This window comes from Halomarina oriensis (assembly GCF_009791395.1).
GTDB classification, from domain to species: Archaea; Halobacteriota; Halobacteria; order Halobacteriales; family Haloarculaceae; genus Halomarina; species Halomarina oriensis.
Genome location: NZ_WSZK01000012.1, coordinates 1 through 53,204 on the forward strand (window position 1 = coordinate 1; position 53,204 = coordinate 53,204).

The 53,204-nt window shown below is 66.5% G+C and carries 63 protein-coding genes, 1 tRNA gene and 3 pseudogenes (1 of these 67 running past the window's edge); 32 read left to right on the forward strand and 35 right to left on the reverse strand.

The features are described from left to right. The 4 genes and pseudogenes from GQS65_RS05055 to GQS65_RS05070 form a co-directional block, all read left to right on the forward strand. A pseudogene (locus GQS65_RS05055) lies at positions 1 to 2,036 on the forward strand (hypothetical protein); the annotation flags it as partial. A 336-nt stretch (positions 2,037 to 2,372) separates the two neighbouring features. Next, the gene (locus GQS65_RS05060) at positions 2,373 to 3,089 is read left to right on the forward strand and encodes a helix-turn-helix domain-containing protein (RefSeq protein ID WP_158203594.1); all 717 of its coding nucleotides are present in this window, start codon (positions 2,373 to 2,375) and stop codon (positions 3,087 to 3,089) included. Positions 3,090 to 3,167: 78 nt separating this feature from the next. Further along, positions 3,168 to 4,637, forward strand: a complete 1,470-nt coding sequence (locus GQS65_RS05065) for an APC family permease (protein WP_233265046.1) — start codon at positions 3,168 to 3,170, stop codon at positions 4,635 to 4,637. 1 nt (position 4,638) lies between these two features. Continuing rightward, positions 4,639 to 5,850, forward strand: coding sequence for a M20 family metallopeptidase (locus GQS65_RS05070; protein ID WP_158203595.1), 1,212 nt, complete (start codon positions 4,639 to 4,641; stop codon positions 5,848 to 5,850). A 22-nt stretch (positions 5,851 to 5,872) separates the two neighbouring features. On the opposite strand, the gene GQS65_RS05075 is transcribed toward GQS65_RS05070, so the two are convergent. Further along, the gene (locus GQS65_RS05075; protein ID WP_158203596.1) at positions 5,873 to 6,232 is read right to left on the reverse strand and encodes a DUF555 domain-containing protein; all 360 of its coding nucleotides are present in this window, start codon (positions 6,230 to 6,232) and stop codon (positions 5,873 to 5,875) included. A gap of 259 nt (positions 6,233 to 6,491) precedes the next feature. On the opposite strand from GQS65_RS05075, the gene GQS65_RS21345 reads away from it, so the two are divergent. Continuing rightward, positions 6,492 to 6,665, forward strand: coding sequence for a hypothetical protein (locus GQS65_RS21345; protein WP_199268404.1), 174 nt, complete (start codon positions 6,492 to 6,494; stop codon positions 6,663 to 6,665). 125 nt (positions 6,666 to 6,790) lie between these two features. Here the strand turns inward: GQS65_RS21345 and GQS65_RS05080 are convergent, their stop codons facing one another. The 5 genes from GQS65_RS05080 to GQS65_RS05100 all read right to left on the reverse strand — a co-directional run bounded on the left by GQS65_RS05080 (position 6,791) and on the right by GQS65_RS05100 (position 11,377). Further along, positions 6,791 to 7,459 (reverse strand): DUF7344 domain-containing protein, encoded by a 669-nt coding sequence (locus GQS65_RS05080; RefSeq protein ID WP_158203597.1) that lies wholly within the window; start codon positions 7,457 to 7,459, stop codon positions 6,791 to 6,793. Positions 7,460 to 7,625: 166 nt separating this feature from the next. Further along, positions 7,626 to 8,585 carry a phosphoribosylformylglycinamidine cyclo-ligase gene (gene purM / locus GQS65_RS05085; RefSeq protein WP_158203738.1) on the reverse strand — a complete coding sequence of 320 codons (960 nt, stop codon included), beginning with the start codon at positions 8,583 to 8,585 and terminating at the stop codon, positions 7,626 to 7,628. Between the two features lie 102 nt (positions 8,586 to 8,687). Continuing rightward, the gene (locus GQS65_RS05090) at positions 8,688 to 9,332 is read right to left on the reverse strand and encodes a metalloprotease (RefSeq protein WP_158203598.1); all 645 of its coding nucleotides are present in this window, start codon (positions 9,330 to 9,332) and stop codon (positions 8,688 to 8,690) included. After that, positions 9,329 to 11,041 carry a TraB/GumN family protein gene (locus tag GQS65_RS05095; RefSeq protein ID WP_158203599.1) on the reverse strand — a complete coding sequence of 571 codons (1,713 nt, stop codon included), beginning with the start codon at positions 11,039 to 11,041 and terminating at the stop codon, positions 9,329 to 9,331. Before GQS65_RS05095 ends, GQS65_RS05090 begins: the two co-directional genes overlap by 4 nt. A 75-nt stretch (positions 11,042 to 11,116) precedes the next feature. Continuing rightward, complete coding sequence (locus GQS65_RS05100; protein ID WP_158203600.1) at positions 11,117 to 11,377, reverse strand: HalOD1 output domain-containing protein; 261 nt, start codon at positions 11,375 to 11,377, stop codon at positions 11,117 to 11,119. Positions 11,378 to 11,600: 223 nt separating this feature from the next. On the opposite strand from GQS65_RS05100, the gene GQS65_RS05105 reads away from it, so the two are divergent. Then, positions 11,601 to 12,080 (forward strand): acyl-CoA thioesterase, encoded by a 480-nt coding sequence (locus GQS65_RS05105; protein ID WP_158203601.1) that lies wholly within the window; start codon positions 11,601 to 11,603, stop codon positions 12,078 to 12,080. Between the two features lie 8 nt (positions 12,081 to 12,088). Here the strand turns inward: GQS65_RS05105 and GQS65_RS05110 are convergent, their stop codons facing one another. Both GQS65_RS05110 and GQS65_RS05115 read right to left on the reverse strand, forming a co-directional pair. Continuing rightward, a complete protein-coding gene (locus GQS65_RS05110; RefSeq protein ID WP_158203602.1) occupies positions 12,089 to 13,162 on the reverse strand; it encodes a PLP-dependent cysteine synthase family protein in 1,074 nt (357 codons plus the stop codon). A 122-nt stretch (positions 13,163 to 13,284) separates the two neighbouring features. Beyond that, positions 13,285 to 13,482: a hypothetical protein gene (locus GQS65_RS05115; protein ID WP_158203603.1), complete on the reverse strand. Its 198-nt coding sequence runs from the start codon at positions 13,480 to 13,482 to the stop codon at positions 13,285 to 13,287. A gap of 134 nt (positions 13,483 to 13,616) precedes the next feature. On the opposite strand from GQS65_RS05115, the gene GQS65_RS05120 reads away from it, so the two are divergent. Beyond that, complete coding sequence (locus GQS65_RS05120; protein WP_368279847.1) at positions 13,617 to 14,012, forward strand: TlpA family protein disulfide reductase; 396 nt, start codon at positions 13,617 to 13,619, stop codon at positions 14,010 to 14,012. Between the two features lie 16 nt (positions 14,013 to 14,028). Here GQS65_RS05120 and GQS65_RS05125 read toward each other — a convergent pair whose 3' ends face one another. Next, positions 14,029 to 16,257, reverse strand: a complete 2,229-nt coding sequence (locus GQS65_RS05125; protein ID WP_158203604.1) for a thioredoxin domain-containing protein — start codon at positions 16,255 to 16,257, stop codon at positions 14,029 to 14,031. 113 nt (positions 16,258 to 16,370) lie between these two features. Between GQS65_RS05125 and GQS65_RS05130 the strand changes: the two genes are divergently transcribed. The 4 genes from GQS65_RS05130 to GQS65_RS05145 all read left to right on the forward strand — a co-directional run bounded on the left by GQS65_RS05130 (position 16,371) and on the right by GQS65_RS05145 (position 19,478). Next, complete coding sequence (locus tag GQS65_RS05130; RefSeq protein WP_158203605.1) at positions 16,371 to 16,727, forward strand: VOC family protein; 357 nt, start codon at positions 16,371 to 16,373, stop codon at positions 16,725 to 16,727. A 139-nt stretch (positions 16,728 to 16,866) separates the two neighbouring features. Beyond that, complete coding sequence (purD, locus tag GQS65_RS05135; RefSeq protein WP_158203606.1) at positions 16,867 to 18,156, forward strand: phosphoribosylamine--glycine ligase; 1,290 nt, start codon at positions 16,867 to 16,869, stop codon at positions 18,154 to 18,156. A 90-nt stretch (positions 18,157 to 18,246) separates the two neighbouring features. Further along, positions 18,247 to 18,876, forward strand: coding sequence for an NADPH-dependent F420 reductase (locus GQS65_RS05140; protein WP_158203607.1), 630 nt, complete (start codon positions 18,247 to 18,249; stop codon positions 18,874 to 18,876). A 71-nt stretch (positions 18,877 to 18,947) separates the two neighbouring features. After that, positions 18,948 to 19,478, forward strand: coding sequence for an acyltransferase (locus GQS65_RS05145; protein ID WP_368279849.1), 531 nt, complete (start codon positions 18,948 to 18,950; stop codon positions 19,476 to 19,478). A 32-nt stretch (positions 19,479 to 19,510) separates the two neighbouring features. Here the strand turns inward: GQS65_RS05145 and GQS65_RS05150 are convergent, their stop codons facing one another. Next, positions 19,511 to 20,290: a mechanosensitive ion channel domain-containing protein gene (locus GQS65_RS05150; protein WP_158203609.1), complete on the reverse strand. Its 780-nt coding sequence runs from the start codon at positions 20,288 to 20,290 to the stop codon at positions 19,511 to 19,513. A gap of 1 nt (position 20,291) precedes the next feature. Next, positions 20,292 to 21,107, reverse strand: a complete 816-nt coding sequence (gene dacZ, locus GQS65_RS05155) for a diadenylate cyclase DacZ (protein WP_158203610.1) — start codon at positions 21,105 to 21,107, stop codon at positions 20,292 to 20,294. A 262-nt stretch (positions 21,108 to 21,369) separates the two neighbouring features. Here dacZ and GQS65_RS05160 point away from each other — a divergent pair, with 262 nt between their 5' ends. From GQS65_RS05160 to GQS65_RS05170, 3 genes are all read left to right on the forward strand, one after another. Next, entirely contained in the window at positions 21,370 to 21,747 is a 378-nt protein-coding gene (locus GQS65_RS05160; RefSeq protein WP_158203611.1) for a hypothetical protein, read from the forward strand. 455 nt (positions 21,748 to 22,202) lie between these two features. Continuing rightward, the gene (locus GQS65_RS05165) at positions 22,203 to 23,054 is read left to right on the forward strand and encodes a DUF4747 family protein (RefSeq protein WP_158203612.1); all 852 of its coding nucleotides are present in this window, start codon (positions 22,203 to 22,205) and stop codon (positions 23,052 to 23,054) included. Further along, complete coding sequence (locus GQS65_RS05170; RefSeq protein WP_158203613.1) at positions 23,047 to 23,592, forward strand: hypothetical protein; 546 nt, start codon at positions 23,047 to 23,049, stop codon at positions 23,590 to 23,592. Before GQS65_RS05165 ends, GQS65_RS05170 begins: the two co-directional genes overlap by 8 nt. Positions 23,593 to 24,044: 452 nt before the next feature. Here GQS65_RS05170 and GQS65_RS05175 read toward each other — a convergent pair whose 3' ends face one another. From GQS65_RS05175 to GQS65_RS05185, 3 genes are all read right to left on the reverse strand, one after another. Next, positions 24,045 to 25,205, reverse strand: a complete 1,161-nt coding sequence (locus tag GQS65_RS05175) for a tyrosine-type recombinase/integrase (protein WP_158203614.1) — start codon at positions 25,203 to 25,205, stop codon at positions 24,045 to 24,047. Positions 25,206 to 25,253: 48 nt separating this feature from the next. Beyond that, a tRNA-Leu gene (locus GQS65_RS05180) sits at positions 25,254 to 25,338 on the reverse strand. Between the two features lie 50 nt (positions 25,339 to 25,388). Further along, positions 25,389 to 25,901, reverse strand: a complete 513-nt coding sequence (locus GQS65_RS05185; protein ID WP_158203615.1) for an MOSC domain-containing protein — start codon at positions 25,899 to 25,901, stop codon at positions 25,389 to 25,391. 74 nt (positions 25,902 to 25,975) lie between these two features. Here GQS65_RS05185 and GQS65_RS05190 point away from each other — a divergent pair, with 74 nt between their 5' ends. Next, positions 25,976 to 26,284 carry a transcription initiation factor IIB family protein gene (locus GQS65_RS05190; RefSeq protein ID WP_158203616.1) on the forward strand — a complete coding sequence of 103 codons (309 nt, stop codon included), beginning with the start codon at positions 25,976 to 25,978 and terminating at the stop codon, positions 26,282 to 26,284. A 116-nt stretch (positions 26,285 to 26,400) separates the two neighbouring features. Here GQS65_RS05190 and GQS65_RS05195 read toward each other — a convergent pair whose 3' ends face one another. The 7 genes and pseudogenes from GQS65_RS05195 to cyaB all read right to left on the reverse strand — a co-directional run bounded on the left by GQS65_RS05195 (position 26,401) and on the right by cyaB (position 31,866). Then, entirely contained in the window at positions 26,401 to 26,895 is a 495-nt protein-coding gene (locus GQS65_RS05195; RefSeq protein WP_158203617.1) for a phosphopantetheine adenylyltransferase, read from the reverse strand. A gap of 65 nt (positions 26,896 to 26,960) precedes the next feature. Beyond that, complete coding sequence (locus tag GQS65_RS05200) at positions 26,961 to 27,470, reverse strand: winged helix-turn-helix domain-containing protein (protein ID WP_158203618.1); 510 nt, start codon at positions 27,468 to 27,470, stop codon at positions 26,961 to 26,963. Between the two features lie 153 nt (positions 27,471 to 27,623). Beyond that, positions 27,624 to 27,890, reverse strand: coding sequence for a HalOD1 output domain-containing protein (locus tag GQS65_RS05205; protein ID WP_158203619.1), 267 nt, complete (start codon positions 27,888 to 27,890; stop codon positions 27,624 to 27,626). A gap of 89 nt (positions 27,891 to 27,979) precedes the next feature. Continuing rightward, entirely contained in the window at positions 27,980 to 29,068 is a 1,089-nt protein-coding gene (locus GQS65_RS05210) for a glutamate--cysteine ligase (RefSeq protein ID WP_158203620.1), read from the reverse strand. A gap of 56 nt (positions 29,069 to 29,124) precedes the next feature. After that, positions 29,125 to 29,649 carry a DUF5804 family protein gene (locus GQS65_RS05215; RefSeq protein ID WP_158203621.1) on the reverse strand — a complete coding sequence of 175 codons (525 nt, stop codon included), beginning with the start codon at positions 29,647 to 29,649 and terminating at the stop codon, positions 29,125 to 29,127. 353 nt (positions 29,650 to 30,002) lie between these two features. Continuing rightward, positions 30,003 to 31,207 (reverse strand): annotated as a pseudogene (locus GQS65_RS05220) (methionine adenosyltransferase). Between the two features lie 59 nt (positions 31,208 to 31,266). After that, positions 31,267 to 31,866 (reverse strand): class IV adenylate cyclase, encoded by a 600-nt coding sequence (gene cyaB / locus GQS65_RS05225; RefSeq protein ID WP_158203622.1) that lies wholly within the window; start codon positions 31,864 to 31,866, stop codon positions 31,267 to 31,269. A 173-nt stretch (positions 31,867 to 32,039) separates the two neighbouring features. Here cyaB and GQS65_RS05230 point away from each other — a divergent pair, with 173 nt between their 5' ends. Further along, positions 32,040 to 33,047, forward strand: coding sequence for an FKBP-type peptidyl-prolyl cis-trans isomerase (locus GQS65_RS05230; protein WP_158203623.1), 1,008 nt, complete (start codon positions 32,040 to 32,042; stop codon positions 33,045 to 33,047). A gap of 264 nt (positions 33,048 to 33,311) precedes the next feature. Here GQS65_RS05230 and GQS65_RS05235 read toward each other — a convergent pair whose 3' ends face one another. From GQS65_RS05235 to GQS65_RS05245, 3 genes are all read right to left on the reverse strand, one after another. Then, on the reverse strand, positions 33,312 to 33,653 hold the full coding sequence (locus GQS65_RS05235) for a DUF7344 domain-containing protein (RefSeq protein WP_158203624.1): 342 nt from the start codon (positions 33,651 to 33,653) through the stop codon (positions 33,312 to 33,314). Between the two features lie 335 nt (positions 33,654 to 33,988). Beyond that, positions 33,989 to 34,615 (reverse strand): RAD55 family ATPase, encoded by a 627-nt coding sequence (locus GQS65_RS05240; RefSeq protein ID WP_158203625.1) that lies wholly within the window; start codon positions 34,613 to 34,615, stop codon positions 33,989 to 33,991. A 24-nt stretch (positions 34,616 to 34,639) separates the two neighbouring features. Further along, a complete protein-coding gene (locus GQS65_RS05245; RefSeq protein WP_158203626.1) occupies positions 34,640 to 35,251 on the reverse strand; it encodes a MinD/ParA family ATP-binding protein in 612 nt (203 codons plus the stop codon). A gap of 105 nt (positions 35,252 to 35,356) precedes the next feature. Between GQS65_RS05245 and pyrB the strand changes: the two genes are divergently transcribed. The 4 genes from pyrB to GQS65_RS05265 all read left to right on the forward strand — a co-directional run bounded on the left by pyrB (position 35,357) and on the right by GQS65_RS05265 (position 37,949). Next, complete coding sequence (gene pyrB, locus GQS65_RS05250; protein ID WP_158203627.1) at positions 35,357 to 36,280, forward strand: aspartate carbamoyltransferase; 924 nt, start codon at positions 35,357 to 35,359, stop codon at positions 36,278 to 36,280. Further along, positions 36,277 to 36,732 carry an aspartate carbamoyltransferase regulatory subunit gene (gene pyrI, locus GQS65_RS05255; protein WP_368279852.1) on the forward strand — a complete coding sequence of 152 codons (456 nt, stop codon included), beginning with the start codon at positions 36,277 to 36,279 and terminating at the stop codon, positions 36,730 to 36,732. Before pyrB ends, pyrI begins: the two co-directional genes overlap by 4 nt. Before the next feature lie 30 nt (positions 36,733 to 36,762). Continuing rightward, the gene (locus GQS65_RS05260) at positions 36,763 to 36,930 is read left to right on the forward strand and encodes a hypothetical protein (protein WP_158203628.1); all 168 of its coding nucleotides are present in this window, start codon (positions 36,763 to 36,765) and stop codon (positions 36,928 to 36,930) included. 191 nt (positions 36,931 to 37,121) lie between these two features. Beyond that, positions 37,122 to 37,949, forward strand: coding sequence for a hypothetical protein (locus GQS65_RS05265; protein ID WP_158203629.1), 828 nt, complete (start codon positions 37,122 to 37,124; stop codon positions 37,947 to 37,949). A gap of 46 nt (positions 37,950 to 37,995) precedes the next feature. Here GQS65_RS05265 and GQS65_RS05270 read toward each other — a convergent pair whose 3' ends face one another. From GQS65_RS05270 to GQS65_RS05280, 3 genes are read right to left on the reverse strand one after another with little or no spacing between them, the layout of a single operon-like run. Beyond that, complete coding sequence (locus tag GQS65_RS05270; protein ID WP_158203630.1) at positions 37,996 to 38,259, reverse strand: hypothetical protein; 264 nt, start codon at positions 38,257 to 38,259, stop codon at positions 37,996 to 37,998. An 18-nt stretch (positions 38,260 to 38,277) separates the two neighbouring features. Further along, the gene (locus GQS65_RS05275; RefSeq protein WP_158203631.1) at positions 38,278 to 38,460 is read right to left on the reverse strand and encodes a hypothetical protein; all 183 of its coding nucleotides are present in this window, start codon (positions 38,458 to 38,460) and stop codon (positions 38,278 to 38,280) included. Next, positions 38,460 to 39,014, reverse strand: coding sequence for an NUDIX hydrolase (locus GQS65_RS05280; RefSeq protein WP_158203632.1), 555 nt, complete (start codon positions 39,012 to 39,014; stop codon positions 38,460 to 38,462). The genes GQS65_RS05275 and GQS65_RS05280 overlap by 1 nt, the downstream gene beginning before the upstream one ends. A 132-nt stretch (positions 39,015 to 39,146) precedes the next feature. On the opposite strand from GQS65_RS05280, the gene GQS65_RS05285 reads away from it, so the two are divergent. The 7 genes and pseudogenes from GQS65_RS05285 (at position 39,147) to GQS65_RS05315 (ending at position 43,581) form a co-directional block, all read left to right on the forward strand. Then, the gene (locus tag GQS65_RS05285) at positions 39,147 to 39,389 is read left to right on the forward strand and encodes a DUF1918 domain-containing protein (protein WP_158203633.1); all 243 of its coding nucleotides are present in this window, start codon (positions 39,147 to 39,149) and stop codon (positions 39,387 to 39,389) included. 6 nt (positions 39,390 to 39,395) lie between these two features. Next, positions 39,396 to 39,821 carry an RNA-binding protein gene (locus GQS65_RS05290; protein ID WP_158203634.1) on the forward strand — a complete coding sequence of 142 codons (426 nt, stop codon included), beginning with the start codon at positions 39,396 to 39,398 and terminating at the stop codon, positions 39,819 to 39,821. A 292-nt stretch (positions 39,822 to 40,113) separates the two neighbouring features. Next, positions 40,114 to 40,813 (forward strand): annotated as a pseudogene (locus GQS65_RS05295) (RNase P subunit p30 family protein). Then, entirely contained in the window at positions 40,794 to 41,462 is a 669-nt protein-coding gene (locus tag GQS65_RS05300; RefSeq protein ID WP_158203635.1) for a class I SAM-dependent methyltransferase, read from the forward strand. The pseudogene GQS65_RS05295 and the gene GQS65_RS05300 overlap by 20 nt, the downstream one beginning before the upstream one ends. A gap of 25 nt (positions 41,463 to 41,487) precedes the next feature. Further along, positions 41,488 to 41,964, forward strand: a complete 477-nt coding sequence (locus GQS65_RS05305) for an Rpp14/Pop5 family protein (RefSeq protein WP_158203636.1) — start codon at positions 41,488 to 41,490, stop codon at positions 41,962 to 41,964. Between the two features lie 10 nt (positions 41,965 to 41,974). Continuing rightward, positions 41,975 to 42,742: an archaeal proteasome endopeptidase complex subunit alpha gene (gene psmA / locus GQS65_RS05310; protein WP_158203637.1), complete on the forward strand. Its 768-nt coding sequence runs from the start codon at positions 41,975 to 41,977 to the stop codon at positions 42,740 to 42,742. Between the two features lie 113 nt (positions 42,743 to 42,855). Next, entirely contained in the window at positions 42,856 to 43,581 is a 726-nt protein-coding gene (locus GQS65_RS05315; protein ID WP_158203638.1) for a ribosome assembly factor SBDS, read from the forward strand. A gap of 31 nt (positions 43,582 to 43,612) precedes the next feature. Here GQS65_RS05315 and GQS65_RS05320 read toward each other — a convergent pair whose 3' ends face one another. Continuing rightward, entirely contained in the window at positions 43,613 to 43,930 is a 318-nt protein-coding gene (locus GQS65_RS05320; protein ID WP_158203639.1) for an FUN14 domain-containing protein, read from the reverse strand. 120 nt (positions 43,931 to 44,050) lie between these two features. Between GQS65_RS05320 and hflX the strand changes: the two genes are divergently transcribed. From hflX to GQS65_RS05335, 3 genes are all read left to right on the forward strand, one after another. After that, positions 44,051 to 45,367, forward strand: a complete 1,317-nt coding sequence (hflX, locus tag GQS65_RS05325; protein ID WP_368279855.1) for a GTPase HflX — start codon at positions 44,051 to 44,053, stop codon at positions 45,365 to 45,367. A gap of 73 nt (positions 45,368 to 45,440) precedes the next feature. Then, entirely contained in the window at positions 45,441 to 45,779 is a 339-nt protein-coding gene (locus GQS65_RS05330; RefSeq protein WP_158203640.1) for a hypothetical protein, read from the forward strand. 39 nt (positions 45,780 to 45,818) lie between these two features. Further along, complete coding sequence (locus tag GQS65_RS05335; RefSeq protein WP_158203641.1) at positions 45,819 to 46,418, forward strand: hypothetical protein; 600 nt, start codon at positions 45,819 to 45,821, stop codon at positions 46,416 to 46,418. Here GQS65_RS05335 and moaC read toward each other — a convergent pair. From moaC to GQS65_RS05355, 4 genes are all read right to left on the reverse strand, one after another. Continuing rightward, positions 46,410 to 46,922, reverse strand: coding sequence for a cyclic pyranopterin monophosphate synthase MoaC (moaC, locus tag GQS65_RS05340; protein WP_158203642.1), 513 nt, complete (start codon positions 46,920 to 46,922; stop codon positions 46,410 to 46,412). The two genes, GQS65_RS05335 and moaC, sit on opposite strands and share 9 nt — an antisense overlap. Continuing rightward, positions 46,919 to 48,370, reverse strand: coding sequence for an NAD(P)H-hydrate dehydratase (locus tag GQS65_RS05345; RefSeq protein WP_158203643.1), 1,452 nt, complete (start codon positions 48,368 to 48,370; stop codon positions 46,919 to 46,921). The genes moaC and GQS65_RS05345 overlap by 4 nt, the downstream gene beginning before the upstream one ends. Positions 48,371 to 48,430: 60 nt before the next feature. Beyond that, a complete protein-coding gene (locus GQS65_RS05350; protein WP_368279857.1) occupies positions 48,431 to 48,745 on the reverse strand; it encodes an acylphosphatase in 315 nt (104 codons plus the stop codon). Between the two features lie 168 nt (positions 48,746 to 48,913). Continuing rightward, positions 48,914 to 49,828, reverse strand: coding sequence for a DNA-3-methyladenine glycosylase family protein (locus GQS65_RS05355; RefSeq protein WP_158203644.1), 915 nt, complete (start codon positions 49,826 to 49,828; stop codon positions 48,914 to 48,916). A gap of 80 nt (positions 49,829 to 49,908) precedes the next feature. Between GQS65_RS05355 and GQS65_RS05360 the strand changes: the two genes are divergently transcribed. Further along, positions 49,909 to 50,358 (forward strand): DUF555 domain-containing protein, encoded by a 450-nt coding sequence (locus tag GQS65_RS05360; protein WP_158203645.1) that lies wholly within the window; start codon positions 49,909 to 49,911, stop codon positions 50,356 to 50,358. A 136-nt stretch (positions 50,359 to 50,494) separates the two neighbouring features. Here GQS65_RS05360 and GQS65_RS05365 read toward each other — a convergent pair whose 3' ends face one another. The 3 genes from GQS65_RS05365 to GQS65_RS05375 all read right to left on the reverse strand — a co-directional run bounded on the left by GQS65_RS05365 (position 50,495) and on the right by GQS65_RS05375 (position 52,239). Continuing rightward, a complete protein-coding gene (locus GQS65_RS05365) occupies positions 50,495 to 50,728 on the reverse strand; it encodes a UPF0058 family protein (protein ID WP_158203646.1) in 234 nt (77 codons plus the stop codon). A 168-nt stretch (positions 50,729 to 50,896) separates the two neighbouring features. Further along, positions 50,897 to 51,079 (reverse strand): DUF7836 family putative zinc-binding protein, encoded by a 183-nt coding sequence (locus tag GQS65_RS05370; protein WP_158203647.1) that lies wholly within the window; start codon positions 51,077 to 51,079, stop codon positions 50,897 to 50,899. 182 nt (positions 51,080 to 51,261) lie between these two features. Then, the gene (locus tag GQS65_RS05375) at positions 51,262 to 52,239 is read right to left on the reverse strand and encodes a transcription initiation factor IIB (protein ID WP_158203648.1); all 978 of its coding nucleotides are present in this window, start codon (positions 52,237 to 52,239) and stop codon (positions 51,262 to 51,264) included. 301 nt (positions 52,240 to 52,540) lie between these two features. On the opposite strand from GQS65_RS05375, the gene GQS65_RS05380 reads away from it, so the two are divergent. Continuing rightward, a protein-coding gene (locus GQS65_RS05380; protein WP_158203649.1) for a helix-turn-helix domain-containing protein crosses the window boundary here: on the forward strand, positions 52,541 to 53,204 show its 5' portion. Its footprint extends 17 nt past the window's final position; only the first 664 of its 681 coding nucleotides appear in the window; it begins with the start codon at positions 52,541 to 52,543; its stop codon lies beyond the right edge, outside the window.

Consider the following 53,204-nt stretch of genomic DNA (forward strand, 5'->3'; position numbering starts at 1 on the left):
ACGGTGCGGACGATGGAGACGACGGAGACGACGGGATGGACGACGGAGAGGATGGACTCTCGCTCGTCACCGTTCAGATCGAGTGCGGTTCCGACGGTGCGACGGTCACCCTCACGAACCCGAACGACCAGGCAGTCACCGTCGAACTCAGTGGTGACGGCTCCGGGTCGCGGACCATCGAGGCTGGCGAGAGCCTGACGCTCGACGGCGTCTCCGACGGCCGGTACACCGTTGCCACCGTCATCGACGGCGAGACGCTCGGTACGCAGAGTCGAACGGTCGACTGTGTGGACGACGACGCAGGTGACGGGAACGACTCCGACGACGGCGACCTGCTGGAAGTCGACGTCGACGTCACCTGTGACGACGCTGGCGCGACGGTGACGGTCACCAACGAGAACGACGTGACCGTCACCGCCGACGTCGGTGGACGAATCGTGACGCTCGCCCCCGGTGAGAACGTCTCCTACGACGGCGTGCAGAACGGCGAGTTCGACGTCACGACGGTCGTAGACGACGAAGCGGTCGGAACCCAGACGGTCGTCGTCGACTGCCCGGACGACGGTGCGCCCGGTGACGGCAACGACTCGGACGACGGCACCGACGACGGTGACGTCGTCCAGATCACCGCCGAAGCCACGTGTACGGCCGACGGCGGAGACGTGACGCTCTCGAACACGAACGACGCGAACGTGACGGTCGAGGTCAGCGGCGACGCGAATCGCACGCTGACGTTCGACGCCGGTGAGAACCGGACCTTCAGCGGTCTCGGTGACGGCGAGTACACCCTGACGACCGTCGTCGGCGGCGAGGTCGTCGGCACGCAGACCATCGTGGTCGACTGTGCGGACGACGGTGCGCCCGGTGACGGCGACGACGGCGCGAACGTCACCGTCGACTGTACGGAGTTCCTCGTCGAGACCGACCTGGAGAACGTCACCGCCGAAGTCGACGTGCTCGACCTCGGCACGAACGAGACGCGGACGCTCACCGTCCAGTTGAACGGTACGACGAACGTCTCCCTCGGTGAACTCGACGGCATCGCCGACATCGGTGTCGACGCGGCACTCATCGAGGAGATCCGTGTCCTCGACGACGACGGCGACGTTCTCGCGGTCGACAGCAACGACGATCTGAGCGTCTGTATCGAACTGCTCGGCATCGACATCGCCGACATCGACACCGACCTCGCACTCGACCTCGGTCTGCTGGAGAACCTCCAGAACGGCACCTCGGACGACGAACTGGCGACGTTGACCGCGGAGTTGAACAACACGCAGTTGAGCCTGCTCGACGGCGCTATCGAGGCCGGTGACGTCGACCAGACCGACCTCTCGCTGGTCGTCGACGGCCTGGACGACGGGTCACTCGACGCCGACGAACTGACCGACGCGCTCCTGAGCGGGAACGTCGGGGATGCACTCGACGACCTGCTCGGTGGCGACGACGGCACGGACGACTTCGCAAACGTCACGACCGACTGTACGGAGTTCCTCGTCGAGACGAACCTGGAGAACGTCACGGTCGAACTCGACCTGCTCCGTCTCAGCGACGACCAGAGCAGGACCATCACCGCGGAGGTCGACGGGAACACGACCGTCTCCCTCGGTGACCTCGACCAGTTGGCTGGCGTGAACCTCGATACGGTCCTCATCGAGGAGGTCCGTGTCCTCGACGAGAACGGCACGGTAGTCGACGTAGCGAGCAACGACGACCTGAGCGTCTGTATCGAACTGCTCGGCATCGACATCGCCGACATCGACACCGACCTCGCACTCGACCTCGGTCTGCTGACCGACCTGCAGGACGGGACGAACGACTCCGAACTGGCGACGTTGACCGCGGAGTTGAACAACACACAGTTGAGCCTGCTCGACGGCGCTATCGAGGCCGGTGACGTCACGGACGAGGAACTGTCGCTGGTCGTCGACGGCCTGGACGACGGGTCGCTCGACGCCGACGAACTGACCGACGCACTCCTGAGCGGGAACGTCGGGGATGCACTCGACGACCTGCTCGGAGGGCTGCTGCCGTAAGGCGGCCCCTCTCTGGTCGTGATGCCACTCGAACTACTGCTGCTCGCGGTGTTGCTCGGCGGAGTCGGCGTCGGGTGGGCCGCAGGGTTCGCGGCTGGGTGGTTCGTCGGTGACGACGACCCACGCGGCTGGAACCGCTGACCGGCCCGCCGGATTCGCGGCCGACTCACCCGAGACGTCTTTCGTGTGACGATCCACCGAGGAGTGGCGACGACGCCGACCTCGCGCTGGAACTCGGTCACGGAGGGCGACCCTCCGGCAGACACCGGGTGTCCCCCGGCGCGAGTCGCCGAACGCGAGACGTTATTGCGACGTAGGCAATTGGTAAGACCTGACATGGGCGAGGGTGCACCCGCTGGGAACGGCAGTCGCCTCACACTCGACATCTGGCACCCGGACTGCTGGACGCTGGAGGTGACCGAGCAGGTACCGGCGGGACTGTTCGGCCACGGCGTCCACCACGTCGACGGGCGGGCACAGGGACGGTTCACCGCCTACGCCGACACGACGACCGACCTCGACACGCTCGTCGAGGCCATCGCCACCTCCCCACTCACCGACTCGGTCTGGAGTGTCGCCCAGCCTCGGACCGTCGACGACGAGACGCTCGCACCCGGGAGCGCCACGCAGGGTCTCGTCGTCACGTACGACCTCGAGAACAGCATCAACGACGCCCTCGTCTCGCGGGGGTTCATCCCCGACGAACCGGTTCGGATGGTCGGCGGCCGGGAGTACTGGACCGTCCTCGTCGACAAGGACCGGGACGCCGTCCAGACGGCACTCGCGGAGATACGCGAGGAGAAAGACGCCGACGTCCGTGTCGGGACCATCGCCTCCGTCGGCGAGGGTCTCGGGAGCGGCGTCTTCGCACTCGACGACCTCTCGGAACGACAGCGCGAGGTCATCGACCTCGCCCGCAGAGAGGGGTACTACTCCTGGCCTCGGGAGACCTCCGCGGCGGACCTCGCGGAGACGCTCGACATCTCGAAGCCGACGCTCCTCGAACACCTCCGGAAGGCCGAAGCGAAGCTCCTCGGCGACGATTCACGTTGAGTCGTATCTGACCCGACGTCGACGACCCAACCATGCTAGGCAGGGGAGTTAACAGTCAGTACTGGGTCATGGTAGCACATGTCGCCACAGTCGACAGAGAACAGTCTCAGCCGGAGTATGGGGCCGATGGGGGCGATGGCCACCGTCGTCGCGGGGACGCTCGGAGCGGGGTTGTTCGTCACGCTCGGAACCGCCAGCAGCACGACCGGGCCGAGCGTCATCCTGGTCGTCGCCATCTCGGGGCTGCTGGCGATGGCTATCGCCACGAACTACAGCTGGATCGCCACTATCTTCCCGGGTGCGGCGGGGTCGTACACGTACATCTCACGGACGTTCGACTCGCGGTTACCGGGGTTCGTCGTCACGTGGTCGAAGTGGCTCGGGTACATGGCGGCGTGTGCCACTCTCGCCATCGGGTTCGGCACGTACCTCAACGTCTTCTACCCCGGTGTCGACGCCACCGTCGCCGGTTTCGTCCTGTTGACCGTCCTCTTTCTCGTCAACCTCGTCGGGACGAAGGGGTACAGCGTCTCCCAGAACGTCATCTTCGGCTTCCTCATCCTCTCGATTCTCGTCCTCGTGATTCCGGGTCTGTTCTCCATCGACGCCGCCAACTACCAACCGTTCTTCACGGGCGGGTTCGACGGGTTCGTCGCCGCGGCCGTCCCGCTGTTCTACGCCTACATCGGTATCGCCGTCGCCGCCCAGATGGGCGCGGAGGTGAAGAACCCCGGTCGGAACCTCCCGCTGGCGATGGTCGGCGGGACGGCCGTCCTCATCGTGCTCTACATGCTGACGGCGGCGGTCATCTACGGCGTCGTCGGCGACTACACCGTGCTGGCGAACTCCGACCGGCCGCTGGCGACGGCCGCGGAGGTGTTCCTCGGCGACGTCGGCACCGGTATCGTCGCGTTCGGCGGACTGCTCGCTACCGCCTCCAGCGTCCACGCGGTGATGGCGGCGGGCATCAAGATGCCCTACTCGTGGTCGTGGGACCGGGTGTTCCCCCAGTTCTTCTCGTCGGTCAGCAGTCGGTTCCGGACGCCACACTGGTCGCTGCTGACGCTGTGGGGTGTCTCCTCGTTCCTGACGTTCTGGTCGGGTGGACTGGAGGGGGCGCTCGCCATCGCCACGTTCAGCTACCTCATCGCGTACTTCACGGTCTCGATTACAGCAGGGTGGGTCTACGCGAGACGGGCGGATATCGCCTCACGGGCCGCCTTCCAGCCGGGAGCGTGGTTCTACGTCTCCGTGGTCGTCGCCGTCGTCGGGTCGGGCGGACTGCTCACCCAGGCCGCGAACTGGACGGCGCTGTTCACCGGGGAGTTCGGCGCGCTCTCGACGCTCGCCATCTACGTCCCGTGGCTGGCCGTCGGTCTCGTCGTCTTCGCCGTCTACTGGTATCTCGGCGACCGGGCGGGGACCGACGTCGGAGCCATCCTCGACACGCTCCCCGGCGTCCCCAGCGACGAGTGGGACCCGAACATCCGGGAGACCGACCCGGACCCGAGCGACGACCCCACGCCGAGTCCGGGGGCGGGTGACTGAGATGAGTCACCCCCAGTCCGTCGCCGACACCGTCGACGACGAGGCGACTATCGACCTGCTCCAGCAGTTGGTGCGGATTCGCAGTCCGTACTTCGAGGAGGAGGAGATAACCGCGTTCGTCCACGACTGGCTGGACGAACGCGGCCTCGACCCGGAGTACCACCACGTCTCGGAACCCGACATCACGGGCTTCGAGGGCGACAACGTCGTCGCGCGACTGGAGGGGAGCGCCCCCGACGCGCCGACGCTCCTGCTGAACGCTCACGTGGACACGGTGAAGATCGTCGACGCGTGGGAGGAAGACCCCTGTTCGGGGCGCATCGAGGACGGCAAACTGTACGGGCAGGGTGCCTGTGACATGAAAGGCGGCCTCGCGGGCATCATGGTCGCCTTCGAGGCGCTCGCGGAGGTGGACCTCGCGGGCGACGTGCTGTTCACGGCCGTCGTTGACGAGGAGGGACCGTACGGACTCGGGGCCGACGCGCTCATCCGCGATGGCTACACCGACGACTGTGACGCCGCCATCGTCACCGAACCCGGTCCCATCCTCTGTCAGTCCGACGTCTCGAACCCGGCGCTCGTCCTCGGCGCTCGCGGTCGATACCTCTACGACGTCGCGGTGACGGGCCACGCCGCCCACGGCTCACAGCCACACAAAGGTGTCAACGCCGTCGTCGACGCGGGCCGCGTCGCCGCAGCGCTCGACGAACTCGACGTGGACTCCCACCCGGACCTCGGCGACGGGTCGGTCTGCCCGCTGAAGATAGACGGTGGGAGTCAGACGCTCTCCGTTCCGGAGTCGGCCCGACTGCTGGCCGACCGGCACGTCGTCCCCGGTGAGACCAAGGAGGTAGTCCGCGAACAGGCCGAAGCCGCCGTCGCCGCACTGGACCTCGACAGCGAGGTGGACGTCGGCTTCCGCGAGGCTCCCGCCGCCGACATCTACTACGGCCCGTACGTCACCGACGAGGACCACCCGCTGGTCCGGTCGCTCGACGGCGCGACTCACGAGGTGGCGGGGAAGGCCCCCGAAACCGGCTACTTCTCTAGCGTCGGTGACTTCAACTACTTCGGCGACCGGGCCGACCTCCCGACGGTCATCGTGGGGCCGGACGGCGAGAACATCCACGGCGCGGGCGAGTTCGTCTACACCGACGAGGTGGTCGAGGTGGCCCGCATCGTGGCGGCAGGCGCGGCGTCGTACCTCGGCTGAGCGACCCGACGACGCGGTCGTCTCAGTCGTCCTCTTCCTCGCCGATGTCGAACGTCTCGATGACCTTCAGCGGGACCTTCCGCAGTGCGCCGCCAATCTCGCTCTTGGCGATGCGCTGGGCGTGCTGTTCACCCTCGGCGTTGAACACCTTCATCTCCAGCAGGAGGCCGACGAGCGCGGTGTCGGCGGCGATGAACGCCGAGTCGAACGCCTCACCGCAGGCCGGACAGGGCGTCCCCCCGACCTCGACCTCGACGTAGTCCATCTCCTTCTGATTCAAGCGCTTGCCGGCCTCGCTGACGGCGACACCGATGGCGTCGTCGATACCGTCGACGTCACGAACCAGCCAGGCGGCCTCCATGGCGACCAGATAGTTGCTCATACCCACCGCTTCGTGGCGACACGTTCAGGCCTTCCGGTTCGGTGCGCACGTCACCGCGAATCTCTCGATAAGTTATGGGGAACGCTCGCCTCACCGTACCGCCGCTTACCCACGACGCCGAACCGATATCAGGTCACGTTGTCCCCGACGCGCCTCCAGTTGAATCGCGTTACTGCGACACTGTCCTCCCTGTGACGACCGAATTCGTAGCCACAAAGGGTTTGTAACCCGAGGAGTTCTGCGGTGAGTGAGGACACCGATGATACACCGCTTTCGGTCCCTGCTGCTGTTCGCCCTGTACCAGCTCTGCCTCCTGACCGGCATCCTCCTGATGCCGGTGGCGATGGTCGCGAGTCGGGTCGGCCTCCCGTTCCCGTTCCACCGGGTGGTGGCACGGGTGAGTGCCGCCTACGACCGCACGAGGGGCCAGTGACCAGCACCGCCTTCTGAACTCCGAACCTTTCGGTCGGACGCCGCTCCCCGAGCGACGGCCCTGTCGTCGCTCGGACTCCGGTCGACACCGTCGCTCGACGGTCGAGTCTCGGGACCGAACGCGAATCACTCGTCGACGGCGGATGCGGTCTTCGAGGTGCCTTCCGTGCGGAGGGCGACGAGGTCACGCTCCTGTTCGTACTCGACGAGTCCGGCGTCGACGAGTCGGGGGACGTGGTCGTGGTACAGCGAGAGGTAGACGTCGAGGACGGCGCCGGGGTCGACTTCGACGATGCTGACGTCCTCCTCGTCGGTCGCCACCTCGTCCGCGACGTCCGGGAGCGATATCTGGTGGTGCTCGTCGAGGAGTCGCAGGACGGCCCGACGCCTGGCGTTCGAGAGGATGTCGAACCCCTCGTCGACACCGTGTGACTCGCTCCGGTCGACCGCCGAGTGCGCACGCACGCGGTCACAGAACGCCTCGAAGCTAGCCGGTGGGTCGTAGACGATGTCCTCGGCGTCCTCCTCGACGAGTCCCGCGGCGCTGAGTTTCGGCAGGTGGACGTGGTAGAGCTGGTTCGAGAACCGCTCTCGGGTCGGATGCTCGGCTGCGAACGCACCGACGAGACGCTCGAACGACGTCGTCTCGACGCGAGTGAGGTGGTCGACCAGACGGCGGCGGCGCTCGTCCGCGAGGACGGCGTAGAACTTGTCGAGCACCGAACTGGAGGGAGAGACACCCTCGGAAGGGGTGACGAGAGCGAGCACGTCGATGGAGTGGATGTCGGACGTCATGGGTTCGTTCCGTCTTTCGTTGGGTCGGTGGATGGCCGAAACCACCCGACAGCCCGGGTGCCCGACGCCCGGACCGCCGGCCGTGTCGTTCCGTACCGACACGTTTCGCTCGATACCGTTTGTAAATGATGCCTGCGAGTGTGGACTTATCACTCTTTCGTCAACGTCACGAGAGCGTCAGCCCACGAATCTCGACGGCTGCGTCCCCCTCGGCCACCGTTCCGACGACGTGGGCATCCGCGACCCGGTCGACGAACCGCTCGGCGTCCGCGGGAGCGAGTGCGGCGACGAACCCCGTCCCCATGTTGAACGTCCGGTGCATCTCCTCGTCGCTCACGCTCCCCTCGGACTGGACGAACTCGAACACCGGCTGTGGGTCGAACGGGTCGGTCACCTCGTAGCGGTGGTCGCCCATCCGGGTGAGGTTCGTCCACCCGCCGCCGGTGACGTGGGCGGCGGCGTGTGCGTCACAGTCCCGGAGCGGCCCGAGCAGGTCGGTGTAGATACGCGTCGGTTCGAGGAGGACGCCGCCGACGGTCCGCTCCTCGTCGAGCGGGAAGGCGTCGGTGTACTCGTGGTTCTCCGTCGCGGCCTGCCGTGCCAGCGTCAGCCCGTTCGAGTGGATTCCGGAGGACGGCACGCCGACCAGCGCGTCACCCACCTCGGCCTCGCCGGGCAGCAGGTCTCCCTTCTCGGCGAGACCCGCACACGCCCCCGCGAGGTCGAGACCCGTGATGACGTCCGGGAGCACGGCCGTCTCGCCGCCGACGAGCGTGATGCCCGCTTCGGCCGCCCCCGCGGCGAGGCCCTGCCCCACCTGCTCGGCGGTGGCGTCGTCGGGCGCGTCGACGGCGAGGTAGTCGACGAACGCGACGGGGTCGACGCCCGCCGCGACGAGGTCGTTGACGTTCATGGCGATGCAGTCGATGCCGATGGTGGAGTAGTCGCCCAGCGCCTCGGCGACGAGCAGTTTCGAGCCGACGCCGTCCGTGGCGAGCGCGAGGTACCGGTCGCCCAGGTCGACCAGTCCCGCGTAGTCGCCCGAGGACTCGCCGATAGCGCCGACGAGTGCGGCCGTCGCGGCCTCGCTGTCGGCGATGTCGACGCCGGCCTCGGAGTAGGTCATCCCCTCGTCGTCCCGCCCGTCGTCCTCGGGTGCGTCGGTCACGAGCGAGTGGGGGCGGAGGGAACCCAAAAACGAATCGGTCCGGCACCGCGTGGCCGCGGCTCAGACGAACAGGACGAAGACCACGACGGCCGCGAGGCCCGCACAGACGACGAACGAGAGGGCGAAGACGGGTTTCGACCACGCGAGCACCTTCCGACCGTCGAGGGGGCCGAACGGAATCATGTTGAACCCGGCCAGCAGGGCGTTGATGCCGACGCCGAGTACGCCGACGCTCCCGAGCAGACCGCCGGCGAACACCAGCGGGAGGAAGACGGCGATGAGCACGACGTTCGTCACGGGACCGGCGAGCGCGATGAGACCGTTCTGCCGGTCGGAGATGGGACGCCCGCCGTGGTAGACCGCACCGGGGGCGGCGAACAGGAACCCCGCCAGTCCTGCGAAGATGGCCAACGCGAGCATGCTGTAGTCCGCGCGGAACTCCGCGACCTGCCCGAAGCGGATGGCGACGACCTTGTGTGCGAGTTCGTGGAGCAGGAACCCGACGCCGACGGTGAGCAACGAGAGGACGAACGTCCGGGTGGCCTCTGCGACCGGTAGCCGCCCGTAGAGAAGCCCCTGGGCCAGCCCGTTGTTCAGGAAGAACGTGAACGCGACGCCGAGTGCCAGCCACGCGACGGCGAGGTCACGCAGTTCGCGGCGACTGAAGCGAATCCGGTTCGAGGTCGACGCGTACTGGCCGCTCATAGCGCCAGCCCTCCGGTGACGAGGTCGATGCTGTTGCGGAGCCCCTGGTACATCAGGTCGACGACGCCGGCGACGCCGTCGACGTCCTGGGAGAGATACGGGAGGACGACGAACGGGAACAGGAAGCTGGCGACCATGCTCCCGATGTTCGTCAGCGCGACGACGAGGATGAGTCTGAACAGCGGCACCTCGCGCATCTGGGTGAACACGTCGACGACGGGCAGGTCCTCGTCGCCGAGCAGTTCGTTCAGTTTCCCGATGTCGCCGACGTTGACGTTCGCGTAGCGCAACTCGACGTAACCCGCGAACCAGCCCGGTGCGAGCAGGGGGTTGAGACTCGTGAGCCACGCGATAGCGCCGCCGACGGCCGCGCTCGGCCAGTGTGCCCCCGCGATACGGGCGAGTCCGAACGCGAAGACACCGTTGAACAGGAACCACGCCGCGAACAGTTCGAAGAGGAACTGGTTCTGTGCGCCCGCCATCGCCAGCAGGCCGAACGCGACGGCGAACCCGAGCGTGAACAGGTAGCCGAACAGTTTGTAGAAGGAGAACCGACTCCCGGACTCGCGGCCCGTCAGGTCCGCCATCGGCGGCAACTGCTCGGGGTGGTCGAGGTAGTTCTCGATGCCCGCCCGGTGGCCCGCGCCGACGACGGCGACGACGCGTTTCCCCGAGTTCCGGAGTGAGACGAGGTTGTGGGCGATGTAGGCGTCGCGCTCGTCGATGAGCGCCGACGCCCCGTCCGGCGAGAACTGCCGGAACTCGTCCATCATCACGCTCACCACGTCGGTGTCGGTCAGCGACTCCATGTCGAGTTCCTCGTACTCCTCCTCGTGCATGCTCGCACCGAGGAGCGTACCGACGAGCGCACCGGTCATGCCGAACAGCACGACGCCGCCGAGGAGGCCGAGGCCGAAGACGGCCGCTCCCTGCCCGATGCCGTCGAGCGTCGCCACCGAGAGGTCGAGCGGACCGACGGCGACGCCGCCAGCCACCCAGACGCCGACGCCGAGGGCGAGCCCACCGACGACGCAGGCGGCCACCTTCGTCACGAACTCCAGTCGGTCGGGGAGGAGGTCACCGACGAAGACGAACAGCGCGACGCCGACGACGAGGCCGACGACGAGGCCACCGAGGAGACCGGCGGCGGGGCCGATTCCGGCCGCGAGTGCGTTCAGTCCGAGCGGTTCGCTGAAGAACGTCCCGGCGAGCATACCGAGGAACAGGCCGACAGCGCCGCCGGCCATCGCGCCGACTTCGCGGGGGGGCGCGATGCTCATCGATAGTCCGGCGACGAGTTTCAGCTTCTCGACCCCCGAGAGTCGCGTCCAGAAGCGCTGGATGGTCACCTGGATGTCGCGGTCGACCAGCGCGACGTCGGTGCCGTGTTCCTCGGCTGCGTCGATGGCCGCCAGCATGTCCGCGCCCGGTTGGATGTCGAACTGCTCGCCCATCCGGGTCTGGACGTACGAGAGCATCCAGTAGGCCAGAAACTGAAAGACGGTGTTGCCACGCAGGAGGTCGCTCGCGTCGAGGTCCTCGGGGCTGTCGCCCTGCATCTGGCGGTATCGGCCCTCGTCGAGTTCGACGGCGACGACCTCGGGCCGCTCCTCGGCGATGACGCGTTCGACTTCGTCGACGCTGTCCGCGGAGACGTGGGCCGTCCCGACCACCCGGACGGAGCCACGTTCCGTGGCCTGCTCGCTCATTACCTCGGCTATCCGTTCCTGATTCTTACCTGTGTCGCACTTCCGAGCGATACGGTGAGAGACCGGAGACGCGGTCTACTCCTCGTCGACGCGGACTTCCCGCTCCGTCGAGTCGAGGACGAACTCGTGGTCGCGGTACGTGAACGCCACGGTGCCGTCCACGCGAGGGGACCCGTCGGGACGGTCCTCGAAGAGCGTCTCCAGAGCGTCGGGGTCCACCACGTCGTACACGGGTGGCGAGTCGACGAAGAGGTCGTCGAGCGCCCGCCCGAGTAGTTCGACGAGCGAGGCCGCTTCGGCCTGATACACCGCTTCGGACTGTTGTAGTGTACTCATGATGAGCGGAGTCGGAGTGTTCCATCCGTCCGTTCGACTCGATAATAATAAGTTTTCGTGTGTTTCTGAACTTGGGGATAGTTCGGACGACCGTGATTAGTTCGGTCCGGCCCCACCCGACTCCTCGTCCACGACGAGGCGCACGGACCGGTAGCGCGTCGTCGTCGCGGTGACGGGGACGGCAGGTGGAAGCGCTCAAGGCGACCGGTCGTGAGCCTCCGGTATGGCCGTCAGACTGCTCGACTCCTACACCGAGATGACCGAGATACTCCTCCCGAACGACACCAACAACCTCGGGCGAGCGCTCGGCGGGGCCGTGTTGAACTGGATGGACATCTGTGGTGCGGTCGCCGCGATGCGCTTCGCCGGCGACCAGGTCGTCACCGCCTCCATGGACCACGTCGACTTCATCTCGCCCATCGAACTCGGCGAGGTGGTCGTCGTCGAGGGCTACGTCTTCGACACCGGGCGCACCAGCGTCGACGTGAAAGTGGACGTCCACGCCGAGGACCCGAAGAGCGACCGCCCGAACCGCGACACCACCACCTCCTTCTTCACGTTCGTCGCACTCGACGAGGAGGGCCGACCGACGCCCGTCCCGGACCTCGTCTGTGAGACGGACGTCGAGCGCGAGTTGCGCGAGAGCGCCGTCGACGACCGGCGAGAACAGCTCCGGATGGTCGCGGACCGCCTCGACGACTGACTCCTCCGTCAGTCGTCGAACAGGCCCGTCGAGAGGTACCGTTCGCCGCTGTCCCAGAACACCGTGACGACGAGCGGTCGGTCGGTCGACCCGTCGTCGTCACCCGACCCGTCGCCGCCGCCCGCAGCGTCGTCGCCGCTCGCAGCGTCGGTCGCGTCGCTGGCGACGGGCAACTGCTGAGACGGCCGGTCGACGAAAGCGGTCCGTGCGTCCGCCGTACTGGCACTCGCACTCGTGGTCGCGGTCGTGGTTCCGCGCTCCTCGGCCACTCGCTCGGCCACTCGCCGAGCGGCGACGTTCGACGCCCCCGAGGACTGGCCGACGAGGACGCCCTCCTCGCGGGCCAGTCGGCGACACTCCCGTTCGGCGACGTCGAGCGTGACCGTCTCGACCGAATCGACGAGGTCGACCGCGAGGTTCGGCGAGACGAACCCCGGTCCCATCCCCTGGAAGGAGTCCTCGCGGGCGTCGCCGCCCGAGAGCACGGCGTTGTCCGCGGGTTCGACGGCGACGATCTCGACGCTCGGGAACTGTTCGCGGAGGCGACGACCGACCCCCGAGAGCGTCCCGCCGGTCCCGACGCCGGCGACGAACGCGTCGGGGGTCCGGCCGTCGAGTTGGTCGAGCAGTTCCGGGCCGGTCGTCTCGTAGTGTGCCTCGGGGTTCGACGGGTTCTCGAACTGGTTCAACTGGACCGCACCCTCGGCTTCGAGTTCGTCGGCGCGGTCGTTGGCGTCGGAGATGTCGCCGTCGACGAGTTCGAGGTCCGCGCCGTAGGCGCGCATCACCGCGCGACGTTCGGGCGACTTCGACGCCGGCATGACGACCGTGCAGTCGTAGCCCTTCGCGGCGGCGACGAGGGCGATGCCGATGCCGGTGTTCCCCGAGGTGGCCTCGACGATGTGGTCGCCCGGTTCGAGCGTCCCGTCCCGTTCGGCGGCCTCGACCATCGCCATCGCGGGGCGGTCCTTGGCGCTCCCGCCGGGGTTGCGCGATTCGAGTTTGGCGGCGACCGTCGCGCCGGGGACCCCACCGACCCGGACCAGCGGTGAGCCGAGCGTGTCGAGAACGCTCTCGTGCATGCTCGAACTACCCGACCGACGAGTAAAGACGTGACGAAGCGGGCACCGTCGCTCCCGAGTCGTCGAAAATCGGTGTCGAGACACCGGTAGTTACGTCACAACGGAGCGCCGCGCGTGAGGGGTCAGTCGTCGTCCGCTGCCCGGAGCGTGTCCTCCGACGCCCGAATCGACCCCTCGTCGGCTTCCAGTCGGTCGAACTCCTCGCCCCCGCAGGGGCACTGCTTTCCACCGACCGGAAGGATGAGCGTGTCATCCGTGCCGAGTCGCGCGACGTACGGCTTCTCACAACTCCGACAGACCACGATAATGCGGTCGCGCATCGACATACACCGTCAACAAACAGTGTCTCTATAAAATGCCGGTACTACACGGGACGTTCCGACCGTGTACTCCGAACCGGGTACTGTCGACTCCCGAACGGTCTAATTAAGCCGACGCGGCCGGTAGCGAACGTGTGACCCTGGAAACGATGTCTCCGAACCCGGTCTGGACCGCCGACGCCTACGAGGACACCGTCGAGACCCTCCGCGCGTACGACGACGTCGTCTACAAGGTGTGGGCCGGCGACTGGTGTAAGGACTGCCGGAAGCAGCTTCCGGACTTCGCGGCGGCCCTCGACGCCGCCGGCGTCACCGGCGACCGTATCGAACAGTTCCCCGTCGAGCGCGGGGACGGCGAGAAGGTCGGCCCCGGCGTCGAGGAGTACGGTATCGAGTTCATCCCGACCGTCGTCGTCGAACGGCAGGGAGCGGAACTGTTCCGCTACGTCGAGGACGCCGACGTGCCACCCTCCGTCTTCGTCGCCCAGCGTCTGGAGGGCGCGTCGCCGACGAGCGGATCGGAGGACTGAGGACGTCGCCGACCGCTCAGTCGCGCCACGCGAGCGCGTCGCCGACGTCCGTCCGTGGCGGCGAACAGGCGAACGACTCACAGAGGTACGCCGTCGGGCCGTCGCTCGCCTCGCGGCCGGCCCAGACCGGTGGCGTCTCCTCCAGGTCCAACCGTTCGACCCACTCCGAGAGCGTCTCGTCGGTGGGTGGTCGGACCGTGAGCAGGCGGCGCGGGAGGTACGTCTCGCCGACTCGCTCGCGCCACCCCGCGGGCCACCCGTCGGCGGCGACGGTCAGTTCGACGTGACCCGCGCTGAACTCGTCGGCGGCGAGCGTCAGCGCCGAGTGCTGGAGCGGGTTCGTCTGCACACGCCGCGAGTTGGCTTCGAGCGTCGACTGGGCGACTGACTCGAACCCCGCACCGGGAGCGAACTGGTCGAGGGCGAGCAACAGCGACGCCGCGACGCCGGAACTGGAGGGTGTCGCGTGGTCCGACACCTCCTGTGGGCGAGCGACCAGCGACTCGCCTCCACTCGGCGTGAAGTAGAGCGTCCCACGCTCGGCGTCGTAGAACCGCTCGACGAGCGCTCGGCCGAGGTCGAGCGCGAACCCGAGGTGCTCCGGGTCGCCCGTCGCCTCGTAGGTCGCGAGCGCGCCGCGCCCGAGGAAGGCGTAGTCTTCGAGGTAGCCGGGGACGGCGGTCCCGTCGTGACCCGCCGCGTACCGGCGCGAGAGCGTCTCCGTCCCCTCGTCCCACAGTTCCTCGCGGACGAACGCGAGCGCCTCGGCGGCGGTGTCGGCGAACCGCTCGCCGAACGTGAGCGCGCCGTCGGCGAACGCCCAGACCATCAGCCCGTTCCACCCCGCGAGCACCTTCTCGTCGCGGGGCGGTCGCGGACGTTCCTCACGGGCCTCGAACAGCCGTGCCTCGGCGGTTGCGAGTCCCTCGCGGATCGCCTCGGGGGAGCGGTCGAACTCGTCCGTGAGGGAGTCGACGGACCGCGAGATGCCGAGGACGGTGGTTCCCCGCTCGAAGTTCCCCGACTCGGTGACCCCGTAGCGTGCACAGAACAGGTCCGCGAGTTCCTCGTCGTCGAGGAGCCTGTGGACCTGTTCGGGCGTCCAGACGTAGAACGCCCCCTCCTCTCGCTCGCCACCTGGTTTCGCGTCCGCAGGCACCACGCTCTCCGCCGCGGTTTCGCCGCTCCGGTCCGAGGTCCCTGGCGGAACCTCGCCCTTGCTCGCGGTTCCACCGCTCGCTTCCGTGGTGCCTTCCGGCACGACGCTCTCCGCGTCGAGCGTCGAGTAGAACCCGCCGTCGGGGTGGGTCAACTCCCGCTCGACGAATTCGAGCGTCTCGCGGGCGGCGTCGGCGTACCGTTCCGTCCCCGTGACACGGTAGCCCTCCAGCATCGCGCGGGTCAACTCGGCCTGGTCGTACAGCATCTTCTCGAAGTGGGGAACCGCCCACTCCCGGTCGACGCAGTAGCGGTGGAACCCGCCCCCGAGGTGGTCGTAGAGGCCACGGGAGGCCATCGCCGAGAGCGTCTCGTCGAGCACCTCGCGGTAGACGTCGCGTTCGGTCGCGTCGTACGCGCGGGCGAGCAGGTGGAGACGACCGGGTTGGGGGAACTTCTGGCCCTGCCCGAACCCGCCGTGGTCGCGGTCCGCGGCCCGGACCGCCGCCGACCCCGCGTCCGCGAGCAGGTCGGACTCCGGCACCGCTTCGGGTTCCGGCACGTCCTCCAGTTCGTCCTCGATGGCGCGGGTCCACTGGTCGCCGCGCTGTTCCATCTCGCGGCGGTCCTCCGCGTTCGACCACGAGTCGGCGATGTCGGTCAGGAGGTCGCGGAATCCCGGCATGTTGCGACGGGGTTCGGGTGGGAAGTACGTCCCGACGAAGAACGGTTTCAGGTCGGGGGTGAGCCAGACCGAGAGGGGCCACCCCGCGTTCCCGCGGACGAGTTGGCAGATGGTGAGATACAGTTGGTCGATGTCGGGGCGCTCCTCCCGGTCGACCTTGATGGGGACGAACGACTCGTTGAGCACCTCGGCGGTGGCCTCGTCCTCGAAGGACTCCTCGGCCATGACGTGACACCAGTGACACGCCGAGTAGCCCACCGAGAGGAAGATGGGGACGTCACGCTCACGGGCGGCGTCGAGGGCGGCGTCGTCCCACGGCTGCCAGTCGACGGGGTTGTCCGCGTGTTGCCGGAGGTACGGACTCGCGGCGTCGGCGAGTCGGTTCCTATCGGTATCGGTCATACCCGCTCGTCCACCCGCCGGCGGTAAATCGGTGTCCGTCGGACCACCCCGTCTCGGGGACAGTCAACCGAACCGTGCCGAAGCTACTTGCGACTGATCGCCGTCCGTGCCACATGGGAACGGGGACCGATTCCGGAGCGACGCCACTCGGAGGACTGACGCTCCACGTCGCCGACGTCGAACGCTCGCTCCAGTTCTACAGACGACTGCCCGGTGTCGAACTTCGACACCACGAACCGGGGACGGTCGCACGACTACGAATCGGGACGGGGTGGCTCACGCTGTTGAACCTGGAGGAGGGGCGGTTCCACGTTCGAGTCGACTGCGACGACCTGGACGGGTTCTACGAGACGTGTCTCACGTCGGGACTGGACGTCCCGCCGCCACGCGACATGCCCTGGGGCGAACGAGCGAGCCTCGCTATGGACCCCGACGGGAACGTCGTGGAGTTCGGACAACCGCGAGACTGACCGACGCGACCGGTCGGCCGCGAGGCTGACGACCGAGTGGGGACGTCTCGATAGCGATACCCTGTCACACCCACGACCGTGTACAGTTCTGCTCGCCGGAAGAACAACCCTTACGTCGGCGTGCGTATCGTCTTCGCGTATGGCCCCACACGAGACGGTGTTGCTCGTCGGTGGCGGCGGGCGCGAACACGCCATCGCCCGCGCGCTGGCCGACGACTGCACGCTCTACGCCTGTGCGTCCAACCGGAACCCGGGCATCGCGCGCCTCGCGGAGTCGGTCGAACTGCTCGACGAGACCGACCCCGAGGCCGTCGTCGCCGTCGCCGAGGCGGTGGACGCGACGCTGGCCGTCGTCGGGCCGGAAGCCCCGCTCGCGGCGGGCGTCGTCGACGCCCTCGAAGACGCCGGCGTCTACGCGTTCGGCCCGCGTGCCGAACAGGCCCGCATCGAGACGGACAAGGCCTACCAGCGCCGGTTCATGCGCGAACACGACGTCCCCGGCTGTCCGGACTTCGAGACGTTCGACGACACCGAGGCGGCCTGCGACTACATCGACGAGTACGACGGTGACCTCGCGGTCAAACCCGCCGGACTGACCGGCGGGAAGGGCGTGCGTGTCACCGGCGACCAGGTGACGAACGCCGAGGCGAAGGAGTACCTCCGGTCGTCCGACCACGAGCGTCTCGTCCTCGAAGAGCGCCTCGTGGGCGAGGAGTTCACCGTGCAGGCGTTCGTCGCCGACGGCGAGTTCCGCGTCTCGCCCGCCGTTCAGGACCACAAGCGTGCCTACGAGGGCGACGAGGGGCCGAACACCGGTGGGATGGGGAGCTACACCGACGCCGGCTTCCTCCTCCCGTTTCTCACCGACGACGACTTCGACGAGGCGGCGCGCGTCATCGAGGCCACCGTCGACGCACTCGACGACTACCGGGGCGTCCTCTACGGGCAGTTCATGCTCACCGCCGACGGCGTGAAGGTCGTCGAGTTCAACGCCCGGTTCGGCGACCCCGAGGCGATGAACACCCTCCCGGTGCTGGAGACGCCGTTCGTCGACGTGCTGACCGCGGCACGCGACGGCGAGCGGTTGCCGGACCTCACCTTCGCCGCGCGAGCGACGGTCTGTAAGTACGCCGTCCCCGCGGGCTACCCCGAGGACCCCGAAGGCGGGACGAAGGTGGCCGTCGACGAGGAGAGCGTCGGGTCCGCACTGCTGTTCTACGCCAGCGTCGACGACCGGGAGGACGGCGTCTACACGACCACCTCCCGGTCGTTCGCCGTCGTGGGCGTCGCCGAGTCCATCGCCGCGGCCGAACGGCAGGCCGAGACCGCCCTGTCGGCCGTCGGAGAGGGGTTGCGTGTCCGCCACGACGTGGGGACCGAGGCGTTGGTCCAGCGACGCGTCGACCACGTCGCCGAACTGCGGGAGTGACACCCTCACGGCCCGACGCAGTGTCTCACCACCGGAACACTCTCGCCGCCGCGAACGGCGACTTTTCTACTGGCACCGTTTAGCAGGGCCATGGACATCGGTATCGTGGGCGCGGGGAACATCGGGACGACACTCGCGGGGCTGTTCACCGACGCGGGTCACGGGGTGATACTCAGCGACCCCCGGGGACCGCAGTCGCTCGAATCGACGGTCGAGGACCTCGGCCCACGAGCGCACGCCGGCGACGTCGAAGAGGCGGTTCGACTCGGTAGCGTCGTCGTCCTCGCCCTCCCGTTTCGCAACCGCGAGTCGCTGCCCAGTGGCGACCTCTTCGCGGGCAAGGTGGTCGTCGACGCGACCACCCCCGACGGCGACTCCGCCGAGATGCTCGACCTCCCACGGACGTCGAGTGAGTACATCGCCGAACAGGTCCCCGGCGCACGGGTCGTCAAGACGTTCGACACGATGCACTGGGAGAGCCTCCGCGAGGCCGCCGGCCGCGACGGCGAGGACCGCCTCGCGCTGTTCCTCGCCGGGGACGACCCACGGGCGAAGGCCACCGTCGCGGGACTCGTCGAAGACGTGGGCTTCGCTCCGGTCGACACCGGCACGCTAGTCGAGGGAGGGCGACGACAGCGACCGGGCACCGACCTGTACGACGACCCGCTGACCGAGGCCGAGGCCCGCGACCGACTCTCGTCGGTCGAACCGTCGCCGTAGCGCCGGCGACCTCTCGTCCGGTCGTCCGTCGAACGACCCCGTTTTTGTCACCTGACGACGAACCGTCGGTCGTGTCCGCTCCAGACGACGCCGACCACCGCCACGACCGGACGACGCGCCACCCGACGCCCGGGGCGCTGAACTCCCTCCAGCACTGGCGGGAGGCGAAGTCGGTTCCGCGCATCGTCTACAACTTCCTGTTCGTCCTCGTGGCCCGCCTCGCACCGTTCCTCCCGGTGAAGGCGTGGGCGTTGCGTCGCATCGGCGTCACCGTGGGCGAGGGCGTCTCCTGGGGCCTCGAAGCCACGCCGGACGTCTTCTGGCCGGAACTCGTCACGCTCGAAGACCACTGCATCGTCGGCTACGACTCGGTGTTGCTCTGTCACGAGTTCCTCCAGGACGAGTATCGGACCGGAGCGGTCGTGATCGGTGAACGCGCGATGGTCGGCGCGAAGGCCGTGGTCCTGCCGGGCGTCCACGTCGGCGCTGGCGCACAGGTCGCCGCCAACTCGCTGGTCGTCGAGGACGTCCCGCCGGGTGCGACGGTGGCCGGCGTGCCCGCCGACGTCGTCAAAGCGGGCGACGGAACCACGGAGTCGTAGTCGCTCGGGCCGGCGCGGTGACCGGTCGCCGTTCAGCGAACGCGGATGATTCCCGACCTGAACACGAGGTTGTTCGGGACGATGAACTCCTCGCCGTCGTTCTCGACGGTCGTGACGAAGACGTCGACCTCCGAGACGATGCCACGGTGGCCGGCGACCTCCACCTCGTCTCCGATGCCGTAGGGCTGACTGAGCAGGAGGTAGATGCCGGCGGTGGCGGCCGCGAGGACGTCCTTGAGGGCGAGTGCCCCGAAGACGATGACGGCGAACAGGTAGGCCCCGAGCAGGACGTACAGTGCGCTCGCGGCCAGTCCGAGTTGGGCTGCCGCGATGATGCCCGCCACGAAGTAGATGCTGTACTTGACGACCTTCGGGGCGAGATTCACCTCGGTGAACTTCACGTTCGCCAACCGCTCGCGGACGGCGACCTCGGCCTTGTCGCCGACGACGAGACCGGCGATGCCGATGAGGATGGCGGCGAACACCGACGGGATGATGGACGCGAACGCGAACAGCGAGAGGTCCGTCTCGATGGCCCCGGCGATGCTCAGTGCGCTGGCGACCGTTGCGATGTAGATGAACAGCGTGACCAGCGTGGCGACGAGACCGACCGTCGAGGTGCCGATGCGTTGAGCGGTGCGCTCGAACCGGGTCCCCTCGACGGCCCGCGGGAGGCCGATGGCCACCATGAAACGCCGCGCGTACCGACCGACCAGGAAGCCGAGCACGAGTCCGACGACGAGGACCAGGATGGCCCCGACCGACGAGGAGACCGCGTTGAGGACCTCCTCGGCGAACCGCTCGACCTGCATCTCAGTAGTCCTCCGGGTCCAGTTCGAGCGCTATCTCGCCGCCGGCGAACGCCCGGACGAGACCGTCGCTCTCGGAGAGCACGATGGAGATGGCGTTGGTGTCCCGCGAGATGGAGGCGGCGGCCATGTGGCGGGTCCCGAGACCCTTCGGAATGTCGACACCTTCGGCGTTCGGTTCGAGGTAGCGGTACGCGGAGACGATCTTCCCCGAATCGGAGATGACGAACGCGCCGTCCAGTCGCGAGAACTCCTTGAGCATCACGTTCACGATGGGGTCGCCGACGTGGACGTGGGACTTCTCGAAGGGGTTGTACGACAGCGAGCGGGACTTGTTCATCACCTTCCCCGCGTCGCCGACGACGAACAGTGCGCCGACCGGTTTCCCTTTCTGACCCTTCTTCCCGAGTTCGATGACGACTTCGAGGACCGCACGGATGACCGACGGGTCGGCACGCGAGTCGGTGAACAGCGAGTAGACGCCCGACCGGACGAACTCGCCCGTGTTGACTCGAACCACCGTGTCGACGGTGTCGTCGAACAGTTTCGTCGCGCACGCCACGACGGCCCCTTCGTCGACGTACTCTCGTTGGATACCGCCCTCGATGCCGAACCGGACACGGTCACGGACGTCGTCGAACTCCAGGGGCAGTTCGACGAACCGTTCCGCACCGACCGTGTTCTCGGCGGAGACCACCACCACCGGCGGCGCACCCTCGTCCCCGACGACGGTGTCGAAGAGGGAAGCGCTCGGCGAGAAGAGAAACACCGCGTCGACATCCTCGACGATGTCGTCGTATAGGTCGCCCAGCGAAGACATGATTGCAACCTCTTTCCATGACCGCAAAAGCCTTTTCTACCGTCCGACGCCCGTCTGACTGCCTGCACGCCGGTCACAGACTGGCACTGCCGAGACGGATGCTTGCCACTGGCAGGCCATAGCTGCCTCGAAACGGTCGTCGACCGCGCTCTGCGAACCAGAACTCCCCGCCTCAGTCCACCTCGGTCGCGTCCCTGGTCGAACCGACGGCGTCGCACGCGCAAGTGTCGCGTTTACCCCTCCGGGCGTGTGTTGGCGTGCCATGAGGAGAGAGACCACTGTCGGCGGTGCGAGGAGGACGGTCGACGGAGAACGAGTGTCGACGATCGGCCTCGTCCACCGCGTCCTCGCGGACCGACATCGTCGGTTCGTCCTCCGTGACCTCGTAGCACACTACCACCCGCTCTCGGTCTGTGATATCGTCGACCGAGCGGTCGCCGAACTGTCCGACGGGGACGACGAACGTGTCTACCAGCGTCTCGGACGGGTACTCAGCGACGAGCACCTGCCGCTACTGGAGTCGGCCGGACTGATACGGTCAACCGGCGAGCGTGTCGAACTCACCGCGGACGGACTCACCGTCGCGCGACTCAGTCGGGCCTGTGCGACGTATCTCGACAGAAGCGTCGTCGACTGCTGAGCGGGGGACCGTCACGGTACGCCGACCACTCCGGCGAGAACCTGCACGGCCCCGGAGCCGAACCGGCCCTACTCCTCCGCTCGGTACGGGAGACCGGATTCGAACCGGCGGACTCCTGAGAGACAGCGTCCTAAGCGCTGCGCACGCCAAGTGGCGTGTCCTGCGCGACTGTCTCTTGGTGGCCAACCTTCGTTGCCGGTTTCCTCGTTGACAGGCGTATCGTCGGAGACTGTTCACTTAAAGCTACTCAGACGCAGGAGTAGACGCTGCTCACGTTGAATGGCGTCTTGGGGAAGTGGTTGCCGGAGGGTTGACGTGTTGGGACTGTTGGATGTTTTCGTCCGGGGCATTCTCGTCTGTTCCCGAGAGGACGTCTTTTGCTACTGCCCTACCGAGAAGCGTCCACCGAACCTTATGGATAGTCTTTATATCTTTTGAACAAACACACCTTGACAATGGTTGATACTACGTTCTATTTCGCGAGGTATAACGTGAAAGGGACGCTCACAACGCTGACTGAATATGATGCGAGTAAGTCACGCGCCGACCGTGAGCGGGAGGTTCTTGAAAGATATATTCGAACGGACGGCGAAATCGCTGAGGGAGAGAACGGGACATGGTACTTTGGCAAGGTCGAGCCAGAGCAAAACTATGATTTGGGGAAGTTCGGGAAGGTGTATAGCGAAGAGCCAACTACATACGACAAAGAGGAGGGAGACTTTGTTGAGGACACCGCGCCAAATCAGGAAGCAGATTACTCTATGTTTCTCCTACATTATGAGGACAACCTGCTGATATACAACACAAAGAACCGGATTGGGCATGAGCAATTTCTCAAGTATTTCTCGGAAGGCTTCAACAGCAGGCATGAGGGTGATGTCTCCATAGAGCTATCAAAGATGCATAACACGGATTCGGTGGAATGGGTCGTAAACCAGAAACGGGTTCGAGAAGCCTCGTTTGAGCTTGAACCGTCTAATCCGTCCTCTCACCCCGACTGGGAGAACTTAGATGAAGAAATCCAGAAAATGTTGGCTAAACGATTGAGCTTGATGGCGGAGAGTAAAGATGGAGCCAATCTCAATATGGATGAAGAGCTACTTGAGCAGGCAGTTGAGATGGCACAGACGAGGTATGGCCTTGATTATCGGATAGTCTATGACGACAACGGATATGCAAAGACAGTAACAAAGCATAGAGAACCAGTACAAAAGGGAGAAGAGCGGCCCGACACGCTGGGCGGCCTTCAAGCAAGGGCAGGGGAGTTAATCGGCTATGCTCGGTCATTCATGAATCAGGATGGCTGACGAGGGGTTCTTTCGAAGGTTGGCTGATGGGGGATTATTTCGTATTCTAACCGGATACGACCTCTACCTATCCTTGCTGTTGGCAGTTGCTGTTGGATGGTATACTGATGGCAACCTATCAAGTTACAACCTTTCCGGTGTGGTAGATAAATCAGTTGGATATTCGACATCACTGACTGCTGTGATAGTTACTGGAATTGCAATTATAGTAGCACTTTCTGACACGACGTTTCTTAAATTGCTAAAGAGAAAAAAGGTATTCCAGAATTTCCTATTCACTTTTGAATATACTGCTCTTCTGTCCATAGTGGTATCTGTATATGGGATATACGTCTCTTCAATCGAGTTTGGAAGATTAGAATTCCTGGCCTTCTTGTGGCTGTTTCTCTACTTAGTGTTGGCAGTTTCACGAGTTATCTCACAAATCGTTTCATTGGGTGTTCGTCGTGGGGATGTGTCTCTGATTGAGGAACTGGCAGAGATAGTTGAAGACTCCGCTGAGGATGACCAAGGGGAAATTGAAAGGGAAGAGAATTGACGCGGAGAGAGCTGCTTTGCCAACCTTCTGCGGGAGAGGAAGGCCATTTCGTACAGGTTGCCCATACTCGTCTTGGCTCACCTCGATGCCGGTGAGAATGAAACTCAGCGATAGACTCAGACACAGCAAGAGTTACCCCACGTCCCATGCACGACTGCAAGATGTGGGGTAACAGCCTAAGCGGGCTTCGCCCATCCGCAGTTCCCCGCGCCGCCGCGCACCGACCGCCCCGCATCCTAAGTTGTCAATCGTCAAACCCGTGTTACACTCTCGAATTGCGACACGCACCTAAGCGGAGTATGTGGAAGTCACAAATTTGCTATCTGAGTAACCCATACTGGCCGTCAACCAGCATTGCTTCAAGTCAAAAGGGGGACTGCTTCTAATTATATGAAATTGCCCTTCATAGGCCATCTTTCCCCACATGGCAAGCGCCGGGAGTGGTGTCCGGGTTACATCCTATCCAGTGCGTCTTGCCGGTCCTCGACAGGCACACGGTCGTACTTCATCGTGGTTGCCGCGTTCTTGTGTCGCAGTTGGGCTTTCGTCGCGGCAAGGTCACGCTCCTTGGTCATGTACGTCCCTACGGAGTGACGGATAGCGTACCACGAGAGTTGCCGCGTGTCCGTACTGATGTCCGCCTCACGGCAGAGACGCTTGAGGAGTCTACTGAGGCTTTGTGAAGCGTATGGGTTGCCACTCCGAGTGAGCCAGAGGGCGTCCGTTCCTTCGTACTTCTCGCGGTACTCTCGTTCCTTCAGCCACCGCTCCAACGCTGATGATGTACGGTCGGTGAGGCTGACCAACCAGTTGCCACGGTTCTTGCTTGACTCCTCTTTGGGAATCCGTAGCAAGTCGTTGTCCGTGTCAACCCACGATACCTTGGCGCGTCCAACTTCGACCGGACGTAGCCCGGCATCCAAGCTTGTCCACACGAGAGATGTAATCTTCCACCCACCAACCCGGTTCCAGTCCTCTTGTCGGACGCTGGTGAACGGCTTGTCCATCACCTGTGCGATATACTCGCCCCACTGCTCCCGTTCTGCAACCGTCAACCCACTGTACGCCGGAATGCTACCCTCGTTGAGTGCTGCCTGTCGCACGGCTTGCCGCTCCTCGATAGTGAGAAAGTCTGCCGGATGGTCGTTGCTCCCGCTCCCGTCGAACGAGTAGCTAAACTCCCACTCGTCCATCCCATACTTGTAGCTGAGCCACCGGGAATACCGACCGAGAGCTTCCTGTATCTTCCCCTTGGTGGACTGAGAACGGTCGGAGAACGCGACATCCTCGATGTACGCCGTGGCGTCCTCTTGCTTGGGCGGAATCCGATAGCCACCGCGCTGCTCCCACATCCAGCGGTCGAACGCTGCCGTCCTGTAGCCTGTTGCGTAGACAGTGTACGGAGAGTATCCTTCTGCCTTCTCCTCGTTCTTGCCGACTTTCAACAGCCATGTCAAGAACTGTTTCCGGTAAGTTTGGTAGTCCACGCGCTGCTTCTCCGTCGTAGCGCAGTGGTGCGATTTTGGTACTAAAACGATGCTCCTTCCGGGGTCTATCTCGTTCCGGTCGATAACGCCACAGTCCGTGAGCGAGTTGGGATACTGGCTTTCCATTCGTGGTCCGCCAACGAGAAAACCGACAGACTGCGACGGGATGTAGTATGCGTGGGACCGGATTCGAACCGGCGGACTCCTGAGAGACAGCGTCCTAAGCGCTGCGCCGTTGGCCTGGCTTGGCTACCCACGCGCGTCTCCTGCTTGCTCGAACACCGAGACAAAGCTTTCGTTCGAGGGGCGTCAGTCGTGGCGGTCCCGAATCGCCTCGACCAGTCCCTCCCCGTCGAACACCGGCCCGAGGACCATCAGTTCGTCATCTACCGCGAGGTCACCGCCGTCGACGACGGCCGCACAGATGCCGCCGCGACCCTCCCTCAACGCCCGTGCGACACCCTCCTCGGCGGCGACCCGCTCGACGTGGGCACACGGCGGCCGCGGCCGCGTCCCCTCGAAGGTGGCCTCGCCGACGCGGAACCGCTGTCCGAGCAGGTCGTGGACGTCCACCCCTCGGAGTTCGACGTTCCGCCGGTGTCTGCCGTCGGTGAGGTCGATGTCGAAGCGCTCTCGAATCTCGTCGAGCGCCTCTCCCGCGACGAACGTCACCTGACAGACGTCGTCGGGGCTGTAGTAGCCCGTCCCGAGACAGTACCGGTCGTCCGCGATACCCCGGTCGGCGAGACACCAGACGGACTCGCGGGCGTCCATCGGGGCCGACCCTTCGGGTGCCGTCCAGAGTCGGTCGACTCGTCTCATGCCCCCCGTGGGCGGCCGCGGTGCTTAACAGGTCGCCCGCAAGCGCTTTGTCGGCCGCTCGCCGACTGTCACGTATGTACCGCGCCCGTGACTACGTCGAGAACGAGCGCTGGTTGGCCGACCTGGACGCCGCCGGTGACCGACTGGGCCTGGAGAGCGCGGCCCGCTCACGTGCCGTCGACCTCTTTCTCTCGACGGTCCCCGACGAGGAGCGCTCGAAGCAGGCGTCGATGGCCGCGGCGCTCTACGTCGGTGCACTCATCGAGGGCGACCGGCGGTCACAGGGTGCCGTCGCCGATGCCGTCGGGGTGTCTCGGCTCTCGGTCCAGCAGAACTGGAAGGACCTCATCGAGGAGGCCGGACTCAGAAAACCGAGTTGGTAGGCCGCATCCGTACTCCGACACACTCGGACCGCCCCGCTTTCGCTCACGGGTCGTCTCACTCACCGGTCGCCGTCTCGTAGCTCTCGCTCGTTCGCTCCCGCTCGCTCCGAACCACGCTACTGTTCCCGTCGGGCGGGCCGCGGCGTCGCGTCGGGCGTGAGGTTGCCGTGTTCGTCGATTTCGCCGCGGACGATACGTGTCGAGGAGATACGCTCGCCGTCCTCTGCGGGGACGTGGTCCACGACGACGATGTCGAGCGGGTCGTGCCCCGCCTCGCGGCGGATGTCGTTGACCTGCTCTCCGCCCCTCACCGTCTCCGGGGAGACGATGAGGTAGTCGAACCGCGGTTCGGTGGCGATCCCCGTCGGTTCGACGAGTTCGTGAATCTCGAATTCGCGGTCGAACTCCTCGGCGAACCGTGCGAGTTCCGCGCGGAGCGCCCGCTCGCGTTCCTCGAACGGTTTGACGTACCGCTCTTCGTTTCGCGTCTTCGGGGCGAGCCTGTCGCTCGTGAGTCCGACGGTGACGTCTCCCAGCCCGAACGCACGCTCGAACAGTGCACGATGACCGTCGTGCACCGGGTCGAACGTTCCCCCAAGCGCGACCTGCATACACCAAGGGAACGGTTGGACGTGGCTTATGCCTTCGGCTCCGTCCGCCGCCGGCCGACGCCCCCTCAGTCGTCGGACTCCGCGCTCGCGTTCTCGCCGTCACTCGACCGGTCGACGGTGATGGTGACGGGTTCGGTCTCGACCGTCCGATCCGCGAGGCGGTCGTCGAGGTTGAACACCGTGTTCAGCCCCTGCTGGACGTCGCCAGCGACGTCCGCGACGAGGTCACCCGGCTTGATGGCGACGTACTCGTAGGGGTTGTTGCCGGCTCCTGCGGACTCGCGTTTGCTACGAGTCACCTTCTCCTCGGCGTTCAACTCGGCGAGAGCCTCGCGGACGGTACTGGGGTACAGCCCCGTCCCCTCCGCGATTTCGTCGCTCGTCGAGCGAGGTTGCTCCCTGAGGTAGATGTAGATTCGTGCCCGCGTCTCGGTGTCGAGAATCCACGTCAGGAGTTCGACCAACCCATCGTCGAGCGTCTCGACGGCGCGGTCTGCTTCCTCACCCAGACGTTCACGGACGGACCCTTCCTCGGCCTCTGCCCCGGCATCGTCATGCGTGTCATCCAGAGACATTCGATGTAGTGAAAGCCAAGGATTTGTCAGGTAAAAACCCTTGCTTCGTCGCGTCGGAGGCTCTGTCACCCGCTACTCGGGAGAACATACCCCCTGTGAACGACTGCGGACGTCGTCACCCGAGCGCGCTCTTTACCGTCCGGTCAATCGGCGTCACCGGTAGTCGTCCGTGACCGACCGGGTGGCTTCCCGCTCGTTCGCCTCGGCCGCGACCGAACCGTCGGCCGCGGCCGTGATCCGATAGCCCCAGGCGTCGAACCTGATGACCCCGTTGCCTCGCTCGAACAGTGAATCCAGCGCGTCCGGATCCACGAACGACGCCAACGGGGGAGAGAGACGGAGCGGCGAGACCTGTTCGCAGGCCGCCACCGTCTCGACGACGCGAGTACTGAGGTCGTTGATATTTGAGGGCGCACTCATTGTTCTTCCGACGGGGACTGAAAGAAATAAACGTGTCGCCGGATTCGAGAACGTCTCGCCGGCAGCACGACTACGGGGGCGGTCACACCTCAGAGCCGAAGCGCTGCACAGACCGCGTCGAGGCCACGCTCCTCGCGGAGTCGGCGCTGCGTGCTCGCGCCGCTGTCGGCGTCGAGCACCTCACGGATGCCGGTCACGTCGAGGCGGTCGGCCTCCCGGTCGATGGCGTCGGCGAGCGAGACGACGTCCGAGCAGTCGCGGTCGATGAACGAGGCCTCACGACCCCAGCGAGCGGCCCGCCACTTGTTCTCGTCGAGCGTCTCGCGGCGGTGGTCGCTCGGGCGACGCCACGGGTCGGCGAGGTCCTCGTAGCGTTCGGCGTAGTCGACGACCAGTGCGTGGACGTACTCCGCGAACGCGAGGACGCGCCACTCCTGGTGTTGCGCGTCGGGCGTGCGGACCTCGACGGTGCCGTGGTCGGTGTGGGGCCGGACGTCGTACCAGAGTTCGCCGCGGTCGTTGATGGAGTCGGTCTCGACCATCAGGCGTTCGAGGTCGAGGTAGTCGTCGAACGACGTGAACGTCGTCGGCATCCCCGTGTTCGGCAGGTTCTCGAATATCACCGACCGCGCCGAGGCGAGACCGGTATCGAACCCGTTCCAGAACGGCGAGTTCGCCGACAGCGCCAGCAACAACGGGAGGTGCCAGCGCAGTCGGTTCGAGACCCACGTCGCCTTCTCGGCGTCGTCGACGCCGACGTGGACGTGGAGGCCGGCGGTCGTGTTGCGGTGCTGTGGGTACCGGATACGGTCGAGTTGCGCCCGGTAGCGCGACTTCTCGGCGTGGTCGAGTTCGCGCCAGTGGGCCGCCGGGTGCAGTCCGGCGGCGGCGATACCGAACCCGTGTGCTTCGGCGTGCTCGACGAGCGCGTCTCGGACCTCCCCCAACGCGTCGGCGGCGTCTCCGAGACGCGCGATGGTCGGTGTCTGTGTCTCGATGACGCACTTGAACAGTTCGTGGTCCAGTCGCTCTTCCAGAATCGCGGGTGGGTCCGACTCGTAGACGAGTTCGTCGGTTCCCGACGTGGGGCGACCCTCGGCATCGACGACGAAGAACTCCTCCTCGATGCCGAGCGTCCCCATGCGGTCGAACGCGTCGGCGGACCCCAACTCCTCCATACCACTCCTGCCGCCGGAGGCGAGTAAACCCTTACCCTCTGGTGTCGAACGACCGCTCAGCCGCCGAACTCGGCTTCGGTGACGCGGACGACGAGCGTCTCCCCGACGTCACGCAGGTCGTACTCCGGCAGTTGTGGCCCCGTTCGGGCGACGAACATCGGTTCGACGAGTCGCGGGAGCGCGGCGGTGGTCTGCGGGCCGTCGTCGGCCGTCGACTCGGCCTCGCCGTCTGCCGGGGGGGCGTCGGGTCGTTCGACGCCGTAGACCTTCAGATAGCGTTCGGACTCCGCGGGCGTGACCTCGCCGTCACGGATGGCCGCCGCGAGGTCACGCGAGAGCCACTCGGACTCGCTGATGGAGGGTTCGCGCACGAGCGTCGTCTCGACGAAGCGGACGAGATACCACGCGAGGTCGTTGACGAACGACACCGCCGCCCCCAGACTGATGGTCTCGACGGCCAGGCTGTTCTCGAACGGGCGGTCCAGACTGTAGGTCGCCAGCGCGTCCCGTGCCGTCTCGCGCGAGAGAAGTTCGTAGCGGAGGTCACAGTCCGACGTCCCGACGAGACAGACCGTGGTCATGTACCTACTGTCGTGACGTGGGGCAAGTCGGTTTCGCTCCGCACTCGCCGGCGGAATATGTAAGTACGATGGACTCATGTGTTGAAGTGACACACTACCGACCCCTCCGGACGTTCCTTCACAGGTCGTTCCGTACATGTCTCAAGCTAGCGGGTCGGTGGAGCGTGTCGGTCTCATGTGCACGCGGCGGGAGTCCCCCGCCGTGTTGAGACTTCAACTGCCCCCGAGCGACAGCACGGTGCACGGCACACGGCGCTTGCTGGTGGGGTCGGGGGCGTTCTTCAGAACCGGAGCACGGCGAGTACCACCGCGCCGAGCGGTCGCGTCGTGACGGGTCGACCAGACCGACCTCGCTAGAAGGTGCTCAGTTCACCGTCGATGACGCGCTGGGTGATGCTCGTCACGTCGGCGAGTTCGCGGTCGACGATAGCCGCCACCTCCTCCTCGATGTCCGCGACGGAGACGCCGTCCTCGGTGACGACGGTCGCGTCGGCGACGTGCGGGTCGTCGATGGGCTGTCCGATCTGGCTGAGGAGTCGAATCCGGAGTTCGCGGATGCCGTCGACCTCCTCGACGACGGCCTCGGCGATGCTGGTCGACAGCAGGTTGTATATCTTCCCGATGTGGTTGACGGGGTTCTTCCCCGACGTCGCCTCCATGCTCATCGAGCGGTTCGGCGTGATGAGACCGTTCGAACGGTTGCCACGGCCGACCGAGCCGTCGTCGCCCATCTCCGACGAGGTGCCGGTCGTGGTGAGGTAGATGGCACCCTCTTCGAGGTCGTCGGCGGTGTTGACGTGGACCGACACCTCCCGGTCGGTGTACTCGGTCGCGAGGGTCTCGACGTACTCGCGGACGCCGTCGACGCGTCCCGGTACGCCTCGATGCCGTCGAGGTAGGTGTCGACCATCGCCGCGGCGACGGTGACGTCGATGCGGTCGTTCTCGCGTTTGCCCATCACCTTGATGTCCTCGCCGAGTTCCGGGTTGTCGTCGCTGTACTCGCCGTTGAGTCGCCGCTCGGTGGCGAGGACTATCTCTTCGGTCTCGGTCAGCGGCGCGTACCCGACGCCGAAGGAGGTGTCGTTGGCGCTCGGGACGGTCCGTTCCTCCTCGCCGAACACCTCCTGTAGGTCGCCCGACCCCTCCCCGAGACGGACGTCGACGACGACGTCCGTGCCGAACTCCAGTTCGGGGAAGTGCTCGTCGATGTACTCCCGTGCCGCGCGAAGTGCGATGGTCTCCGTGGGAATCTTCGCCCCCTCGTACTGCTGTGTCGCGCGGCCGACGATGAGGACGTAGATGGGTTCGAGCACCTCGCCACCCGCGAACGCCGGGGCGGCACTGCCGGCGACCAGCTGTGTCTCGTCGGTGTTGTAGTGGAGCACCTTCCCGACCCGGTCGAGATACTCGCGTGCGAGCGCCTGCGAGACGTGTTCGGCGATGCCGTCACAGATGGAGTCGGGGTGACCCAGTCCCTTTCGCTCGACGATTTCGACCTCCTGGTCCTCGACGGCGAGGCCCGCGACCGGTTCGACACGGATGTTGCGATTGCTCATTGTCGCCGGTTCTCCGTCGTCGGTCGAATAACTTACGGAAAATCTCGTCGCCCGAATGATTACTCGGGGGAATCCCCCGGAGCGTCGCCGTCCAGCAGCAGACCGAGGTACGAGGTCCGGATGCCGTCGTCGGGGTCTAGCCCCAGCGCGCGGACGGCCTCGAAACACCGCTCGCGTGCGGTGTCGACGTCCTCGCTCTCCAGTTCGACCTCGACGAACTCCCCCAGGTCGGCGACGTCGTCGAGGACGACGGTGAGACCGTCGAGCGCGTACACCTCGCGGTGTTTCTCGACGGTCGCCGCCGGCGAGAACCCGAGGGCGTCGAGGATATCGGCCACCGTCTCGCCGTCCTCGACACCGGTCTCGTGTTCGAGTCGGGTCTTCGAGGCGTCGTCCACGAGCGGTCCCTTGTACGTCACCCGCGCCTCGGCGCCGTCGCCCTCCCCGTGACGACGGTCCGCTCCGGCGGTCGCCTCGCCGTCGCGTCGGCGGACGCGGCGAATCCGGAGTGCCTCGTCGGTCGCCGCGAAGTCGCGGTGCGGGGCGTCGTAGTACCGGTCGACCTGTTCGATGGCCCGCTCGCGGGTCGCACCGAGTTCGTCGAGTCGGTCGCGTAGCGTCGCGTGGTCCGCACGGAGTTTCACCTCCACCTCGTACATAGCTCCGCTTCCGCGTCGGGCGTGAAAAAGCGGCCGCATCGCCGTCTCGCACGGCCTCGACTCGGCGACCGGTGGCGGACACAGCCTCCCGACGACCGGTCACCGTGGCAACCGGTCACAGTCGCTCGGTCGAAGCGTGGTTATTAAGCGTGCGTCGGGAGGAGTGGTTCGGTATGAGCGACGAGACAGAGCAGACCGAGGCCGAGGAGGTCGAGGAAGGAGCCGAAGCCACCGAGGAGGAGACCGAGACCGAGACCGAAGCGTCGGGGCTTCAGGACGGCGACTTCGTCGAACTCGACTACACCGCCTACACCGTCGAGGGCGAGCAGTTGGTCGACACGACCGACCCCGACGTCGCGGAGGAGGAGGGCGTCGGTGACCAGGGCGAGTTCGCCCCGCGGACCATCGTCCTCGGTGCCGGCCACATCTTCGAGGCCGTCGAACAGGACATCCTCGGCAAGGAGGTCGGCGACTCGGGCAGCGTCACCGTCTCGGGCGAGGAGGCGTTCGGCGAGTACGACCAGGAGCAGGTCAAGACCGTCGCCGCCGACAAGATCCCGGAGGACGACCGCTACCCCGGTGCACAGGTCGAAATCGACGGCCAGCAGGGCTACCTCGAGACCATCATCGGCGGTCGTGCCCGCGTCGACTACAACCACCCGCTCGCCGGCGAGGCCATCGAGTACGAGTACGAGGTCCTCGACACCGTCGAGGACAAGCTCGAACGCGCACAGGGTCTGATGAGCATGTTCCTCGACGTCGACCTGGAGATGCACATCGAGACCGACGAGGTCGAGGAGGAGCAGGTCGTCGAAAGCGAGGCTGCTGCCTCGGAGGGCGACGAAGACGAGGACACAGCCGCCGACCCCGAGACGGAGACGGTCACCGTCGAGAAGGAGACGCTCTACATCGAGTCCACGCCGCAGCTCTCGTTCAACCAGCAGTGGATGTTCCAGAAGCAGCAGATCGCCCAGCAGGTGATGGACCGCGTCGACATCGACCGCGTCATCATCCAGGAGACCATCGACGGGTCGGGCATGGGCATGCCGGGCATGATGGGCGGCATGGGCGGCATGGGCGGCATGGGTGGCGGTGACGTCGACGACGAGGAACTCGAAGCCGCGCTGGAAGACGCCGACGTCGACGCCGGGGACATCGTCGACGAACTCGACGAGGAGTAACGAGACGCGACCGGCACGCGAGCGTCTCGAAGCGTCCGAACGGGACGAGCCGTGACGGGACCCCACCGGCGAGAGACGAGCGACGTCGACACACGACTTCTTTCGACACCGACTGCGAGCGGCGCGACCGACGCTCCGTGCCGACGTGGCGGCCGGGCGAGACGACCGACGGGTCGGCGAGCAGAGAGCGCTGTGGGACGGCGTCAGGAGAGTGGTTCGGTCGTCCCTCCATAGGGCGACCGGGCGGTCCGATTCGACGGGTCGTCAGGCGGACGTCTCCTCGAAAGTCGCCGGGTCGAACGGGTCGTTCACCCGTTCGACGCGCGTGGGGACGACCTCCGAGCGCTCGTCGTCGAACTCGATGAGGCCCGCGGCGTCGAGTTTCGGCAGGTGGACGTGTCGGAGCGTCGCCTCCACGCTGTCCGGGTCCACCGGGCCCCCCTCCAGCAGTTCCCGCGCGATGACCTGGCTCGCGAGGTCGTCGACGCTCACGACGCCCGTCACCCCCCGCAGGTACGAGAGCACGTGCCGACGACGCCGGTTCGCCATCAGTTCGAACGCCGCGCCCTCGGCCTCCCCCGTAGACACCTGTTGACTCGTAACCATCTGACTCACCCAAGCCACTACGGGGACAAAACCCCACCAGAGCGTTGTAACCGATTTCGGTCCGTTGCAGACCGTTTCAGACGGTTACCGTCCGGCGATTTCGAGAAACAGACTCTGAACGATGACTGTCCTGTAATGGCTTCTTTAGTGGGACGATTCCCGGCGACGACGAGGAGACCGTTCGGTACGCAAACAGGAACGCGACCCCCACACTCGGCTGCTAGCGGCCGGTTTCTGCCGAATTCGTCTCGAAAGTGGAGAGAGTTCCGTACGGGCGACTGTTTCAGGCACCCGGACCCCGACCCGTGTCAAGGCCTACCTAACCAACCAGTGTCTCAGGCGATGTCTCGGCTGGTGTCGATGGCGACCCGTTCGGAGAGTTCGAGTTTGATGACGTCGTTGAGCGCCCGGCCCCCACGGAACTTCGGCACCGCGAGTCGGTTCTCGACGGTGTCGGCGCTGATCTCCGTCGTCAGGTCGAAGACGACGTCGGCCATGAACCGCGTCGTGTCGCGCCCCTTCGGTACGTCTTCGCCGTCCAGACAGTGGAGGATGGCCAACCCGTCCGTGTTCGCCATGTGGTTCTGCACCTCGTTGAGGAAGTGCCGGTATCGGTCGTAGTCGACGCGTTCGAGGACGTCCACCGGGTCGACGATGAGGTTCGACGCGTCGGGGAGCGCACTGACGAGTTTCGACGCGTTGTCTATCGGCGCGTCCCCGGTGATGTGCCGGACCGTCGGGTCGCCGGTCCGGGCCGGTGACGCGTCGATGCTCTGCTGGACCGCCGCCTCGGTCCGGCCCAGCGAGATGTAGAGCGTCCCGCGCATCGCCGTCAACTCGTTGAGGAAGAGTTCGGCCTGACTCGCGGGGTTGGCACAGAGGGCGACGGTACTGCCGGCCGGAATCCCACCACCGAGCTTCCGGTCCAGTACGTCGATACCAGTCTGTAGCCGCTTCGCCATGGAACTAAACTCTTCTCGTGACGGTTAACCGTTTCGGAGAGTTGCACACTCTGACAGTTCTCGGTAGCGTTCGGTCACGCTGGCCGTTTCGAGTGGGGTCTCGGCCCGTGGAACGGCGATACAAGGGGTGGGTAGTACCCGTTCGAGAGCAGTCACCGAGTCGTCACGTCCGGTCAGTGTCGACGCGACCGGCGGCGCGTCGAGCGTCCGGGCCATCGCCACGCTCTTCGCGGCGTCGCGGACATCCGCCGGCGCCGGCGTCGAGACGACGACCGACCGGGCGGCGAGAGCCAGCGGGGTCACGGCGTCTCGGCCGGCACCGGCCGGGCAGTCGACGAGGACGCGTCCGGGTCGGCCGTCGAGCGTCCGCAAGAGTCGTCGCGTGGCCGCTCGCTCCCGTGGCGCTGTGAGGATGCGAACCGATGGAACCACCGGGTCCGGGACGCCCGTCGGTCGGTGGGGCGACGGGTCGGTCGTCCGGTCGGTCGGGACGTCGGCCATCCGTGCGAGATTCGGCAGGTCGCGGTCCGCGTCGACGACGACGACGGACTCCCCACGGCGGCCGAGCGCACGGGCGAGTCCGAGCGTGGTCGTCGTCTTCCCGACACCGCCCTTGCCACCGGTCACGGCGAGCATACCGGTCGTGGCCCCGTCCCGGTACTTGAACGTTCGTGACGGCGTGTCGTCGCTCGACCGGGTGCTTCGGGAGATTCAAGACGGTGCCGCCTCCTCCCTCGAACGATGCGGCACGACCACCTCATCACCGCCACACAGCTCTCGCGGGACGACATCGAAGCCGTCCTCGACCGTGCCGCCGAGATAGCCGACGACCCGCCCGAGCGTGAGGCGGTCCTCGGCTTGCTGTTCTTCGAACCGAGCACGCGGACGAAGATGAGCTTCGACGCCGCGATGAAACGGCTCGGCGGGACCACCGTCGACATGGGCAGTGTCGACTCCTCGTCGGTGAAGAAAGGCGAGACGCTCGCCGACACCGTCCGCGTCGTCGAGGGCTACGCCGACGCGCTCGTCCTCCGGCACCCCAGTGAAGGCGCGGCGGAGATGGCGAGTCGGTTCGTCGACGTCCCGCTCGTGAACGCGGGCGACGGCGCTGGCCAGCACCCGTCCCAGACACTGCTCGACCTCTACACCATCCGCGAGAACGCCGGCCTCGACGACCTCACCGTCGGCATCGTGGGCGACCTGAAGTACGGTCGAACGGTCCACTCGCTGGCGAGTGCGCTGACGAACTTCGACGCTCGACAGCACTTCATCAGCCCCGAATCCCTGCAGTTGCCCCGGAGCGTCCGCTTCGACCTGCACCAGGAGGGGGCACAGGTCCGAGAGCACACCGACCTCGACGGTATCCTCCCGGAACTCGACGTGCTGTACGTCACGCGCATCCAGCGCGAACGGTTCCCCGACGAGAACGAGTACCGGCAGGTCGCCGGCCAGTACCGAATCACCCCGGAGACGCTCGACGCCGCGAAAGACGACCTCGTGGTGATGCACCCGCTGCCGCGAGTCGACGAGATATCCTCGGACGTCGACGACCTGCCCCAGGCGACGTACTTCGAACAGGCACACAACGGCGTCCCCGTGCGGATGGCACTGCTCGATATGCTCCTGGAGAACGCCGAGGACGGCGCGGGGGGTGTGTCGTCGTGAGCGACCACCAACTGCGCGTCAGCAAGATTCGCAGCGGGACCGTCATCGACCACGTCCCCGGCGGGCAGGCGCTCCGGGTGCTCGCCATCCTCGGCATCGACGGGACGGGCGGCGAGACGGTCTCCGTGGCGATGAACGTCCCCAGCGACGACATGGGCGCGAAGGACATCGTGAAGGTCGAAGACCGGGAACTGAGTCAGGCCGAGGTGGACGTCATCTCGCTCATCGCTCCCGAGGCGACCATCAACATCGTCCGGGAGTTCGACGTCGTCGAGAAGAACCGCGTCGTCCGCCCCGAGGAGGTCCACGGCGTGCTCCAGTGTCCCAACGCGAACTGCATCACGACGGAGGCCGAACCCGTCGAAAGCGAGTTCACCGTCCTGCGAGAGGGGGTTCGGTGTGTCTACTGCGACACCCTGTTGCGCGAGGACATCGCCCAGTATATCCAGTAGAACTAACAGTTACCGGTCCCGACCGTCCGTATGCGCCTGCCCTCCCCGTCGCTCCCGGACCTCGTCGTCGTCGGCACGCTGACGGCGTTCGTCGTCGCCACCGGTCACCTCTTCGTGGCTCTCCTGGCCGCGGCCCTGCTCAGGCAGGACACGCGCCGGTTGCTCGCCCGACACGTCGGTCGAGGAGAACAGCTATAACCCACGACAGTAACGTATCTGGTGATGTCCCGCAAGCTACTCGTGCTCGTCGCACTGGTCGCAGTCGCCGTCGCCTTCATGGCACGCCGATAGCGCGACTCGTACAGCAGTACAGCTAACGAACCGACCCACGCGGGTCCGGTCCCCCACTTTCCGAACGACTTACCCCCGAGCCACTGCGAGGCTACGGTATGTACGGCGTCGTCACCCGCAACGCCCCCGAACTGGAGTGGTCGGAGTTCGACCGCGCGTTCTTCGAGGCCAAGGACGTCTCGGGGCGCGCCGCGGACCCCGAACCGAACGCCGTCAACATGGTGTCGTGTTTCGCGGACAACGCCGCCGCCCGCGGCACCCCCGACCTGGTCCCCGTCGACGACGAGGGCAACCGCGCCACGCGCGAACAGCCGTACTTCGACTGGTCCTACATCTGCCCCACCCACCCCGACTACCGCGAGGGACTGCTGGAGACCATCGCGGACTGCGCCGCGGTGTCCCCCGACGTCCGCCTCGACGACGTGGGGTTCCCCCGGCCCGAGTACTGCCGCTGTGAGCGGTGTGAGCGCCGGTTCGCGGAGAGCGAGTACGAGGACCGCTTCGACTGGCGCGCGTCGGTCATCGAGAGTTTCGTCGCCGACGCCCGCGAGCGCGTTCCGGGTCGCCTCTACCTCACGCTGTACCCGAACCCGTATCCGGGTCACCTCCGGGAGCGGACGGGCGTCGACCCCGCATCCCTCGGCCAGTACGTCGACGAGTACGTCGTCCCCATCTACGACATGGCGTACTCGACGACGTACTGGCTGGAGATTCTCGCACAGGGGTTCGTCGACGAACTCGTGACACCGTTCTCCATCGAACTCTACGCGGTGGACGTCGACCCCGACGCCCTCGGGAAGGCGACGGAGGTGGCCGGCGCGTACGCCAAGGACGTGCTGTTCGGCTACGACGCCTCGAACGCCCGCGCCACCCTGCGCCGCTTCGAGGCCGACGCACGAGAGGGCCGACGCTTCGAACCGGAGTGACCCGAACGACGCCGTCGGTGTGGAGGGCACCGGCGGTCGGTCCGCTTCAGGCCGTCGCCCGCGTCGTCGCTCGTCGAACGGCGAACACGCTGTTTGCGACACAGAGGAACAGACCGGAAACGAGCCACAGCGCGACGAACGCCGACTGCGTGAACGACTCGCTCCCCGAGAGGAGCGTCGACAGTCGTGGGACCCCGTCCAGGAACAGTACCGTCCAGACGGCGAACAACGCGTCCGCGGTGAGGAGGTCTGCCGGACCGAGCTGTAGGAGCCGTGACATGCTCTCGACGGTCGCTTCGTCGCCGCTCATCTTGTAGCTTCGCGTGACTCACCCTTCGGTCGGTCCGTGGACGAACGGGAACGTCGCACCGCAGTGTTCGCAGGTGCTCTCCTCCTCGACCAGTCCCTCGCGCTGTGAGGCGCGTTCGGTCCCGACGAACGCCCGGCCGGTCGGAACGCTGAGGTAGGTCGACTCCCCGCAGTTCGGACAGGACGCGCCGACGAGACCCATCAGAACGCCTCCGTGCGCCACGTCAGCAGGTCCTCGCGGTCACGGGTGTCCTCGGGGAGACGGTCGAACCAGCGTGCGGCGCTGATCTCACAGTCCGGGTCCGAGATTTCGGGGTCGTGGCTCTCCGCTCGCGCGGCGAAGACGGGGAGGACGCCGCTCATCTCGTGGCTCCCCGAACGGATGGTGAGTCGCGTCACCATCGCCAGACCGTCCGTCGAGACTTCGACGCCAGCCTCCTCGGCCAGTTCGCGGCGGGCGGCCTCGCGGTGGGTCTCGTCGGCCTCGACACAGCCACCGGGGAGGACCCACAGGTCGACGCCATCGTGGCGGACGAGGAGCAACTCCCCGTCCTCGCGGTGGACGACGGTGTGGACGCCGTACGGTGTGCCGCAGTCGCGGCTTCGACGGGCGAGCGTCCGGAACCGGCCGTGCGAGACGTGGTCGGTCCGCTCGAAGGTGAGGAACTCGTCGTACCGGTCGGTGAACGCGTGGTAGGCACGCTCGGCACGCTGGTCGGCCGCTTCGGCGAGGAACCAGAGGTCACCGACCGTCATGGGGGTGCGAGGGGAGGTGGCGTGTGGAACATGGTCGTTCTCCCGGACTACACCGACCGACCACAAGAAGGTTCGGCGACGTGCGACGGGTGAATCACGCCCTTTTTGACCGCCGACAGGGTAGTCCGGCGTATGGCATTCGACGAAGACGACCGAGTCGTCCTCCACGACCAGCACTCCGACCACGACGGCGAGACCGGCACCGTCACCCAGAAGATGGACAACATGTTCGGCGACGCCACCTACACCGTCAGCTTCGAGGACGGACAGGAGCAGGGCGTCTCCGAGGACATGCTCGAAGCGACCGATGAGGAGGCTGCTGGCTCGGACGGCGATGAGGGCGAGGCTGCCACCTCGGACGAGTCCGAGGAGTAACGCGCGATGTCGGGCGTCCCGTTACACTACGTCGACGTGCAGGCGTTCTGTTACGCGACCGAAGACGAGGTGCGCGTCGAGCGGGCGCTCCGGACGTTCCTCCCCGAGGAGTACCCCATCGAACGCGCCGAGAACGTGGGGTTCCACGGCGACCCCATCGTCGTCCTCTCCGCGCGCGTCGAGAACGCCGACGACGTTCGTCACGTCCTCACTCGACTGGAGGAGTTGCCGGACCTCGACGGCGTCCTCGACGAGTTGGACACGCGAGTGACCGAGGACTGTGAACTGTACCTCTACCTCGACAAGCAGGCGGCGCTCTCGGGCGGCGTCGACCTCGGAGCGGGACTCTCCGTGCGCGGGAAGGTCGAAGCCTACCCCGCGAAGAAGGAGGCGGCCATCGAGAACGTCCGCGCAGCGTTCGAGGACCACTGACGGTCGGAACCACACTGAAAGCCGTGCTTACAGCCAGGACCGGCGCTGAACAGTGTGATTAACTAACAACCGAGAGTCGTAGCGACTACACGACCACTGCTCGGACGACCGTCACACGCCACCGGGTTTCGTGGTCACGACGCTCCAGCGTCGACGGTCGGCGAGCGCAGTCGGCTGGTCGCACACGGCTGCGGCCGACCGGTTCCCTGTCATGGTACTCGACCCCGCTCGCGGGGCCGACCCACTCTTCGAACCCGGAACGGTCAACAGGACGCGTAGCGAACGCCGTGACGTGTACGAAGCCGTCACCCCGCTTCCGGCCGGCACGAGCACCGTCGCCCGGTTGGCGTCGACCGCCGCCGAACAGGGGTACGACGGCATCGTCGTCCGCTCGACTCCCGGAACCGACGGAGCGTCCGACGCGGTGGCCGTCGCCGAGCGGTACGGTGTCGACGTCGTCGACGGCTGTGAAATCGCCGGCCGCGAACGGTCGGCGGCCGCGGCCACGGTGCGACGCGAGCGCGACCGGCGGACCGTCCTCTGTGTCCGCGGCGGGGCGCTCAACCGATTCGCCGTCGAGGAGCCACGGGTCGACGTGCTCACCCGACCGATGGACGACGGCGACGTCAACCACGTCCTCGCGCGGGCCGCGAGGGAGAACGGCGTCAGACTGGAGTTCGCGCTCGGCCGCGTACTGCGAAGCGACGGGGGGGCGACGAGTGCAGGCGCTGCGCGGCCTCAGGAAGCTCCACGATATGGTCGAGCAGTACGACGCCCCGTTCGTCGTGAGCGCCGAGGCGACGAGCCATCTCCACCTGCGCGCGCCACGAGAGGTCCGAGCGCTCGGCGAACTCGTGGGGCTGTCGGCCGAACAGGTCGATGAGGGCCTCCGGGAGTGGGGACGCATCGCCGAGCGCAACCGCGAGCGGACGTCCGATTCCTTCATTGAGCTCGGCGTCCGACGGGGGAGATATGAAGAAGACCATCGATGAACACGCCGCCCGGTTCGACTCCATCGCCGGCGAGTACGACGACAGTCAGAACGAAACCGAGGAGTACCGCGCCTGTGTCTCGCTGGTCGTCGAGCACGCCGCCCCGACCCCCGAGGACGTGGTCCTCGACCTGGGCTGTGGGACGGGCGCGATCGGCCTCTCCCTCGCCGATTCGGCGAAGCGCGTCCTCGGACGCGACGTGAGCGAGGGGATGATGGACCAGGCCCGCGAGAAGGCCCGCGAGGCGGGCATCGAGAACGTCGAGTTCGAGTACGGGACGTTCCGGGAACCCAACGTCGGGTCGGCGGAGACGGCCCGAGTGGACGCTCGTGATGCTCGCGTCGACATCGTCGTCTCGAACTTCGCCATGCACCACCTCGCGGACGCGGAGAAACGCGAGGCCATCCACGCCATCGCCGCGCTGAACCCGCGACGGTTCGTCCTCGGCGACGTGATGCTCTTCGGGGACTCCGACGCCGAGAACCCGCTGTACAGTCCGGAGGTCGACGACCCCGCGACCGTCGGGTTGCTCGCGGACGCGCTCACGGACGCCGGGTTCGCGCTGACGGCCGTCGAGATGGTCCACGAGCAGTTCGGCGTCCTCGTCGCCGAGCGCTCGCCGAACGGCGGGCGGGACGTCCCGGAGTGACCGACGCGGAGGAGTCGAGCCACCGATGAAACACCTCCCGAAACACGCCCGGCCGCGCTGGCGGTACCTCGGCGTCGGCCTCGAAGGCTGGCCCGACGCTCGCGTCGACAGACGGGCGTTCCAGCGCGAACTCTGGTACGCCGCACAGAACCTCGTCGGGGACGTCGGGAGCGCCGAACTCGACGGCACCGTCTACGGCTTCGCCTTCGAGGACGGCGTGGGCGACGCCGTCGTCCGTGTCCGTCGTGGCGAGGTCGAACGGGCGCGGGCGGTCCTCGCGTGCGTCGACGGCGTCGACGGCCACCCGCTCCGGGTCACCGTCCGGGGGGTCAGCGGGACGGTCCGGGCCTGCGAAGAAAGCTATATACGCCGGCCACTGGAATCGATGGACGAGAAACGCGTCGTGTTCGAGAACTCCGAGCGACCCGCGTTCGCCCGCGAGGGGCGAATCGACGTGCAGGTCGACGACGGGTTCGCGGGGACGACGGATTACGACTGCTAATCCACACACAATGCAAGGTCAAAACCAACAGCAGGCGTACGACCGCGGGATCACCATCTTCTCCCCGGACGGCCGTCTCTACCAGGTCGAGTACGCCCGCGAAGCCGTCAAGCGAGGCACCGCGAGTATCGGCGTCCGAACGAGCGACGGGGTCGTCCTCGTCGTCGACAAGCGCATCCGCTCACCCCTGCTCGAAGGGACGAGCGTCGAGAAACTCCACAAGGTCGACAACCACGTCGGCATCGCCAGCGCGGGCCACGTCGCCGACGCCCGCCAACTCATCGACTACGCACGCCGCCAGGCGCAGGTCGAACGACTGCGCTACGGCGAACCCATCGGCGTCGAACCGCTGACGAAGATGGTCGTCGACAACATCCAGCAGTACACGCAGGTCGGTGGCGCACGCCCGTTCGGCGTCGCGCTCATCATCGGCGGCGTCGAGGACGGCGAACCGCGCCTCTACGAGACGGACCCCTCGGGGACGCCCTACGAGTGGAAGGCGCTCGCCGTCGGCGGCAACCGCAACGACATCGAGGACTACCTCAAGGAGCAGTACACCGAGGAGATGGACCTCGACGCCGGTGTCGGTCTCGCCCTCTCGGCGCTGCACTCGGTCAACGAGGGGGGCCTCCAGGCGGAGGGCCTCGGCGTCGCCACCGTCGACGTCGAGACCGAACAGTACCGCGAACTCCCGGTCGAGGAGGTCCGAGACCACCTCACCGAACACGACCTGCTGGCCGAGGAGAACGACGAGAGCGACGACCCCGACGAGGAGTAAGCTCCCGGCCCTGCGTCCGTCTCGAACGCCGATCCCGAGCGACTGCCGTCCGGTCTCGTCGTAACCGTCGCTGCCGGGAAACACACTTGAACCGGCGTGCGGTACGTATCGCCATGATTTCACTGGACGAAGCGGTGACGGCCCGACTCGAATCACACGGGGCGCGCTTCGAGGTGCTCATCGACCCGGACGCGGCACTGGCGATGAAACGCGGCGAGTTCGACGGCGAGTTAGAGGAGGTCATCGCCGCCGAGGACGTCTTCGAGGACGCCTCGCGTGGCGACCGACCGGCCGAATCCGACCTGGAGACGGTGTTCGACACCACCGACCCGATGGAGATAATCCCGCAGGTCGTCGAGCGCGGTGAGATACAGATTACGGCCGAACAGCGCCGCGAGATGCAAGAGCAGAAGCGCAGACAGCTCGTCAACACCATCGTCCGGAACGCGGTCAACCCGCAGATGGACGACGCGCCACACCCACCCGAGCGTATCGAACGCGCGCTGGAGGAAGCCCGGTTCAAGGTCGACCCGATGGAACCGGTCGAGAGCCAGGTCGACGACGCACTGGACGTGCTCCGGCCGGTCATCCCCATCCGGTTCGACGAGATGACCATCGCGGTCAGACTCCCGGCCGACTACGCCGGGAGCGGACAGGCCCGTATCCGACAGTTCGGCGACCTCGAACGCGAGGAGTGGCAGAACGACGGTGGTTGGGTCGGCGTCGTCACCTTCCCCGCGGGGTTGCAGAACGACTTCTACGACCTCGCCAACGAGGTGTCCTCGGGCGAGGCGGAGACGCGCGTCGTCAAAGACGAGGACGAACTGTCGACACGGTAGCTGTCGATACGAGAGAAGAGACGCTGTTCGACTATCCCAGTTTGAAGCCGGCGAGGAAGCCGGCGGCGAACCCACCGGAGATGGACGCCGTCGAGAGGATGGACATCAGGAAGTCCGGAGGTTGGTTCGAGGTGGCGGCGCTGCCCGCGCCGAGCAGGCCGCCCGAGACGGCCTCCCAGTCGACGGTGAGGATGCCCTCCGATTCGAGGAACTTGAACACGGCCAGTTCGAGGCCGACGATGACCGCGATTACTTTGGCGATTTTCTTGGCCGCGAACCCCATGACGCCGCCGATGACGCCACCGGTGCCGAGGTCGAGACCCAGTTGGGTCACGTCTATTGGTGCCATGTGAGTGTCACGGAAAGCGACTATTAAACCTCTTGCGACTAGTCGTATAGCCCGTGACACGCGACGGTCCGCCGACCGCTGCCCGGAAGTTAAATAGTCGCACGCCCTACCGCCGCCTGAGTGACCGCCACACACCAGGACCCCGAGACGGCCGTCGTGGCCAAGCGCGCCGACGCGGGGGAGGCCGACACCGAGGAGATTCGTGACCTCGCAGCGGCGGCCGGACTCACGGTCGTCGACGAGGTGACCCAGACGCGCAAGGAGGACCCCGCGCTCTGTCTGGGCGAGGGGAAAGTCGAGGAACTCGCCAGAGTCGTCACCCGGAACGGCGCGGGATGCGTCGTCTTCGACAACCGTCTGGGGCCGTACCAGACGTACAACCTCGGGAACCAGCTTCCCGAGGGCGTCGAGGTGAAAGACCGGTTTCGGCTCATCCTCGACATCTTCGGCCAGCGCGCCCAGACGAAGAAGGCGCAGTTGCAGGTCGAACTCGCCGAGTTGCGCTACGAACTGCCGCGCGTCGAGGCGAAGGTGTCGCTGGCACGCCGCGACGAACGCCCCGGGTTCATGGGGTTGGGCGAGTACGACGAGTCGCGCGAACAGGACATCAAGAAGCGCATCTCGCGTATCCGCGACGAACTCCAGCGTATCGAAGACGACGAGGAACACCGCCGGGAACAGCGCCGCGAGTCCGGGTTCGACCTCGTGGCGCTCGCGGGCTACACCAACGCCGGGAAGTCGACGCTCCTCCGCCAACTGGCCGCCGACCTGGACGTCGACGAGAACGAAGACCTGCACCCGGACCTCGACACCACCGCCGAGTCACGGGACAAACTGTTCACGACGCTCGGGACGACGACCCGTCGAGCGGACATGGACCGGCGGAACGTCCTCGTCACCGACACCGTCGGGTTCGTCTCGGACCTGCCCCACTGGCTGGTCGAGTCGTTCAAGTCGACGCTCGACGCCGTCTACCGGGCGGACCTCGTCTTGCTCGTCGTGGACGTCTCCGAACCGGTCGAGGACATCCGCGAGAAACTCGTGACGAGCCACGATACGCTCTACGAGCGCAACGAAGCGCCCATCGTCACCGTCCTGAACAAGGTCGACAAGGTGCCGCCCGAGGACGTCGAGGAGAAGAAGGCCGCGCTGTCGGCGCTCGCGCCCGACCCCGTCGCCGTCAGCGGGAAGGAGGGCCTCGACGTCGACGAACTGAAACGCCGCATCGACACGGACCTGCCACCGTACGACCGCGAGCGACTGGTCCTGCCGATGAGCGACGAGGCGATGAGTCTCGTCTCGTGGATTCACGACCACGCACACGTCCGCGACGTCGACTACGCCGACGAGGTGGTCGTCGACTTCGAGGCTCGCCCCTCCATCGTCGAACGGGCCAGGGCGCGGGCCGCCGACCTGCCCCTCCCCGCCGAGTCCTGAGCGGGCCGTCCCTCCACCCTCGGACGCTCCCGGCCGGAGGAGTTTTCACCGCGCTCGTAGTCACCACTCGATTATGGAGTCACGGATGCGGGCGGTCCTCCTCTACGTCGGCCTCCTCCCGACGCTCGTCGTCCTCGCGGGACTGGTGGTGAGCAGTCGGACCGCACTCCGCTTCGAGGCGCTCGTCCTCTCGCTGACGGTCGTCTCCATCCTCGCGTGGCTGGTGTTGCTGCTGACCGACGACGGTCCGGTCGCCACCGACAGTAGCGATACGCTCGGTCTGGCACGCCCCGACCTGTGGGACCGCGACGACCCGGCGGCCGAACGCGACTCGTTCAGCGTCTCGTATCGGCTCTACGTCTCGCTCGTCTGCGCGGCGGTGGGTGGGTGGGCTCTCCTCCTCGTCGGCTGACCGCCGGGTGTTTTGCCGTCGGGGCGTGACCCCCCGGTCGTGCCCTACGACGTGCGGCCCACGGAAGCGGAGTTGAGCGAGGCGCGAGCGCTCGTCGGCGTCGCGCTCGACGCCTGTGAACGGGCGGCCGTCCTCGGTGCCCCACTGGAGACGCCGCTGCACGTCGCCCTCGGGTGGACCGACAATCCGGCCGTCGCCGAGCACCGACTGGGCGTCACGGGGACGACGTTCCCGGACGGGCAGGTGGAGGTGGCGTTCGACGCCGACACGGAGGGGTGGACCGACGCCATCGGCCCCGTCCTCGCCCAGCAGTACGGGCGCGTCTGGGTCGACGAACGCGTCGACGTGGCGTTTCGCTGGCAACGCCTGCTCCGCGAGGCCGTCGCCGACCGACTCGCTCACGAGACCAATCCCGACGGGCCGCGACCGTGGCTCACGACCGACGAGGAGGCGCTCTCGGAACGCTGGGCGTCGATACGTGACGACCTCGACCAGCACGACGACCTGCCGTCGGACCGCACGACGATGGGTGTCGCGGCCGCCCTCGGCGAGGAGTTGACCGCCGAAGGCGTTCCGAAGGACGTGGCCGAGGTCGACCGAGCGGCCGTCGAGCACGCCGGCGACGCGGCGCTACAGTGAGTGTTTCTCCTTCGACACCACGCGGACGTTCTCGATGCGGGTGCCGGGGTACTGACCGTCGTCGTCCTTCTCGGCGGCTTTCACCATGTCCCAGACGACGTTGAGACCGGTCGTGACGCCCTCCAGCGCCTCCATCTCACAGCCGGTCTTGCCCGTCGTCCCGACGGTCACTTCGAGCGTGACGCGGTCGTCGGCCACCTCGAAGTCGGTGTCGACGTTCGTGATGGGTATCTGGTGGCACATCGGGACGGTCTCCCAGGTGTGTTTGACCGCCTGAATCGCACCGATACGGGCCGTCGCCAGCACGTCGCCCTTCGAGAGCGCGTCGTCGCGGATGGCCGCGACGGTCGATTCGGAGAGGCGAATCTCGCCGGCGGCGACCGCCCGTCGTTCGGTGTCGGGTTTCGCGCCGACGTCGACCATCTGGACGTCGCCCGTCTCGTCGGTGTGGGTCAGCGCGTCGCTGGGTCGGTCCTCCCGCGACTGCTCGGGGTCGTCGCTCATGGGTCCGCTCCGTCGTCGCCCCAGATAGCTCGTGGGATGTCGTCGAGCAGGTCCGAGGCGAGCAGACCGCCGCCGGGTGCACGCTCGGTCGTGACGAGTTCCCCCGCGCGACCGTTGACGTAGGTGGCGACGCAGGCCGACTCGAACGGGTCGAGCGTGGCGAGCATCGCGGCGGTGATACCCGCGAGCGTGTCGCCGGTGCCGCCGACGGTCATCCCCGGCGTCCCGGCGCGACAGATGCGGGTACGCTCGCCGTCGGAGACGACGTCGGTCTTCGCCTTGGCGAGGACGACGTGGCCAAGTTCGTCGGCGAGCGAAGCGACGGCGTCGGTGTGCTCTCGGAACGCTTCGACGTCTTCGCCCCCCAGTTCGACGAACTCGTGGCTGTTCGGCGTCAGCACCAGGTCGGCGTCGGTGTCCACCTCGGGGACGACCGACAGCGCGTCGGCGTCGACGACCGCTCGGCCCTCGAACGCGTCGAGGAACTGCCGGGCCGCGTCGAGCGTCTCCTCGGCCGTCCCGAGGCCCGGTCCCAGCACCACCACGTCGTCGTGGTCGTGAGCCGTCGCCACGAGGTCCGGGACCCGTTCGGGGGTGAGGCGGTCGCCCTCGTAGGGCTGGACGATGAGGTCCTCCGCGTAGCTCTGGACGGCCGTGCTCACGGCGTCGGGGACGGCGACGAACGAGAGGTCCGCGCCCGCCCGGAGCGCGCCCTGTGCGGCCATCGCCGGTGCGCCCGTGTAGGGGCCACCGCCGACGACGAACACGCGGCCGTTCTCGCCTTTCGTCTCGCCGCCGCGTCGAACTCGCAGGAGGTCGCCCCGTTCGACGACCCGCTCTGCGGCCGCCGGGATGCCGATGTCCGCGACGGTCGTGTGGCAGTCGAGGGTGGCGAGTCCGGGCTTCTCGTCGTGGAACGTGACGACGTGGTCGGCGTCGACGGCCGGCGAGGAACGCTCGCCCGTGTCGACGTCGACCCCCGACGGAACGTCGACGGCGACGACCGTGGCGTCGGTCTCGCCGACGGCGTCGACGGCGCTTCGTTCCGGCTCACGGAGGTCGCCCGTGACGCCCGTCCCGAGCATCGCGTCGACCACCACGTCGGGAGAGCCGAGGTCGAGGGTCGCCGAGTCTCTCATCTCCCGAGCGTCGACGTCGGCGCGCTGGAGGGCGTCCCAGTTCTCCCGCGAGATGCGCGTCGAGATGGTCTCGGCCCGTCCGAGCAGGTGGACCGTCACGTCGTACTCGGAGAGGAAGCGTGCGGCGACCAGTCCGTCGCCGCCGTTGTTGCCTCGTCCGGCGAGGATGGCGACGCTCGAACCGGGGGCGGCCACCTCGCGGACGACGCGGGCGACGGCGTTGCCACTGGACTCCATCAGCTGTTTTCGCGGGACGCCGAGGGCCGCCGCGTTCTCGTCGACGACGGCCATCTCGTCGGCGGATATCATACCGACCGCGACTCGGCGAACGGGGTTAAGCGTGCGGGCGAGGCTCTCGTCGGGAAGCGTTCAGCGTCGAACCTCGAACCCGTCGAGGGACTCGACGGGTTCGGACTCGGTGGTCACGTCCTCGACTCGCGCCCGGGAGGGGCCGTCGTGGCACCACTCGACCAGGCTCGTGACGGCGGCCGCCGGTCCCTCGAACACCGCCTCGACCCGGCCGTCGTCGAGGTTCCGGACCCAGCCGTCGACGCCACGCTCGTTCGCGGCCCGACGCGTCGAGGCTCGGTAGGTCACGCCCTGGACGCGCCCGGAGACGAAGACGTGTCGTCGAGTGCGCTCGTCGGTGCGGTCGCCGTCGCTCGTCTCGGTCTCGTCGCTCACGCGGCGGCCTACAGCTGTCAGCCACAAGAACGGTGCGGTGGTGAACCACCAGTACTATGCATCGTTGTCCGAAATCGGAGATGGTCCGTGGGTCCCCACCGGGAATCCGCTACTGCTCTCGTAGACCCGCGACCGTTCTGGGGGCTCTCTCTTCTCTCCCCCACTCGACTACGACTCACCACCGGTTCTGAGGTGGAAGAAGACGTACGTCTGTGCGTAGCCGGCGTACTCGCCACCGAAGCGTGCACGGATGGCTCGCGACGTCTCGGCGTAGCTCCCGCGGTCACAGTCCGGGTAGTGGTCGGCGATGGCCGTCCGAATCCAGGTGTCGAGCGGGACGGCTTCGAGGAAGTCCAGCGAGAACAGCGCCACGCAGTCGGCGACCTTCTCGCCGACGCCGACGAACTGCGCGAGGTACTCGCGTGCGTCCTCGTAGTCCAGCGTTCGCGCGGTGTCGGGGTGAGCTTCGCCCTCCGCGACCATCCGTGCGGTCCGTGCGACGTAGGGAGCGCGGTAGCCGAGACCGAGGTCCCGGAGGTCGTCTCCGGTAGCGACCGAGAGCTGTTCGGGCGTCGGGAAGGCGTGGTAGGTCTCGCCGTCGAACGCGACGGGCGTGCCGTACTCTCGAGCGAGTCGCTCCTGCATGCCGTGGATGCGCGAGACGCGCATCTGGGCCGAGCAGATGAACGAGACGAGACAGGGAACGGAGGGGTCACGGACGAGTCGCATCCCACGATACCGCTCGAAGGCGGCGTCGAGGAGCGGGTCGTCGGGGGTCGTCGCCATGATTGCGTCGAGGTCGTCGTCGAGTCTGAGCAGGCGCACGAGGTGGTCGTGGGCGTCGACGCTGGACTCCCACTCCAGGCGGCCGTCGCACTGGCGCGCGCGGACGACGGCGGGGGTGCCGTCGGTGACCGTCGCCGGCAGGACGGTGTAGTACCACGCCTCGCCGCCGTGAGCGGGCGTGTCCTCGAACATCCGGTCGTCCTCACGCGACCAGACGTAGGTCTGTCCGCTCTCGACGGTCGCCTGGAGGTCGAACCCCCCCGCGAGGGACGCGAGGTGAATCTCACCCGTTTCCATCGCTTCGAGTACGTGAGACTCACTGTTGGCGGTTTCGAAGGCGGGCGAAGGTTCTTGCCACCCCGGAAGAAACGTGTGCTATGGATTGTCGTGTCGTAGTCGAGGCGGCGGTGCCGGTGTACGACGTGGGAACGGCAGACGAGGCCGTCCGCATCGCCATCTCGAAGACCGGCGACATGTTGAATCCGGACCTCAACTACGTCGAAATCTCGATGGGCGAACGCCACTGCCCCCACTGTGAGGGGGAGTTGGACCCCGCGTTCGTCGCGGCCGACGAGGGGTTGGTCTCCCTCGAACTGGAGATGACGGTGTTCAACGTCCAGGACGAGCAACACGCCTCCCGCATCGCACGGAAGGAGATCGGCCAGCGGATGCGCAACATCCCACTCGACGTGCTCCAGGTCGACGTGGTCGAAGAGGAAGGTGACGATGACGGAGACGGGGACGACGTGGCAGTCGAAGACACGAAACGCGAAGCGACCGACGGCGGCGACCTCCTGCCGGACGTCGAGGAACTCATCGAGGAGTGAGCCACCACTCACGGGGAGGTGACCGGAGAGTCGAGAGCGGAGTCACCGGACAAGAGGAGACACACCGGCCCGCGAGATCACTGCTCGTCGTCGTCACTCGGGAGTCGTAACTTCGGTGGAGAACCCCGTCAGGAAGTCAGTCGGCCGCGGCCGAAACGGGCTGTTCGTCGACGGTCATCTCGCCGGTGATTCCCTCTGCGAGCGCGAAGACGGCACGTTTGTGCTCTGTCTTCGACTTGTGGATGGAGGTCGGGCGAACGCCGAGTTCGTCGTAGTGCTCGTGGTCGACGTCGGTGTCGTTCGAGACCTCGTAGTGGTTCCGTACCTGTGCAAGCAGGCCGTGAAGGTGGATGAGTTCCTGCTTTTTCATGCTCAGAACGGGATAACGACTCGGAGCATATAGTATTACCCTGAGTACCGTTAGCACGTTCCGCGGCTACGGGGCCTCAGACGGCCGTAGAACACGTTTCCTCGCTGAACACTCATCGCAACGTGGGGGTGGGCCGGCCACCCTGTCGCCGCTCGTAAAAGGCGTGTGCTAGCCGAGCTGTTTCAGCGTCTCGAGGTCACGCTCGGTTCGGGTGAACTCGGCGGTGCGACGGGTCGCGTGACAGTTCGGGCAGTGGAACATCGCGCTGTGTTCGGGGAGGTCACGAGGGGCCGACTCCCACTGTTTGCCGCACTCTGGACAGAGTAGTCTCACGTACGTTTCCGTCGGCATACTCCCCTCGTCGTCGGCCGGTCACAAAAGCGTTGACCTCACGTTCCCGGCCGATTCGGCGAAAACCACACGACTCCGACGCTGTGGGCACGCGTCACGCGGTGACGAGGAGCGCCCTCGGTGAACGGTGTGAAACGGGAAAATCAGTCCGCGGCCGTCGAATCGCAGCGTGCGCCGGTCCCTCAGTTCGACGCGGTGGTCACGTCCGCCGCTTCGAGGAGTTCCTTGTAGCGGTTGCGGATGGTGACCTCCGAGATGCTCGCCACGTCGCTGACCTGCGACTGCGTCGCCTTCTCGTTGGTGAGCAACGCGGCGGCGTAGATGGCGGCCGCGGCGAGGCCGACCGGCGACTTGCCGCTGAGCAGGCCCGCCTCGCGTGCCCCCTGGAGCAGGTGGCGCGCCCGACGCTCGGCCTCGTCGGAGAGGTCGAGGTCGCTGGCGAACCGCGGCACGTAGCTCTCCGGGTCGGCGGGCTTGATCTCGAGGTTCAGCTGTCGGATGATGTAGCGGTACGTCCGGGTCAGCTCCATCTTGTCGATGCGCGAGACCATCGTCACCTCGTCGAGGCTCCGTGGCGTGCCGGCCTGTCGCGCGGCGGCGTAGAGCGCGGAGGTGGCGACGCCCTCGATGGAGCGGCCCGGAAGCAGGTCCTCGTTGAGCGCCCGGCGGTAGATGACGCTGGCGGTCTCCCGAACGTTCTCGGGCAGGCCGAGTGCGCTCGCCATGCGGTCGATCTCCCCGAGCGCCTGTTTGAGGTTGCGTTCTTTGGAGTCGCGCGTGCGGAAGCGCTCGTTCCACGTGCGGAGGCGCTGCATCTTCGCACGCTGGCGACTGGACAGGGAGTTGCCGTAGGCGTCCTTGTCCTGCCAGCCGATGTTCGTCGACAGTCCGTTGTCGTGCATCATGTTCGTCGTCGGCGCACCGACGCGGGACTTGCTGTCTTTCTCCGCGGAGTCGAACGCCCGCCACTCCGGACCGCGGTCGACGGCGTCCTCCTCGACGACGAGGCCGCAGTCCTCACAGACCGTCTCGCCGTGTTCGCTGTCGTCCACGAGACGGCCGCCGCACTCGGGGCAGCCACGTACCGACTCCTGTTCTGTGGATTCGGCCTCCGTCTCGGTCATCTCCTCGGTGTACGTTCGTATGGTCGTATCGCTCATGGTAGGGACAGGTGCACGCCGCGTCGGGTCGGAGGCGCTGGCCTCACACCGGCGACGCGTCTTAACCGATAGTTAGTCCGCAAACTATTTAAACTTATCGCAGGCTATCGCCTGTAATCGGACTTTGTGACGTTCCTCACGTGGGTATTGTGACTCGGGTCGTCACACGATGGCTGCATTGCCATATAAATCCCTTTCGTCGCCGTCGTGGACAGGTCAACGTTTATGTAGCTAACGGTTCTGAGCCTCGACAGCGAAGGGGACACCGCCTCGAGAGAGTGGAGTCCACGACGACACAAACATGACAACCATCGCAGAACTCGGTCTTCCAGCGGAATCGTTCGCACTCGACGAGGCGTTCGGACAGTGTCCGGACCTCACGGTCGACGTACTCCAGGGGGTCGCACACAACACGACGGGGCTCTCGAACCTCGTCTGGGTCGAGACCGACGACCTCGACGCCGCCGACGCCGCGCTGAAGGAGGACGCGACCGTTACGGACGTCGAGGAACTCGGCGACATCGACGGGAAGTGGCTCTACACCGTCGGGTGGAAGACCCCCGTCTCCGTCGCGCTGGCCGTCCTCCTCGAAGACGCGACGATGCTGGGGGCGACCGGTGACGGCGATGGATGGTCGTTCCGCGTCCTGTTCCCGAAACGCAACGCCCTCTCCATCGCCGCGAGCGTCTTCGAGCAGTACGACGTCAATCTCCGTATCGAGCGCATCTACGAACTCGGGACCGGCGGCGAACACGGCGAGTACGACCTGACCGACGAACAGCGCGAGGCGCTCGAAGCCGCCCTCGAAAACGGCTACTTCAAGGTCCCGCGTGACACGACCCTCGGCTCCATCGCCGACGACCTGGGCATCTCACACCAGGCGCTCTCCGAGCGACTGCGTCGGGCCAACGAGATACTCGCGGAGGTGGCGATTCAGCCCCCGAGTGCGTCCGAGGAGGCCGAAC

Coding starts and splice junctions, on each gene's coding strand:
- GQS65_RS05320 (WP_158203639.1), bottom strand. CDS start 43,930: ATGGCACCAATAGACGTGACCCAACTGGGTCTCGACCTCGGCACCGGT.
- GQS65_RS05365 (WP_158203646.1), bottom strand. CDS start 50,728: ATGAAAAAGCAGGAACTCATCCACCTTCACGGCCTGCTTGCACAGGTA.
- GQS65_RS05195 (WP_158203617.1), bottom strand. CDS start 26,895: ATGCAGGTCGCGCTTGGGGGAACGTTCGACCCGGTGCACGACGGTCAT.
- GQS65_RS05270 (WP_158203630.1), bottom strand. CDS start 38,259: ATGAGCGGCGACGAAGCGACCGTCGAGAGCATGTCACGGCTCCTACAG.
- GQS65_RS05280 (WP_158203632.1), bottom strand. CDS start 39,014: ATGACGGTCGGTGACCTCTGGTTCCTCGCCGAAGCGGCCGACCAGCGT.
- GQS65_RS05290 (WP_158203634.1), top strand. CDS start 39,396: ATGTCGGGCGTCCCGTTACACTACGTCGACGTGCAGGCGTTCTGTTAC.
- dacZ (WP_158203610.1), bottom strand. CDS start 21,107: ATGTCTTCGCTGGGCGACCTATACGACGACATCGTCGAGGATGTCGAC.
- GQS65_RS05285 (WP_158203633.1), top strand. CDS start 39,147: ATGGCATTCGACGAAGACGACCGAGTCGTCCTCCACGACCAGCACTCC.
- GQS65_RS05165 (WP_158203612.1), top strand. CDS start 22,203: ATGGTTGATACTACGTTCTATTTCGCGAGGTATAACGTGAAAGGGACG.
- GQS65_RS05105 (WP_158203601.1), top strand. CDS start 11,601: ATGGCCGTCAGACTGCTCGACTCCTACACCGAGATGACCGAGATACTC.
- purM (WP_158203738.1), bottom strand. CDS start 8,585: ATGACCTACTCCGAGGCCGGCGTCGACATCGCCGACAGCGAGGCCGCG.
- GQS65_RS05215 (WP_158203621.1), bottom strand. CDS start 29,649: ATGACCACGGTCTGTCTCGTCGGGACGTCGGACTGTGACCTCCGCTAC.
- GQS65_RS05175 (WP_158203614.1), bottom strand. CDS start 25,205: ATGGAAAGCCAGTATCCCAACTCGCTCACGGACTGTGGCGTTATCGAC.
- cyaB (WP_158203622.1), bottom strand. CDS start 31,866: ATGTACGAGGTGGAGGTGAAACTCCGTGCGGACCACGCGACGCTACGC.
- GQS65_RS05375 (WP_158203648.1), bottom strand. CDS start 52,239: ATGAGCGATACGACCATACGAACGTACACCGAGGAGATGACCGAGACG.
- GQS65_RS05345 (WP_158203643.1), bottom strand. CDS start 48,370: ATGATATCCGCCGACGAGATGGCCGTCGTCGACGAGAACGCGGCGGCC.
- GQS65_RS05095 (WP_158203599.1), bottom strand. CDS start 11,041: ATGAGCGAGCAGGCCACGGAACGTGGCTCCGTCCGGGTGGTCGGGACG.
- GQS65_RS05240 (WP_158203625.1), bottom strand. CDS start 34,615: ATGGCGAAGCGGCTACAGACTGGTATCGACGTACTGGACCGGAAGCTC.
- GQS65_RS05210 (WP_158203620.1), bottom strand. CDS start 29,068: ATGGAGGAGTTGGGGTCCGCCGACGCGTTCGACCGCATGGGGACGCTC.
- GQS65_RS05355 (WP_158203644.1), bottom strand. CDS start 49,828: ATGGAAACGGGTGAGATTCACCTCGCGTCCCTCGCGGGGGGGTTCGAC.
- purD (WP_158203606.1), top strand. CDS start 16,867: ATGGCCCCACACGAGACGGTGTTGCTCGTCGGTGGCGGCGGGCGCGAA.
- GQS65_RS05110 (WP_158203602.1), bottom strand. CDS start 13,162: ATGCACGAGAGCGTTCTCGACACGCTCGGCTCACCGCTGGTCCGGGTC.
- GQS65_RS05260 (WP_158203628.1), top strand. CDS start 36,763: ATGCGCCTGCCCTCCCCGTCGCTCCCGGACCTCGTCGTCGTCGGCACG.
- GQS65_RS05185 (WP_158203615.1), bottom strand. CDS start 25,901: ATGAGACGAGTCGACCGACTCTGGACGGCACCCGAAGGGTCGGCCCCG.
- GQS65_RS05235 (WP_158203624.1), bottom strand. CDS start 33,653: ATGGTTACGAGTCAACAGGTGTCTACGGGGGAGGCCGAGGGCGCGGCG.
- moaC (WP_158203642.1), bottom strand. CDS start 46,922: ATGAGCGACGACCCCGAGCAGTCGCGGGAGGACCGACCCAGCGACGCG.
- GQS65_RS05370 (WP_158203647.1), bottom strand. CDS start 51,079: ATGCCGACGGAAACGTACGTGAGACTACTCTGTCCAGAGTGCGGCAAA.
- pyrB (WP_158203627.1), top strand. CDS start 35,357: ATGCGGCACGACCACCTCATCACCGCCACACAGCTCTCGCGGGACGAC.
- GQS65_RS21345 (WP_199268404.1), top strand. CDS start 6,492: ATGATACACCGCTTTCGGTCCCTGCTGCTGTTCGCCCTGTACCAGCTC.
- GQS65_RS05360 (WP_158203645.1), top strand. CDS start 49,909: ATGGATTGTCGTGTCGTAGTCGAGGCGGCGGTGCCGGTGTACGACGTG.
- GQS65_RS05075 (WP_158203596.1), bottom strand. CDS start 6,232: ATGAGCAACTATCTGGTCGCCATGGAGGCCGCCTGGCTGGTTCGTGAC.
- psmA (WP_158203637.1), top strand. CDS start 41,975: ATGCAAGGTCAAAACCAACAGCAGGCGTACGACCGCGGGATCACCATC.
- GQS65_RS05065 (WP_233265046.1), top strand. CDS start 3,168: ATGTCGCCACAGTCGACAGAGAACAGTCTCAGCCGGAGTATGGGGCCG.
- GQS65_RS05130 (WP_158203605.1), top strand. CDS start 16,371: ATGGGAACGGGGACCGATTCCGGAGCGACGCCACTCGGAGGACTGACG.
- GQS65_RS05140 (WP_158203607.1), top strand. CDS start 18,247: ATGGACATCGGTATCGTGGGCGCGGGGAACATCGGGACGACACTCGCG.
- GQS65_RS05330 (WP_158203640.1), top strand. CDS start 45,441: ATGGAGTCACGGATGCGGGCGGTCCTCCTCTACGTCGGCCTCCTCCCG.
- GQS65_RS05200 (WP_158203618.1), bottom strand. CDS start 27,470: ATGTCTCTGGATGACACGCATGACGATGCCGGGGCAGAGGCCGAGGAA.
- GQS65_RS05205 (WP_158203619.1), bottom strand. CDS start 27,890: ATGAGTGCGCCCTCAAATATCAACGACCTCAGTACTCGCGTCGTCGAG.
- GQS65_RS05160 (WP_158203611.1), top strand. CDS start 21,370: ATGAGGAGAGAGACCACTGTCGGCGGTGCGAGGAGGACGGTCGACGGA.
- GQS65_RS05245 (WP_158203626.1), bottom strand. CDS start 35,251: ATGCTCGCCGTGACCGGTGGCAAGGGCGGTGTCGGGAAGACGACGACC.
- GQS65_RS05150 (WP_158203609.1), bottom strand. CDS start 20,290: ATGCAGGTCGAGCGGTTCGCCGAGGAGGTCCTCAACGCGGTCTCCTCG.
- GQS65_RS05170 (WP_158203613.1), top strand. CDS start 23,047: ATGGCTGACGAGGGGTTCTTTCGAAGGTTGGCTGATGGGGGATTATTT.
- GQS65_RS05080 (WP_158203597.1), bottom strand. CDS start 7,459: ATGACGTCCGACATCCACTCCATCGACGTGCTCGCTCTCGTCACCCCT.
- GQS65_RS05305 (WP_158203636.1), top strand. CDS start 41,488: ATGAAACACCTCCCGAAACACGCCCGGCCGCGCTGGCGGTACCTCGGC.
- GQS65_RS05060 (WP_158203594.1), top strand. CDS start 2,373: ATGGGCGAGGGTGCACCCGCTGGGAACGGCAGTCGCCTCACACTCGAC.
- GQS65_RS05230 (WP_158203623.1), top strand. CDS start 32,040: ATGAGCGACGAGACAGAGCAGACCGAGGCCGAGGAGGTCGAGGAAGGA.
- GQS65_RS05070 (WP_158203595.1), top strand. CDS start 4,639: ATGAGTCACCCCCAGTCCGTCGCCGACACCGTCGACGACGAGGCGACT.
- GQS65_RS05090 (WP_158203598.1), bottom strand. CDS start 9,332: ATGAGCGGCCAGTACGCGTCGACCTCGAACCGGATTCGCTTCAGTCGC.
- GQS65_RS05115 (WP_158203603.1), bottom strand. CDS start 13,482: ATGCGCGACCGCATTATCGTGGTCTGTCGGAGTTGTGAGAAGCCGTAC.
- GQS65_RS05275 (WP_158203631.1), bottom strand. CDS start 38,460: ATGGGTCTCGTCGGCGCGTCCTGTCCGAACTGCGGGGAGTCGACCTAC.
- GQS65_RS05125 (WP_158203604.1), bottom strand. CDS start 16,257: ATGACCGATACCGATAGGAACCGACTCGCCGACGCCGCGAGTCCGTAC.
- GQS65_RS05190 (WP_158203616.1), top strand. CDS start 25,976: ATGTACCGCGCCCGTGACTACGTCGAGAACGAGCGCTGGTTGGCCGAC.
- GQS65_RS05100 (WP_158203600.1), bottom strand. CDS start 11,377: ATGAGTACACTACAACAGTCCGAAGCGGTGTATCAGGCCGAAGCGGCC.
- GQS65_RS05265 (WP_158203629.1), top strand. CDS start 37,122: ATGTACGGCGTCGTCACCCGCAACGCCCCCGAACTGGAGTGGTCGGAG.
- GQS65_RS05300 (WP_158203635.1), top strand. CDS start 40,794: ATGAAGAAGACCATCGATGAACACGCCGCCCGGTTCGACTCCATCGCC.
- GQS65_RS05315 (WP_158203638.1), top strand. CDS start 42,856: ATGATTTCACTGGACGAAGCGGTGACGGCCCGACTCGAATCACACGGG.